Annotated in this window: 52 protein-coding genes and 1 tRNA gene (1 of these 53 running past the window's edge); 30 read left to right on the forward strand and 23 right to left on the reverse strand. The window is 53.0% G+C overall.

The genetic code is table 11. The features are described 5' to 3' along the window. The 6 genes from O0S10_RS04545 to cfbA all read right to left on the reverse strand — a co-directional run. A partial coding sequence (locus O0S10_RS04545) for a Coenzyme F420 hydrogenase/dehydrogenase, beta subunit C-terminal domain (protein WP_268924716.1) occupies nt 1–1,210 on the reverse strand: 1,210 nt, incomplete at its 3' end. Nucleotides 1,211–1,212: 2 nt separating this feature from the next. After that, on the reverse strand, nt 1,213–3,282 hold the full coding sequence (fdhF, locus tag O0S10_RS04550) for a formate dehydrogenase subunit alpha (protein ID WP_268924717.1): 2,070 nt from the start codon (nt 3,280–3,282) through the stop codon (nt 1,213–1,215). A 452-nt stretch (nt 3,283–3,734) separates the two neighbouring features. Then, on the reverse strand, nt 3,735–5,093 hold the full coding sequence (gene cfbB / locus O0S10_RS04555; RefSeq protein WP_268924718.1) for a Ni-sirohydrochlorin a,c-diamide synthase: 1,359 nt from the start codon (nt 5,091–5,093) through the stop codon (nt 3,735–3,737). Further along, nucleotides 5,090–6,154: a Ni-sirohydrochlorin a,c-diamide reductive cyclase catalytic subunit gene (gene cfbD, locus O0S10_RS04560; protein ID WP_268924787.1), complete on the reverse strand. Its 1,065-nt coding sequence runs from the start codon at nt 6,152–6,154 to the stop codon at nt 5,090–5,092. The genes cfbB and cfbD overlap by 4 nt, the downstream gene beginning before the upstream one ends. Before the next feature lie 7 nt (nt 6,155–6,161). Beyond that, entirely contained in the window at nt 6,162–7,343 is a 1,182-nt protein-coding gene (gene cfbE, locus O0S10_RS04565; protein ID WP_268924719.1) for a coenzyme F430 synthase, read from the reverse strand. 8 nt (nt 7,344–7,351) lie between these two features. After that, complete coding sequence (gene cfbA, locus O0S10_RS04570; protein ID WP_268924721.1) at nt 7,352–7,759, reverse strand: sirohydrochlorin nickelochelatase; 408 nt, start codon at nt 7,757–7,759, stop codon at nt 7,352–7,354. A 132-nt stretch (nt 7,760–7,891) separates the two neighbouring features. Between cfbA and hisI the strand changes: the two genes are divergently transcribed. Genes hisI through leuS form a run of 3 tightly spaced genes read left to right on the forward strand, consistent with a single transcriptional unit; the run spans nt 7,892 to nt 13,167 of the window. Further along, nucleotides 7,892–8,269, forward strand: a complete 378-nt coding sequence (gene hisI, locus O0S10_RS04575) for a phosphoribosyl-AMP cyclohydrolase (protein ID WP_268924722.1) — start codon at nt 7,892–7,894, stop codon at nt 8,267–8,269. Nucleotides 8,270–8,313: 44 nt separating this feature from the next. Continuing rightward, a complete protein-coding gene (locus O0S10_RS04580; protein ID WP_268924723.1) occupies nt 8,314–10,341 on the forward strand; it encodes a PINc/VapC family ATPase in 2,028 nt (675 codons plus the stop codon). A 45-nt stretch (nt 10,342–10,386) separates the two neighbouring features. Then, a complete protein-coding gene (gene leuS, locus O0S10_RS04585) occupies nt 10,387–13,167 on the forward strand; it encodes a leucine--tRNA ligase (protein WP_268924788.1) in 2,781 nt (926 codons plus the stop codon). Nucleotides 13,168–13,293: 126 nt separating this feature from the next. On the opposite strand, the gene O0S10_RS04590 is transcribed toward leuS, so the two are convergent. The 4 genes from O0S10_RS04590 to O0S10_RS04605 form a co-directional block, all read right to left on the reverse strand. Next, the gene (locus O0S10_RS04590) at nt 13,294–13,962 is read right to left on the reverse strand and encodes an FkbM family methyltransferase (protein WP_268924724.1); all 669 of its coding nucleotides are present in this window, start codon (nt 13,960–13,962) and stop codon (nt 13,294–13,296) included. A 164-nt stretch (nt 13,963–14,126) separates the two neighbouring features. After that, nucleotides 14,127–15,176 carry a lysylphosphatidylglycerol synthase transmembrane domain-containing protein gene (locus O0S10_RS04595; protein ID WP_268924725.1) on the reverse strand — a complete coding sequence of 350 codons (1,050 nt, stop codon included), beginning with the start codon at nt 15,174–15,176 and terminating at the stop codon, nt 14,127–14,129. Between the two features lie 62 nt (nt 15,177–15,238). Beyond that, nucleotides 15,239–16,279 (reverse strand): lysylphosphatidylglycerol synthase transmembrane domain-containing protein, encoded by a 1,041-nt coding sequence (locus tag O0S10_RS04600; RefSeq protein WP_268924726.1) that lies wholly within the window; start codon nt 16,277–16,279, stop codon nt 15,239–15,241. Nucleotides 16,280–16,389: 110 nt separating this feature from the next. After that, nucleotides 16,390–16,782 carry a UPF0146 family protein gene (locus tag O0S10_RS04605; protein WP_268924727.1) on the reverse strand — a complete coding sequence of 131 codons (393 nt, stop codon included), beginning with the start codon at nt 16,780–16,782 and terminating at the stop codon, nt 16,390–16,392. Nucleotides 16,783–16,848: 66 nt separating this feature from the next. On the opposite strand from O0S10_RS04605, the gene O0S10_RS04610 reads away from it, so the two are divergent. The 9 genes from O0S10_RS04610 to O0S10_RS04650 all read left to right on the forward strand — a co-directional run bounded on the left by O0S10_RS04610 (nt 16,849) and on the right by O0S10_RS04650 (nt 26,900). Further along, nucleotides 16,849–17,454 carry an archaemetzincin family Zn-dependent metalloprotease gene (locus O0S10_RS04610; RefSeq protein ID WP_268924729.1) on the forward strand — a complete coding sequence of 202 codons (606 nt, stop codon included), beginning with the start codon at nt 16,849–16,851 and terminating at the stop codon, nt 17,452–17,454. Then, nucleotides 17,451–18,386, forward strand: a complete 936-nt coding sequence (gene cas1 / locus O0S10_RS04615) for a CRISPR-associated endonuclease Cas1 (RefSeq protein WP_268924731.1) — start codon at nt 17,451–17,453, stop codon at nt 18,384–18,386. The genes O0S10_RS04610 and cas1 overlap by 4 nt, the downstream gene beginning before the upstream one ends. Nucleotides 18,387–18,587: 201 nt before the next feature. Then, nucleotides 18,588–19,760 (forward strand): redox-regulated ATPase YchF, encoded by a 1,173-nt coding sequence (locus tag O0S10_RS04620; RefSeq protein ID WP_268924732.1) that lies wholly within the window; start codon nt 18,588–18,590, stop codon nt 19,758–19,760. A gap of 42 nt (nt 19,761–19,802) precedes the next feature. Next, complete coding sequence (locus tag O0S10_RS04625; RefSeq protein ID WP_268924733.1) at nt 19,803–20,120, forward strand: hypothetical protein; 318 nt, start codon at nt 19,803–19,805, stop codon at nt 20,118–20,120. A gap of 90 nt (nt 20,121–20,210) precedes the next feature. Next, nucleotides 20,211–21,680 (forward strand): alanine/glycine:cation symporter family protein, encoded by a 1,470-nt coding sequence (locus O0S10_RS04630; protein ID WP_268924734.1) that lies wholly within the window; start codon nt 20,211–20,213, stop codon nt 21,678–21,680. A gap of 83 nt (nt 21,681–21,763) precedes the next feature. Next, entirely contained in the window at nt 21,764–22,606 is an 843-nt protein-coding gene (locus tag O0S10_RS04635) for an MBL fold metallo-hydrolase (RefSeq protein ID WP_268924735.1), read from the forward strand. An 8-nt stretch (nt 22,607–22,614) separates the two neighbouring features. Further along, nucleotides 22,615–24,258: an ATP-dependent DNA ligase gene (locus tag O0S10_RS04640; protein ID WP_268924736.1), complete on the forward strand. Its 1,644-nt coding sequence runs from the start codon at nt 22,615–22,617 to the stop codon at nt 24,256–24,258. After that, nucleotides 24,258–26,654, forward strand: a complete 2,397-nt coding sequence (locus O0S10_RS04645) for an efflux RND transporter permease subunit (protein WP_268924737.1) — start codon at nt 24,258–24,260, stop codon at nt 26,652–26,654. Before O0S10_RS04640 ends, O0S10_RS04645 begins: the two co-directional genes overlap by 1 nt. A gap of 18 nt (nt 26,655–26,672) precedes the next feature. Continuing rightward, nucleotides 26,673–26,900 (forward strand): hypothetical protein, encoded by a 228-nt coding sequence (locus O0S10_RS04650; RefSeq protein WP_268924738.1) that lies wholly within the window; start codon nt 26,673–26,675, stop codon nt 26,898–26,900. 824 nt (nt 26,901–27,724) lie between these two features. Here O0S10_RS04650 and O0S10_RS04655 read toward each other — a convergent pair. Together O0S10_RS04655 and O0S10_RS04660 are read right to left on the reverse strand one after the other, a co-directional pair. After that, a tRNA-Thr gene (locus O0S10_RS04655) sits at nt 27,725–27,796 on the reverse strand. Between the two features lie 86 nt (nt 27,797–27,882). Beyond that, a complete protein-coding gene (locus O0S10_RS04660; protein ID WP_268924739.1) occupies nt 27,883–28,179 on the reverse strand; it encodes a DUF3467 domain-containing protein in 297 nt (98 codons plus the stop codon). Nucleotides 28,180–28,217: 38 nt separating this feature from the next. On the opposite strand from O0S10_RS04660, the gene O0S10_RS04665 reads away from it, so the two are divergent. The 13 genes from O0S10_RS04665 to O0S10_RS04725 all read left to right on the forward strand — a co-directional run bounded on the left by O0S10_RS04665 (nt 28,218) and on the right by O0S10_RS04725 (nt 39,185). After that, a complete protein-coding gene (locus tag O0S10_RS04665) occupies nt 28,218–28,910 on the forward strand; it encodes a CRISPR-associated protein Cas4 (protein WP_268924740.1) in 693 nt (230 codons plus the stop codon). Between the two features lie 56 nt (nt 28,911–28,966). Further along, nucleotides 28,967–29,617, forward strand: a complete 651-nt coding sequence (locus O0S10_RS04670; protein ID WP_268924741.1) for a metal-dependent transcriptional regulator — start codon at nt 28,967–28,969, stop codon at nt 29,615–29,617. Continuing rightward, nucleotides 29,614–31,482 carry a ferrous iron transport protein B gene (feoB, locus tag O0S10_RS04675; RefSeq protein ID WP_268924742.1) on the forward strand — a complete coding sequence of 623 codons (1,869 nt, stop codon included), beginning with the start codon at nt 29,614–29,616 and terminating at the stop codon, nt 31,480–31,482. The genes O0S10_RS04670 and feoB overlap by 4 nt, the downstream gene beginning before the upstream one ends. A gap of 43 nt (nt 31,483–31,525) precedes the next feature. Next, nucleotides 31,526–32,284, forward strand: a complete 759-nt coding sequence (gene dph5, locus O0S10_RS04680; RefSeq protein WP_268924743.1) for a diphthine synthase — start codon at nt 31,526–31,528, stop codon at nt 32,282–32,284. Beyond that, entirely contained in the window at nt 32,278–32,847 is a 570-nt protein-coding gene (locus O0S10_RS04685; protein WP_268924744.1) for a DUF357 domain-containing protein, read from the forward strand. The genes dph5 and O0S10_RS04685 overlap by 7 nt, the downstream gene beginning before the upstream one ends. A 125-nt stretch (nt 32,848–32,972) precedes the next feature. Continuing rightward, nucleotides 32,973–34,472, forward strand: coding sequence for a DUF2193 domain-containing protein (locus O0S10_RS04690; RefSeq protein ID WP_268924745.1), 1,500 nt, complete (start codon nt 32,973–32,975; stop codon nt 34,470–34,472). 1 nt (nt 34,473) lies between these two features. Then, a complete protein-coding gene (locus O0S10_RS04695) occupies nt 34,474–34,680 on the forward strand; it encodes a DUF2180 family protein (RefSeq protein ID WP_268924746.1) in 207 nt (68 codons plus the stop codon). A gap of 6 nt (nt 34,681–34,686) precedes the next feature. After that, entirely contained in the window at nt 34,687–35,436 is a 750-nt protein-coding gene (locus O0S10_RS04700) for an MIP/aquaporin family protein (RefSeq protein WP_268924747.1), read from the forward strand. 85 nt (nt 35,437–35,521) lie between these two features. Further along, nucleotides 35,522–36,283, forward strand: a complete 762-nt coding sequence (locus O0S10_RS04705) for an ABC transporter permease (protein ID WP_268924748.1) — start codon at nt 35,522–35,524, stop codon at nt 36,281–36,283. Further along, on the forward strand, nt 36,280–37,062 hold the full coding sequence (locus O0S10_RS04710; protein WP_268924749.1) for an ABC transporter ATP-binding protein: 783 nt from the start codon (nt 36,280–36,282) through the stop codon (nt 37,060–37,062). Before O0S10_RS04705 ends, O0S10_RS04710 begins: the two co-directional genes overlap by 4 nt. Before the next feature lie 54 nt (nt 37,063–37,116). Next, entirely contained in the window at nt 37,117–37,617 is a 501-nt protein-coding gene (locus tag O0S10_RS04715) for a 50S ribosomal protein L16 (protein WP_268924750.1), read from the forward strand. 201 nt (nt 37,618–37,818) lie between these two features. Next, nucleotides 37,819–38,643 carry a fumarate hydratase gene (locus tag O0S10_RS04720; protein ID WP_268924751.1) on the forward strand — a complete coding sequence of 275 codons (825 nt, stop codon included), beginning with the start codon at nt 37,819–37,821 and terminating at the stop codon, nt 38,641–38,643. Further along, nucleotides 38,640–39,185 carry a FumA C-terminus/TtdB family hydratase beta subunit gene (locus O0S10_RS04725; RefSeq protein WP_268924752.1) on the forward strand — a complete coding sequence of 182 codons (546 nt, stop codon included), beginning with the start codon at nt 38,640–38,642 and terminating at the stop codon, nt 39,183–39,185. The genes O0S10_RS04720 and O0S10_RS04725 overlap by 4 nt, the downstream gene beginning before the upstream one ends. A gap of 145 nt (nt 39,186–39,330) precedes the next feature. Here the strand turns inward: O0S10_RS04725 and O0S10_RS04730 are convergent, their stop codons facing one another. The 4 genes from O0S10_RS04730 to O0S10_RS04745 form a co-directional block, all read right to left on the reverse strand. Beyond that, nucleotides 39,331–40,158 (reverse strand): metal ABC transporter permease, encoded by an 828-nt coding sequence (locus O0S10_RS04730; protein WP_268924753.1) that lies wholly within the window; start codon nt 40,156–40,158, stop codon nt 39,331–39,333. Then, complete coding sequence (locus O0S10_RS04735; protein ID WP_268924754.1) at nt 40,155–40,934, reverse strand: metal ABC transporter ATP-binding protein; 780 nt, start codon at nt 40,932–40,934, stop codon at nt 40,155–40,157. The genes O0S10_RS04730 and O0S10_RS04735 overlap by 4 nt, the downstream gene beginning before the upstream one ends. Then, a complete protein-coding gene (locus tag O0S10_RS04740) occupies nt 40,927–41,799 on the reverse strand; it encodes a metal ABC transporter solute-binding protein, Zn/Mn family (protein WP_268924755.1) in 873 nt (290 codons plus the stop codon). Before O0S10_RS04740 ends, O0S10_RS04735 begins: the two co-directional genes overlap by 8 nt. A 263-nt stretch (nt 41,800–42,062) precedes the next feature. Next, nucleotides 42,063–43,517, reverse strand: coding sequence for a DHA2 family efflux MFS transporter permease subunit (locus O0S10_RS04745; RefSeq protein ID WP_268924756.1), 1,455 nt, complete (start codon nt 43,515–43,517; stop codon nt 42,063–42,065). A gap of 99 nt (nt 43,518–43,616) precedes the next feature. Here O0S10_RS04745 and rpiA point away from each other — a divergent pair, with 99 nt between their 5' ends. Then, nucleotides 43,617–44,288, forward strand: a complete 672-nt coding sequence (rpiA, locus tag O0S10_RS04750) for a ribose-5-phosphate isomerase RpiA (protein WP_268924789.1) — start codon at nt 43,617–43,619, stop codon at nt 44,286–44,288. Nucleotides 44,289–44,298: 10 nt separating this feature from the next. Here the strand turns inward: rpiA and O0S10_RS04755 are convergent, their stop codons facing one another. After that, the gene (locus tag O0S10_RS04755; protein ID WP_268924757.1) at nt 44,299–45,090 is read right to left on the reverse strand and encodes a hypothetical protein; all 792 of its coding nucleotides are present in this window, start codon (nt 45,088–45,090) and stop codon (nt 44,299–44,301) included. A gap of 97 nt (nt 45,091–45,187) precedes the next feature. On the opposite strand from O0S10_RS04755, the gene metG reads away from it, so the two are divergent. Continuing rightward, nucleotides 45,188–47,215 (forward strand): methionine--tRNA ligase, encoded by a 2,028-nt coding sequence (gene metG, locus O0S10_RS04760; RefSeq protein ID WP_268924758.1) that lies wholly within the window; start codon nt 45,188–45,190, stop codon nt 47,213–47,215. 104 nt (nt 47,216–47,319) lie between these two features. Here metG and pheT read toward each other — a convergent pair whose 3' ends face one another. From pheT to endA, 4 genes are read right to left on the reverse strand one after another with little or no spacing between them, the layout of a single operon-like run. Further along, entirely contained in the window at nt 47,320–48,933 is a 1,614-nt protein-coding gene (gene pheT, locus O0S10_RS04765) for a phenylalanine--tRNA ligase subunit beta (RefSeq protein WP_268924759.1), read from the reverse strand. 2 nt (nt 48,934–48,935) lie between these two features. Further along, nucleotides 48,936–50,360 carry a phenylalanine--tRNA ligase subunit alpha gene (pheS, locus tag O0S10_RS04770; protein ID WP_268924760.1) on the reverse strand — a complete coding sequence of 475 codons (1,425 nt, stop codon included), beginning with the start codon at nt 50,358–50,360 and terminating at the stop codon, nt 48,936–48,938. A gap of 3 nt (nt 50,361–50,363) precedes the next feature. After that, the gene (locus O0S10_RS04775) at nt 50,364–51,620 is read right to left on the reverse strand and encodes a tryptophan--tRNA ligase (protein ID WP_268924761.1); all 1,257 of its coding nucleotides are present in this window, start codon (nt 51,618–51,620) and stop codon (nt 50,364–50,366) included. 21 nt (nt 51,621–51,641) lie between these two features. Next, nucleotides 51,642–52,667, reverse strand: coding sequence for a tRNA-intron lyase (gene endA, locus O0S10_RS04780; protein ID WP_268924762.1), 1,026 nt, complete (start codon nt 52,665–52,667; stop codon nt 51,642–51,644). Nucleotides 52,668–52,765: 98 nt separating this feature from the next. Between endA and O0S10_RS04785 the strand changes: the two genes are divergently transcribed. Next, a complete protein-coding gene (locus tag O0S10_RS04785; protein ID WP_268924763.1) occupies nt 52,766–54,094 on the forward strand; it encodes a hypothetical protein in 1,329 nt (442 codons plus the stop codon). Nucleotides 54,095–54,114: 20 nt separating this feature from the next. On the opposite strand, the gene msvR is transcribed toward O0S10_RS04785, so the two are convergent. Together msvR and fae are read right to left on the reverse strand one after the other, a co-directional pair. After that, nucleotides 54,115–54,924, reverse strand: a complete 810-nt coding sequence (msvR, locus tag O0S10_RS04790; protein ID WP_268924764.1) for a transcriptional factor MsvR — start codon at nt 54,922–54,924, stop codon at nt 54,115–54,117. A gap of 123 nt (nt 54,925–55,047) precedes the next feature. Continuing rightward, on the reverse strand, nt 55,048–55,593 hold the full coding sequence (gene fae, locus O0S10_RS04795) for a formaldehyde-activating enzyme (protein ID WP_277612741.1): 546 nt from the start codon (nt 55,591–55,593) through the stop codon (nt 55,048–55,050). A gap of 325 nt (nt 55,594–55,918) precedes the next feature. Between fae and O0S10_RS04800 the strand changes: the two genes are divergently transcribed. Next, nucleotides 55,919–57,142, forward strand: a complete 1,224-nt coding sequence (locus O0S10_RS04800) for an FprA family A-type flavoprotein (protein WP_268924765.1) — start codon at nt 55,919–55,921, stop codon at nt 57,140–57,142. 353 nt (nt 57,143–57,495) lie between these two features. Further along, nucleotides 57,496–57,671, forward strand: the start of a protein-coding gene (locus tag O0S10_RS04805) for a PD-(D/E)XK nuclease family protein (protein WP_268924766.1). The gene runs 2,827 nt beyond the window's last position; 176 of the gene's 3,003 nt are visible here — the first part of the coding sequence; the start codon lies at nt 57,496–57,498; its stop codon lies beyond the right edge, outside the window.

Below are 57,671 nucleotides of genomic sequence, written 5' to 3' on the forward strand. Positions count from 1 at the left end.
TATCCGAACCGGTTGCATTCAGACGTGCACGCTCATCCATCTCCTCAGCATAGGAGAGGACCGGCATCGTCATATCGTAACCCGGTTTGTGGCCGAACATCTTCTCCAGCTCAACCTGCTGGGCGTGCATATAGAGTGAGTTCGGAATATCCATCGGACAAAGCTCACTGCACTGACCGCAGTTGATACAGGAATCCGCAATATGGGCAAACCGAATCATCTGGAACATAAAGTCCGGCGGGATGATTCCGGGGCGCACCAGATGCGGCTTCTTCGTCGAACACTCCACACAGTAGCAGATCGGACAGTTCTCAATACAGCCGTAGCACTTGATACACTTGGAAGACTGCTGCATGATCTTGTTGAGTCTCTCGGTACCGGTTCCGAGTTCAGCGAACTGCTTCTCCTGAGCCTTCTTACCCATCTTGATCATGACGTTCTCGATCTTTCCGCGGATCTCAAGGCCTTTTGCCTCGGGTGCGCAGGAGTCGATTGCGCCTGCCTTCTGTGCTGCATCAAACAGCATTGCACCCTTCTCGGAACAGATCTCAACGAACGTTGCCTTACCTGCCTTGTCACCAATGACACCCCAGTTACCGCATGCAAGATCGCACTGACGCGGAACCTTGGTCTCACAGCGCTGACAGTTCTTGCGGCGGCCGTAGCCCTCCTCTTCGAGTTCATCGATGGCGATACCCTTGTGTTCGCCGTCCTTGGTCATAATGATGAACTTACCCTTATCGATCTCTTCCTTCACGACATCGTCCGGGTTGACACCATACTTCTCTGCGATCATCTTGCGGGCCGGCATCGGAGAGACAGATCCACCACAGTTCAGACCAATGGAGATAACATTGTCCAGATTGATCTGCTGGCGCTTGCCCAGTTCCAGGAGTGCCTTTGCATCACAGCCCTTGCAGGTGACAGCGACTTTGATATCTTTTGCACCATTGAGGTACTTCTTGATGAGCTTGGGCAGAAGCAGTGTTCCACAGTGCAGAGAACCTGCACAGGCATCAAGGTCTGCGGGATTGGTAATGAAGACCGGCTGCGGATCATAGACATCGACACCCTTCTTCACAGTCAGAACAACATCCACAATCTTGTTCTCAAGCGCATATTTCAGAAGGGAAATGACTGCTCCTCCGCACTCGCCCTTGATATCGCAGGAATTGGTCCATGCGTAGTACATATCGCCTTTTGCTGACATTTTTAGGCCTCCATCTTCTTCACGTTCACAGCACAAACCTTGAACTCCGGAGTCCGGGAAACAGGATCGTATGCCGTGTTGGTAACGAGATTTGCACGTGCCTCCGTGAAATGGAACGGCATGAAGAATACACCCTCTTTGATAAGTGGCGTGACCCGTGTATTGACAGCAACCTCACCGCGGCGGCTGTAGAGGATAACCTTCTCACCGTCTGCAATATTGTATTTTGCGGCGTCTGCCGGATTCATCTCAAGCCATGCAGTTGGTGCATCGCGGTCGAGCTGTTCGCATCTGCGGGTCATCGAACCGCTTGGCCAGTGCCAGATGGTGGCGCCGGTGGTCAGCCAGATCGGATAATCGTTGTCGATAACTTCGGCAGGTGCACGGTGCTCAATTGCCTCGAGTTTTGCTTTACCGTCCGGCATACCTGCAAACTTATCGATGTGGAGAATCGGAGTTCCCGGGTGGTCTTCCGTCGGGCAGGGCCACTGGATTCCGTCACCCTCGAGTTTTGCGTAGGTAATACCTGCATACTGCGGGGTGATTCCGCGCATCTCGTTGAAGACATCTTCGGTGGTCTCCCACGGGAAGTACTGGCCGTAGCCCATCTTCTCTGCGATCATCTTCATGATCTCCCAGTCAAGTTTGGACTCGCCGGGTGCATCTGCTGCCTTTCTGAATCTCTGGACACGGCGCTCTGCGTTGGTCTGGGTTCCGTCTTCCTCTGCGTAGCAGGAACCGGGAAGAACAACATCCGCATACTTCGTGGTTTCGGTCTCAAAGATATCCTGTACAACGAGGAACTCACAGTTCTCCATTGCCTTCTCCACTCCCTTGGAGTTCGGGTCGGACATGACCGGGTTTTCACCCATGAGGTAGAGACACTTCAGTTTGTCGGGGTGCTCCTCAAAGGTTTCCAGCATCTCGGGGATGTGTAAACCGAGTTTTCCGTTCGGAACCTCGTCAACGCCCCAGTATGCGGCAACCTTCTTGGCTGCCTCGGGATCGGTAACCTTGAGATACCCTGCATACACGTTCGGGAGTGCTCCCATATCACAGGAACCCTGCACATTGTTCTGACCGCGGAGTGCGTTGACACCACATCCGGGTTTGCCGATGTTGCCGAGAAGCGTCTGGACAAATGCAATGGAACGCACGTTGTCAACACCAACCGTGTGCTGGGTGATTCCCAGACAGTGGACGAATGCGGTCTTGTGCTGGCATTCATGGAGCCACTCAAGGGCCTGCTCGATCTTCTCTGCCGGTACACCACATACGGCAGAGGTGTTTTCGATACTGTATTTGTCCTGTGTGACACAGGCTTTGAGTTCTTCATAGCCGTTGGTCCGGTTCTTGACGAACTCCTCATCAACCCATCCGCGCTCGATAATCTGCTTCATCAGGCAGTTGAGGAGCTGGATATCGGTTCCCGGGAAGTGCTGGATGTGCAGGTGGGCCTGCTTGGCGGTCGGCGTTACACGCGGGTCGCAGACGATGATGTGTGCACCCTTTTCCTTGGCCTGCATGATTCTGCGGCCTGCAAGCGGGTGGGCCTCGAAGTTGTTGGAGCCGATAATGAAAACACAGTCGGCGATTGCGAGATCATTAAAAGAGTTGGTCGAGGCACCGGAGCCGAAGACCATGTTCAGACCGGCGACGGTCGGTGCGTGGCACAGACGGGCACAGTGGTCAACATTCGGGGTCTTTAACACAACACGGGCGAACTTCTGCATTGCATAGTTGTCTTCATTACAGCAGCGTGCGGATGTGATGACTGCAATCTCTTCCGGGCTGTATTTTTTGAAGTTTTCTGCAATGACTGCAAGAGCCTCGTCCCAGGTTGCGGGCTTGAACTCGCCGGTTGCTTTGTCTTTGATCAGCGGTGTCTTGAGACGGTCTTCGGAGACGATGAACTCCCAGCCGAAGATTCCCTTCGGGCAGAGTTTGCCTTCGTTGACCGGGCCGCGCTGGCACGGCTGGACACCAGAGATCTTGCCGTCCTTTACCACCAGGTTAAAGGTACAGCCTGCTCCACAGTAGGGGCAGGTCGTGGTTACATACTTGATTTCCATGGATAAACCTCGGATACTATAACCTCTGTAAAGGCGGCATAAATACCTATCCAGATTTTTGTGATTTTTGTATATTATCAGTGGGTTTCGGGTTTTTGCTCAGGTTCCCGAATTTAATTTGTTCTATTGATATAATTTACAGGTTAAACATATTTGCAGAGTGGGCGCGCATTTCACGGGATCTTAGCGCAGATTTACGGATTGTATGATCGAGTAAATTAATCCTGATTTATTTTTCAGAAATAATGAATTGATGTTTTTTCCATATATATAGGAATCTATAACGGAGGTGCTGCCCGTACATTCGTGCAACACGATTCAGGACAGCGTGAAAAATTCCATCAGGATATTTCCGGAAAAAAGGACGCGGGTTCGTTTTTCGTGTGGTTATCCATGTGCTCTGCACGTGGACGACAGCACCCGCAGGGTCCAGCCATACCCTGGTCCCCCACTCACAGCCCGAAGAAACTCTTCAGCATCGTCCGTGACGACACCGGCATCAGATGCGTATACGCTCCCAGCGTCCGGTGGGTCAGTGCCCCGTCCAGACCGCCGGCAATACCGGTACCGCGGGAAAGCCGGTATGCATACCGCACTCCCGCATCCATCGAAATACCACTGTAATGGAACTCATGCCCGCGGAATCCGAACTCACCATCCGGAAGGGACGCAGTACCAACCACATACCCGAGTGCTTTGCGGACCGGCATCCGCGTATCCCCCGCAAACACCCCGCACATCTCGCAGGAAAGCCGTTCATCGCGTCCCTGCCATCCCTTCTCCAGGGTAAGCGACCGCGTCAGATACATCAGACCCCCGCACTCCGCATAGATCGGTATCTCATTCTCCGCCGTCTCCCGTACCGCCTCCCGCATCGCATCATTTCGTTCCAGTTCCTCCAGAAACAGCTCGGGATACCCGCCGCCGAAAACATACCCGTCCGCCTCCGGCAGCCGGTCATGTACCGGACTGAAATGCACAACCTCCGCCCCAAGGCTGCGCAAAACCGCGTTCAGTTCCCCGTAATAGAAATTAAACGCCTCATCATACGCAACCGCAATCCGCATGGATGCCTCGGGACAGGCATCCAGCATTCCGCACACCGCATTCGGGCACGGCGTCCGGTCCTGTGCGGTATCCCGGATCCGGTCAATATCCACATACTCCCCGATCACACTCGTAATAAAAGAAATCCGATCATGGAACTCCGCAGTATCCGAACCCTCCCGGTAAGGAACAAGACCCAGATGCCGCATCGCAAGCTCCATCTCCGGCCTTCGCGGAACCGCCCCCAGTACCGGAATCCCGCAGTAATGTTCAACCGCCTTCGTTGCTTTCCCGATGTGGCGTTCCCCCATAACATTATTCAGAATCACTCCTTCGATCCGGATGTCCGGATCAAACGCCGCGAACCCTTTCACCAGCGCAGCAGCGCTCCGCGTAATACTCCGGGCATTGATCACCAGAATCACCGGCAGATCAAACATTTTTGCAACCGACGCCGTACTCCCGACATCGGTCAGTGCATCCACCCCCTCATACAGACCCCGGACCCCCTCCACAATTCCGTACTCGGCCCCCTCCGACCCGTAGCAGAACAGCCCCGCCGTCTCCTCAGGCGTCTGCACAAACGTATCCAGATTATACGACGGCCTGCCGGTCACTCCGGCAAGATACGACGTATCAATATAATCCATCGCGACCTTGTAGGTCTGCACCGCAGACTCCTGCGCAAGCAGACCCGCAATTGCAAGCGTCACGCTCGTCTTTCCCGCACCCGACCGGTCGCCTGAGATCAAAAGCGATCTCATGCAACGCTCCGGAGCACCGCCCCGAACTCACTCTCCACAATCTCATGGACGCCCAGCGTCTTTGGATGCAGATCTATCTCGACCATCACATGAGCGTGTCCCTGCTCTTTCAGGGGAGCCACCTGCCGCGGTCCGTTGGTGACGGAGAACACGGTAATACCAGCGAGTGCTTCGGGGGGGACCGCATGCGGAACACCGACCAGCAAAATAAAATCGGGACGTGCTTCAGCAATCTTTGCCGCAATCGCCGCGCCGTTCTCCCCGTACTCATCCAGCGCTCCGCAGAGAACCGGATTCACCCCGCGTTCCCGCATCTGTGCAAGAATCGCCGCCGCATCGCCCCGGACCTTCGGAAGACCGCGCTCCTCAAGATTTGCCAGATACAGGGTATTTGCCTCCGGAACCGCATCATGCAGCGCGAGAAGCTCATCCGCAAACATGTATGCGGTCTCTTTCTTTGCATTCATGATCGCAAGACCCCGCTTCCCCGACCGGGCAAGCGCAATCAGTTCCGCTGCCGCAACATGCTTCAGATCGCCGCGGGACGGCGCAATATAGGTCTTGCAGGCAGCTCCGCGTGCACGTTCCGTCGCATTCGCCGCCGCAAGCACGCGCCGCTGCCGCTCCAGCTCCTCCGGGCTGATCCAGCCTGCCGCAGCAGCAGGTTCAAGGGCGGCAATCACCCCGTCGATGTTCTCGCGGAATCCTGCATGAATATTCACCGCAATCGCCGGTGTGGAAATACCGGACGCTTCAATTGCCGCCTCCATATCCTCACCGATGATCATCGAAACACAGGTACCCACGACCGCGATCTTCTTTGGCGCAAACTCCTCCTCAGCGTACCGGAGCACATCCTCAAGCAGCCGTTGACCGCCGAAGATGAACTCCTCGTCGCCGAGCGACGTAGTCAGAACACGGATGCCGTCCTCCTCCAGAAGTCTGGCATGCTTAAACGAACACCCTGACGGGCCGTGCAGAATTGCAAGATCCACATCCAGATCCCGCAGCGTGTACAACGCTGCAACAATCGAACTCGGACGTGGCTGAACATATCTCATCGTCATATTATCTCCATGTTTTTGCCGCGAGGAGGACAGAACCTCCGGTTTTTTTGGCAAGATCAACCGCCGCATCAGTCGCTGCCGGAAAGGTTGTACAGACGGTGTCTGCATCCGGGAACTCTCCGGCACAGTCATCTGCCCCCGCAATAATCACCAGATGTGCGGGACGGACCGCAGAAACCGCCCGGCGTACTTCACCGGCCGGAAATCCTTCACATACCGCGTGATGCTCCATTCCGACCGCCAGAACAACCGGCCTCCCGGGGCACATTCTGCGCAGATAGGCTGCGGCCTCAATCGTATTGTCGGCGTTTGTTCCACTGTTTGCATTGTCGAGAACCGGCACACCGCGTTCCGCAGAAAGATGCATTCTTCCTTTAAGTGCGGAAAAACTGCCGAGCTGCGCAACCGGCAGCCCGAGCAGCAGAGCAGCGGCGGCAGCAGCAGAGAGAGCTGCCCGGTATCCGGCAAGGGTCAGGAGAGGATTGGTAACTTCACCGCCGTCAAAGGAGAGCACATCGCCGGTAACACTCACCAGATCCTCGATAACCTGCCAGCCGTCGTGTACCGGCACACCGCGCGGCACCAGCACGGTTCTGCATGCCGCAAGGCTTCTGCACTTCTCCAGAAGTGCGCTTTTTGTGCCGCCCGCAATGGAATAATCATCTGCGGATGTCAGGATACCAAGCGTCCCGAATCCGGCAACCCCGACGGACTCCTCTGCAATCAGCCACGCGGCATTGCAGTTCTGCGCGGCGGTGCAGGCTGCAAGCACGGAGGCAGGTGTAATACTCTTCCGCCAGAGCAGTTCAGTCCCCGGCATCCGAAACGTTCCGCTGCTCGTGTGCAGAATGCCGCGACCGGTCCCGGTCATCAGATGGGCCAGCGCAAACGCCGTTGTCGTCTTGCCGCGTGCACCGGTGATCTCAACGGAAATGCGGGGAGGGACGACCAGTTCCCGCACCATTTCGTGGTGCGTTTTCACCGGCGCTTTTCTCAGCAGCGGATACGACGGGGTCAGATGTACCGGGGCGGTTACCAGATCATAGCTGCGGGACGCAGCAGTCTGTTCCGGAACCCCGGAACCCCGGTACACATCCACGGCGTCAACCGTATCGCCGCGCATCTGCAACGCATCTGCAATGTCTGCACCGCCGTGAATTGTATCGAGAACCAGTACCCGCATAGAATACTTCAGAGATGGGTAGCTACTGCTTTCTCTGCGTTTTTGAGCATCAGCTCTGCAAGCAGCGGGTCAATGCCGATAGGTTCGGCATACACAACCGGAATTTCCCTGCCGTCCGCAAGCGTGAACACGCCGCGGTTGGATCCGCTCTCCAGACCCAGAAGTCCCGGAATATCGCGGAGCACGTGAATTCCTTTTGCAAGGAACAAGGGTACAACGACCAAAAGGTCCAGATCCTCTTCGCGCATTGCATCAAGACCCTCAGGAACGGTCGGGACACTGTTCTCCATGAAACAGGATTTGATCAGGTACTCATCGGTTTTTTCAGCCATCATCTGTGCGGTGGTGGTAATCAGTTCCTTATTGTACTGCAGTCTGCTTCCGTGTCCGACCAGCAGGAGACCTTTCTTGCTCATAGTATTGTATTAGTGGCGGGAGGTTAAAAAAAGTGTGAATATTCTGGGGAAATCGTAACACCGGTTCCGGTTGGAAAAACCAAAAGCATCCCAACCCCTTAATTTTTCTCCCCGCCTATGTACATAGCAGAAATGGCCGACTTACTCGACTCCCTCACCTATGATGACGGTCTCATCCCCGTAATCGTTCAGGACGCCGCAACCGGAACCGTCCTCATGTTCGCCTACGCAAACCCGCAGGCCGTTGCACTCACCAGAGAGACCGGCTTTGCCCACTACTACAGCCGCTCACGGCAGAAACTCTGGAAAAAAGGAGAAGAATCCGGTCATCTGCAAAAGGTCTGCGAGATCCGTGTCGACTGTGACGGCGACTGTCTCCTCTACCTTGTGGAACAAACCGGCTGTGCATGCCACGAAGGATACCTCAGCTGCTTCTTCCGTACCCTTGACGGCAGGACCATCCTCCCCTTACTCAAAGATCCGCAGGAAATCTACCACAAAATACAGTAGGCCTAATAAGATATTGGCAACCCATACATAATGGTAGATTTTTTATGATACTCGTACCGGATACAAGCGTTGTCATCGACGGACGCGTCACCGCCCTCATAGAACAGGGTGAATATCGTGGCGCAACGATAATTATACCCGAAGCCGTCTTCGCCGAACTCGAAGCCCAAGCCAATCAGGGAAGAGAAATAGGATTCTCCGGCCTTGCAGAACTACAGAAACTCTGCAGAATGAAGGACGAAGGACTCATCAATCTTGAATATGTAGGCGTTCGCCCCAAACTTGAACAGGTCAAACTCGCCGGTGGGGGAGAGATTGACAGCATGATCCGGGAAGTTGCCATCGCCCACAATGCAACGTTCCTGACCAGCGACTACGTCCAGGCCGAGGTTGCGCGTGCAAAAGGAATCAACGTCGTCTTCCTCAGACCCGAAGTCACCGACAACTTTGCTCCGCTGTTAATCGATGCATTCTTCGATGAAAACACCTTCGCCGTATATCTTAAGGAGCGTGTCGCACCCTACGCCCGCAAAGGAACAATCCGTGAATCAAAACTTGTCACGATCCGCGATGCACCCGCAACCGAATACGAACTGCGGGCAATTGCACAGGAATGTCTCGAACGTGCCAAACGCCACCCCGACGGATTTGTCGAGGTTGAAATGCCGGGTGTGACCGTATCACAGATAGGATCGATGCGTATCACCACAACCCGCCCGCCGTTCTCGGACGGCATCGAAATAACCATCGTCCGACCGACCCGGGAGGTTTCCTTTGACTCCTACAACTATGCAGCCGCACTCAAAGAACGGCTGAACATCGGAAACGGCGGCATGCTCATCGTAGGAACCCCGGGTTCCGGCAAATCAACCCTTGAGCAGAATATAGCAACCTACCTCTCCGCAGAAAACTACATCGTCAAAACCATTGAGTCGCCACGCGATCTCATGGTGCCGGACAAGATCACCCAGTACACCGCCCTTGACGGCAGCATCGCCGCAACCGGCGAGGTGCTTACCCTGCTTCGACCCGACTACGTAGTCTTTGATGAGATGCGCAGATCCGAGGAGCTGGCGGTTTTTGCCGATCTCCGTCTCTCCGGCATCCGCGTCATTGGTGGCCTGCACGCGCGTTCTGCGCCGGATGCCCTTATCCGCCTTGCAAGCCTCGTTGACCTCAATCTCATCCCGCAGATCGTCGCAACGGTGGTCTTTGTCAAGGACGGCGACATCACCGATCTGTACAGTGTCAGCACCGTCTTTGGAGTCCCTGCAGCACTTGAGAGAATCGGCGATCCCCAGGTCAGACCGATTGTCCGGTTCACGAACATTATTACGGGGGTTGTTGCCGCAGAGGCATTCCGCTACGAAGGAGAAGTTACCGTCACCTCCGGCGGAGGTATCCACCCGGCAGAACAGCCGCAGACACCTGCTGCAACCGTACAGGTAATCAATGCAGCTCCTACAGAGGTCGCCGAGACAACCGCAACCTCCGTGATGGAATCCGCAGCCGACGAAGATGACGACGACGCATCCCACATCCCGCCGCCGATTCACACCATGCCGACCTACGAGGTCACCGAGGATAACCCTGCATGGCTTGTCCTCGAAAAAGAGATCCAGAAGGAAATTTGCCGTTTCACCGAAGGTGAGATCATCGTCAGAATGATCAACGACACCAAAGCTGCAGTCTACATTGAAGACACCGACGTTCCCGCAGCTATCGGCAAAGCCGGAAAGAACATCGCCGCCGTTGTCAGTAAAGTAGGAGTCGGTATCGATGTCCGCCCGCTAAGCGACCTGCCGGGACGGGAGGTCTCTACTCCGGCAGTACCGGCCGGCACCGCCGCAGCCGGTGCATTCAAGATCAGAAGTGAGAAAAAGCAGCTTGCCCTCATCTGCCCGGAGTACAGCAACAAGATCGTTGACCTCTTCTCGGGCAAAGAGTACCTGTTTACCGCAACGGTTGATGCACGGGGTGAAATTCACCTTGCCCGAAACAGCAGCATCGCAATGGAGATGATCCGCCGCTACGGTGCAGGCGAGGAGCTGAAGATTCGTCCGGTGGACTAACAATACAATATTCATCAGGTGGTTAATTTGGCAAAAGAGTTCGTAATGAGTGAGATTGAGCAGGAAATTCGTAAGACATGGATTCCCGCCTTCGAGTCGAATCCCGCAGAAGACAAGGAAAAATTCTATATCAACGTTGCATTCCCCTATCCGAGCGGTGCAATGCATGTCGGCCACGGCAGAACCTATATCGTGCCGGATGTAGTTGCACGGTTCTGGAGGATGCAGGGGAAGCAGGTGCTGTTCCCGATGGCATTCCATGTTACCGGTGCGCCGGTGCTCGGTATTGCAAAACGGATTGCGAAGAAAGATGAGAAGACGCTGAAACTCTACGGCGGTCTTTATCGTGTGCCGCAGGAGACGCTTAACTCCTTTACGGATCCGATTGTGATCGTGAACTACTTCGCCGACGAGTACGAGCGCGTGATGAAACAGCTCGGTCTGTCCATTGACTGGCGCCGCCGGTTTACGACGATCATTCCGCAGTACAGCAAATTTATTGAGTGGCAGTACTCCCACATCTATGGCCAGGGCAAGGTTGTCAAAGGTGAGTACCCGGTACGGTACTGCCCGAACTGTGACCAGCCGGTGGGCGATCATGATCTGTTGGAGGGTGATTCTGCGGAGATTATGCACTTCGTGTTCGTGAAGTATCCGTTCGGTGAGTTCGTTATCCCGACAGCAACACTCCGGCCCGAGACGATCTTCGGCGTGACGAATCTGTGGGCAAACCCGGAGGTCACATACCTGAAGGCGGAAGTTGACGGCGAAAAGTGGATTATCAGCCGGGAAGCTGCGGAAAAACTCCGTATGCAGAAACACACAGTGACGGAGATCGGTATGATCTCCGGTGCAGACCTCGTGGACAAGGCGGCGACGCACCCGGTTTCGGGCGCTGCGGTGCCGATCCTTCCGGCATCGTTTGTTGATCCAGACATGGGTTCCGGCCTTGTGATGAGCGTTCCTGCGCATGCACCGTTTGATTACATTGCACTCCGCGATCTCCAGCAGCAGGGCAAATATACGGATATTGTTCCCATCCCGCTGGTGACGGTTCCGAACTTCGGTACGATTCCGGCACAGGAGATTGTGGAGAAAAATAAAATTCCGCATCAGGATGACCCCCGGATGGACGAGCTGACGCAGGAACTGTACACGGCAGAGTTCTCAAAGGGAAAACTGAATGAGAACTGTGGTGCGCATGCTGGCAAATCCGTCCGCCAGGCACGCGAAGACGTGACCCGCGAGTTTGTGGACACCCGCGGAAGTATTATCTTCCATGATATGAGCGAAAAGCGCGTGATCTGCCGCTGCGGCAACCGCGTGTATGTGAAGATTCTGGATGATCAGTGGTTCTTAAACTATGCAGACCCTGCCTGGAAGGAGCAGATTCATGCCCAGCTGCCAAAGGTGGCACTGGTGCCGCCGGAGGTCAGGGCAGAGTTTGAGCGTACCGTTGACTGGCTGAAAGAATGGCCGTGTACCCGCCGTGTGGGTCTGGGTACGCATGTACCATGGGATCCGAAGTGGCTGTTTGAGCCGCTGTCAGACTCCACCATCTACATGTCGTATTACACGATCGCCCACAAGATTACGAAGATCGATGCAGAGAAGCTGACACCCGCGGTGTTTGATTATATCTTCCTTGGAATCGGCGATGTGAATGCGCTGCCGGTGGATGCCGCAACGCTGAAGGAACTCCGGTCTGAATTCCTGTACTGGTACCCGTATGATTACCGGTTCAGTGCAAAGGATCTGATCTCAAATCACCTGACGTTCCAGCTGTTCCACCACCGGGCCATCTTCCCGGACGAGCTTCAGCCAAAAGGTATGGTTGTGTTCGGTATGGGTCTTCTGAACGGCATGAAGATGTCGTCGTCGAAGGGCAACGTATTCCTGCTGGAGGATGCGGCAAACGAGTTCGGTGCGGATACGGTTCGTATGTTCCTGGTGGGCAGTGCGGAACCGTGGCAGGACTTTGACTGGAGAAATGAGCTGGTGTTGTCGGTGAAGAAGCAGATCGAGCGGATGTGGCAGATTGTGCTGGACGCTTCTTCGGTAAGCGGGTCAGCACCGATTGATGCATGGCTCATCTCCCGTCTGCAGCACCGAATTGATGCGGCTACGAAGGCACTGTCTGCGTTCCAGACCCGTCAGGCTTTGCAGGAGGCATACAACGGCATTGTTTCGGATCTTGCCTGGTACCGCCGCCGGCTGCCGGAAGGATCAAACGGTACAGATGCACTCCATGAGGTGACATCTGTCTGGATTCGTCTGATGGCTCCGGTTATTCCGTATACCGCAGAGAAACTGTGGTCGGAGACGGGCCATGCGGGTCTTGTCTCGTTTGCTCCATGGCCGGTTGCGGATCCGACGAAGGTGAATGAAGTCGTTGAGGTTTCAGAGGAACTGCTGCAGCGTACGGTCGAGGATATTCAGTCGATTCTGAAGCTGGTGCAGATTGAGGCAAAGAAGGTGACGCTGTTTGTGGCGCCTGCATGGAAGCATCAGGTGTTTGGTATTGTTGCCGCCGCCGAAGATAAGCGCAATGTGGTAAAGACGGTGATGGCCGATGCGGACCTGCGTGCAAAGGGCAAGGATGCTACGGATGCTGCGGTGCAGACGGTGAAGCTGATTCACAGTCTGCCGCCGGAGCTTGTGACTTCTATTGCGGCAGGCGTGGATGAATTTGCAATTTTCTCTGCGGCGAAGGCGTTCCTGGAAAAGGAGTCGGGCCTTGCAGTTGAGGTTGTTGCGGCCGAGTCAAGTGCGCATCCGAAGGGACGTATGGCACTGCCGTTTAAGCCTGCGATTGTGGTTGAATAATTTTCTTTTTTTGCTCTCCGGGTGGATATGCAGCAGGCGTGCCGGAAAATTCCGAACAACCTGGTTTGACTCCGGCCAAACGTCATGAACAAATAGAGACTTGTGGAGCAAAGCCCGTCCTATCTTTCAGAGGACCACGTATCCGTAGATCTTTTTCCATCGTTCTGTCAGCACATACCGAGGATTTGCTTTTCGCAGCAGTCCGGCAAGAACCACAGGATCGTCTGCAAGATGATACGTACAGACAGCGACCTTCGGCGTATATCGCTGCAATGTATCCGCTGCCCCGGCAAGCATCTGACGTTCCGCACCTTCAATGTCAGCCTTCACAAAGTTTACCGCATCCAGTCCTTCCGCCTCAAGAAACGCGTCCACCGTTGTCACCGGTACGCGTACCTTCCTGCCGGTCTGCGGCAGCACCATTGATGACCCGATCAGTGTATCCGCAAGAACCGTGAACTCGGCCGTTCCCTCTTCAGCTCCCAGTGCATACGGCACTACGTGTACCCTCTCCTGTAACGCAGGGTTCAGTGCCAGCGTTTGTCCGAGAATGGCCCGGGCCTCCGGAATCGGCTCAAACGCAAACACCTCTGCCCCCCGGTATGCCGCAAGAAGAGAAAAGACACCCAGATTTGCACCACAGTCAAACACCACGTCGCCGGGTGCAACCCGCACCGCCCCCCACTCATACGGCCCTTCGTCCACATACCCGTACCTCCCGAACAGCGCAGGGAACAGAATATCCCCGATCTCCATCGCATAGTAGGCCTCCTCCCGCGTCGGGTGTTCGGACATTGACAGTCTCGGCAGGCGGAGCGGCCCAAACCGCAGGCATCCCTCCCCGGGAGAGTAAAACCGTGAAAACAGCCGCTCATACTGATAGCGGTAAAAGTCCTCGGTCCGGTCGTTTTTCGTCAGAAAATACCGAATCCGATCCCGCAGAGGAACATAATCCCGGATCAGACTGTTTCCTCCTCAAGTTCCACCAACTGATTTGCCGCCTCACGTTTCACAATCCGGAAACTTGCAATAAACCCGATAAGAAGATTCGAATAATACAGAATCAGCCGCAGCAGCACCACAAACACCCCCACAACCGCTGACGGAAGAATCAGCGAATAAAATGCCGCATAGCTGATCTCCGCAACACCTGCCCCGCCCGGCGTTGACGGTACCATCAGAATCACCGCAATAATTAACTGGAACACAATCGACAGCAGCAAACTCGGCGGGTACCCGAGCCCAATCATAATTACCGATGCAATCGCATACTCGCATGCCCAGAACAAAATCGTCAGCAGAAATCCAAACGCAAGACCCACTTTCGCCCGGCCTGCAAACATCTCAAACGTCAGATACAGCCGGTCAATCGCCTCATCAATCTGTGCGGTAAGCTTCGCAATCCTCTCGCTGTCCCACTTCTTCGTAAAAAATCCCGCAATCTTAAACACAATTTTCCGGATAAGCTGGGGTCGGGAAAGCAGTACTGCAAGAATTACCAGCAGCACAACAAAAAATCCTGTACCAATCCATGCCGCTGCAATCACCATCTCCGGGACCTCACCGTTGCTGTACGCAATTGAGAACAGACCCATGCCAACGATAACACCAAGTACCAGCAGCACTGCTTCCATCAGCCGTTCTACCAGAACAACCGCCGTTGCATCCGCAATCGGCATCTTGGCCTTGTAGAGTTCATGGATGCGGACCGGCTCGCCCCCTACCTGCGATGGCGTAATCGATGCGATCAGCTGTCCCGCACAGACCATATTCAGGCAATGCCGCAGCGGTACCTGATACCCGAGCGACTTGCACATTACCCGGATACGCAGCGCCCATACGCACATTGCAGCCATGTGCAGGCAGAATGCAAGAAGAAGGAACCAGGGATTCAGATTTTTCAATGACTCAATGGTGTTCTCATTAAACGTCAGAACCATTACCGCAAGGAGAATCACCATTGAAAGCCCGATAGAGAGCCATAACCACTTCTTCTGCTTTGTGTCCATGAGGATACCAAAAACTCTTTTTTTTACTTACTGAATTGTCCGCAGGCAATTTAAATATAGAGTTACTCCTGTGTTTTTCTCAGGGAATCTCTGGCCTCACGCCGCACAATTCCCAGGCTTGCAACAAGTCCTACGACCACATTAAAGTAATACAGAATCAGCCGCCACAGCAACACGAATACCCCGACCAGCGGCAGCGGAATAATAATCGAGTAGAATGCGGCAATACTCACCTCGGCAACGCCCACACCGCCCGGTGTTAAGGGAATCATCATAATCATTGCGATCAGCAGCTGGAAAATGAAGGAGATCAGAAACATCGGTTCAAGACCAAGACCCACCATCAGGACCGATGCAATTGCGAACTCGGAGACCCAGAACGCAACGGTCATCAGCAGTCCAAGTGCCATGCCGATCTTCGAACGTCCGCCGAAGTGTCCGATGGTTACATAGAACCGGTCGATGTTCTCATCAAGCATGCCAAGCATCCGCTCGATTCTCTGTGAATCCCAGCGGCGGGTAAAAAGCCCCGATATCTTTGCGACGAGGATCTTTGTCCACTGTGGCCGCTTCACAAGAACGGCAAACAGCAGGAGTGCGCCGATGAAGAAAAACGTCGCAAGATAGGCAACGCCCATATACATCGGAGGGAAGTTCAGATGACTGAACATTTTGCCGAGTAGATACACGCCGATGACCGTGCCAATTCCGAGTACAATACCGTCAAAGACCCGTTCCATGAGAACCACCGCAGTTGCGTCGGCGGTTGGCACATCGGATTTGTACAGCTCATACACCCGCACCGCCTCGCCGCCAACCTGCGACGGCGTGACGGCGGCGACCAGCATGTTTGCACAGATCAGGTTTACCGAATGGAAAAACGGCACGCGGTATCCGAGAGACCAGCACATCAGTTTGATGCGCAGTGCCCAGAACACTATCGACAAAATGTGCAAAAGAAAACCGAGAAGAATATACCAGGGGTTGCATTTTTCCAACGCGACAAGTGTATCGGCGTCAAACGTCAAAAGAAGCATCACAACGAGTGCAACCACACTGATGCCGACTGAAATAAACAGCCATTTCTTTTGCGCCTTATTCATGGAAAAACCCGGAAATCATATAGTCTTGGACATGCGAAAATAAATAGTTTTTAGACCGTTTGCCAAATGATACCCGGCAGAAGATATGGCAAGATCCCTGCCCGCTCCGATTACTTCACATACCGGTGCAGCAGAATACTCCCAATATCAATGGTCTCCCCACCGTTTTCATACAGTTCAAACCCAAGATGATACACGATCAGCTCTGTTCCTACCCGTTCTGCCAGTTCCATCATCGGCGGGACCATCTCGCATCCCGGCCGGATCGCATACAACACGTCCGCTCCCTGATAGTAGGACAGGGTCGGAGAAAAGATGTCATCCACGACTGCAGGTGCTGCGGTCGTTTGATAAGAATGGATGTCCGTACACAGAATGGGAATGCCTGCCTCCTGAATGATCTCTGCCGCGATTGTTTTTCCGCCGAATCCTATTTCAACCGCCGAGCAGTAATGATCGCGGATATATTCCCCTACGCTTTTTTCAATCTGATATACTGACACGCGTCCCCGTCCTTTGATAAGTGTTCAATATGTTTATGTCCCGTCACATTGAAATTATCTACCAACATGGGAGTACACGTTTTCTGGGACAGCAGGGTTCCCATTGGTCTGAGCAGACCCGTCACTGAGGAGCTCTCGGGCGTACTGGAGATGCCCGTATCCCGCATCGACAACGGTACTTTTCCGCTTGAAGGTTTTGATCCTCTCCGTCAGCAGTGTGACGCCGTAAAAATTCTCACGAAACTCGACATTTTTCGTCGCCGGTATCCCCAGCTTTTCAAGCCGGAGGACGTTGATATTGAGTTTTACAATAAGTTCAACCACCTCCACGAGAAAGTCCTGCTCATAACGCCGGTCGATCTGTTTGAGCCGCTTGCGGATTTCGTGTTTGGACTTGCATATCCTGCTCTCGGTGTTGCGGTGGTATCTCCCGCACGACTGACGAATGAATATTATGGCCGCCATCCGGACGATGATGCGCTCATTGACCGTATCGTCAAGGAGGGAGCGCATGAGATTGCCCATTTGTTCGGTCTGGAACACTGTGACAATCCCGGCTGCATTATGTACTGCCCGCGCAATCTTGATGATCTGGACCGCAAACGGAAATACTTCTGCGGCAAATGCAGAATCCGGCTGAATGGTCAGAATGAGGGAGATCTGTTCCGATGAAGAACGAAGTTCCCTGGGTCACTGTCTGGGGCTACGGTGCGGATATTCGTGCAACCCGCGGGACGCTCACCATTCGCGAAGGAACGTCACGACGCTCGTATCCGCTGTCTTCCATCCGCCATCTTCTCATTGCAGGCGGCCATACCCTTGAGACCGCAGCGATTGCACATCTGCTGGCAAACAGCATCTCCGTCTCTTTCTTTGATGTCCACGGGGAACCGGTCGGGGCGATCCGACCGCCCGGATACAGTGCATGTCCCCTCAGAACCGCGCAGAAAAACGTCCCGGTTCACCGGTTTGCAATGTCGGGTATCGTCTCTTCGTTGAAATCCCGTATGCGGTATCTCAATGAACTTGGTTCCGGTCGTGCGGACGGTCTGTACTACAAGGGGGAACTTGAGATACTTGCCGACGCATCCCGCGAGCTTGAGTTTCTGATTACTCTTCCTGAACTCGCCCGGGTGTTTTCGCTTACCCGCAACATGTATTACGAGATTCTTTCCCGTGTTGCCGCGCCGGAGCTTGGTTACCGGCGGAGAGAGAAGCCGCCGTATCCGGACCCGGTAAACGCAATGTTTTCTCACGGATATGCTGTTCTTTACGCAAGTACCGCAGTATCTGTTGCCGGAGCCGGACTTGATCCGGAGATAGGCTCTCTGTACGGGAATGTCATTCCCCCGGGGAAAAACCGCAGCGCGTGTGTTATGGATATTATGGAACCGTTGATGACACCTATGGTTGACCGTGTTGTGATGGATATGGCACAGGAAGGTCTCATCACAAAACAGTATGAGATAAGTTCCCGCTGCATTCTCTCGGAAAAACTGATGACAGAATTCAACCGCCGCCTTACCAACTCGGTTGACTCGGATACTATCGACCGGGCGGTTGCGGACTATGCGGATGCGGTCAGGTCCGGCGGCAGTGCATAGATTTTTTGTGTTCTGCAGCCGCGTGTAGTTGTGTCTCGCAGAAATTTCTGATTTTCTCAGACTGCCAGCCCATGGAGGGCGTTCAGAGGAAATCAGAATTCCGAAGGATACATCTGTCTGCATAACCTAATCATACCTCAAAGATATGTCCGGCAGGAAAAATAGTGTGTTCCGCCGGAGGAAATTCAGGAGATTCTACTCATGCTGCTTCTTGCCCTTGCGGGAAAACCAAACTGCGGAAAATCGACTTTTTTTAAGTCGCTTACCCTTGCAAATGTTGAGATTGCCAACTACCCCTTTACTACCATCGATGCAAATAAAGGCGTCGCCTATGTGCGGTCTCCCTGCCCCTGCAAGGAACTCGGTCTGGAGAACTGCACTTCGTGTGTGGACGGTGTCCGGTTCATTCCGATCGAGCTTCTGGATGTTGCAGGACTTGTCCCCGATGCACACCTCGGCAGAGGACTCGGCAACCAGTTCCTCGACAACCTCCGGGAAGCCGACGGCATTATTCAGGTCGTTGACGCGTCGGGAAGTACCGATGCAGAAGGCAATCCCGTTGACATCGGTACCCGCGATCCCCGTGAAGATGTCGAGTTCCTCAGATACGAATTTGCCATGTGGATGGCCGGTATCGTAGATAAGCATCTTGCAAAACTCGTTCGTCAGGCGCAGGGCAAAGAAGCAGTGTTAATCGACCTCCTTGCCGGTGCACTTGCCGGTCTCCGGATCAACGCAATTCAGATCCGCGAAGCTGTTGAAGAAACCGGCATTAATCTTGCAAAAGCAACTCAGGAGGATATTGAGCGGATGTGTGAAGTTCTTCTCCGCGTCTCAAAACCTATGATTATCGCTGCGAACAAAGCAGATCAGGCATCTGACGTTAATCTTACCTCACTTCAGGAACTCGGCGCCGTTCCCACCATCGCCGCAGGAGAACTCGCTCTCAAATCCGCGGCACAGGCAAAAATTCTCCGTTACCTCCCCGGTGACGGCACGTTTGCCCCGGTCGAAGGTGCGAAACTCTCCGCCCCGCAGCTTAAAGCGCTTACCATGATCGCCGAGAACATGAAAAAGTTCGGCGGAACCGGCGTGCAGGAAGTTCTCAACAACCTCGTCTTCGAGGAGATCGGCATGATTGTTGTGTATCCGGTCGAAGACGACAGCAAATGCTGCAACGCAAAAGGCGTTGTATTGCCTGACGCCTTCCTCATGCCGAAGGGATCCACCCCAAAAGACCTCGCCTACCGTGTCCACACCGATATCGGCAACGGTTTTCTGTATGCTGTTGACGCCCGTACCAAGATGCGGATCAAAGACAGTACTGAACTCAAGTCAGGCGATGTCATCCGGATCGTCAGTACTGCAAAATAACGGTAACCTATATTACCTTGCAGATGCAAAGGTAGAGTAACTATGGGAAGCGAGGTGTATCAGGCACAGGTTCTCCGGGCGTTCTTCGATACCATTACGGGTACCGATAGAAATCTCACCCGCATTTATATGTGCGTCATCTCCCTTGCCAAACTCCGGGGTGAAGACCCGGAAAAACTCAGATTCCTCATGGAACAAATGCGTGCAAGTAAGGAAAAACGCGAACTCTCCATCGATATCCTCGACTACATGACCGGGGTTGCCAACTCTCTGGAGTCCTGGGCGGGCCAGTCCGCATTCGGCATCACCACTCCGGTGAACTCCGAAGATTTCGGCGGAATATCCATGGATTCTTTCTAAACTTTTTTTGACTGATTTTCTTCCAACCGGTTGTTTCTCTCCCAATCAATACAACACGTTAATATGTCACAATGAGAAAATATTTTAACTATGAGTGTGTTTGAGACTGTCAACGCAGTACTCTCCTCAGCAGTATCCATCGTGAACGAGTACATTTGGTATCTCGCTTTCATCATGCTGGGCTGCATGGGAGTGTACTTCACTTTGAAAACAAAGGGCGTGCAGCTTGGTATGCTCAAGGAGTCCTGTCGTCTTTCCTTTACCGGAATGACGAAGTCTGATATCCTTGGGGGTAAGAATGCTGTATCGTCGTTCCAGGCGTTCTGTGTCAGTATGGGCGCCCGCGTCGGTGTGGGGAACATTTCAGGTGTGGGAATGGCCCTCATCATGGGAGGTCCGGGAGCGATCTTCTGGATGTGGCTCTTTGCCCTTATTGGTGCGGCAACGAGCTTTGTTGAATGTACAATCGGTCAGATCTACAAAGAGAGGGGCAATGATGGTCTCTTCCACGGCGGACCTGCCTACTACATCAAAAACGCTCTTGGCAAAGGAAAGTTTGCCATCTTCGTTGCAATTTTGATCATCATTACCTACCCGATCTGTTTTACGCAGGTGCAGGCGAACACCATTACCGATGCATTTGTTACCGCATTCACGGTTGATCCGTGGATTATGGCAATCATCGTGACGGTGATCTCCGCAATCGTTATCTTCGGCGGTATCACCCGTGTGGCCCGTGTGTCCTCCTGGGTTGTCCCGATTATGGCACTTATCTACATGATTATTGCAATCGTTATCATTGCAATGAACTTCACCAGAATCCCGGAGATGTTCTCCCTTATCTTCAGCTGTGCATTCGGTCTCCAGCAGTTCGGTGGTGCAGCCCTTGGTACGGCTATCATCTGGGGTGTCAAGCGTGGAGCATTCTCCAATGAAGCCGGTATCGGTTCTGTCCCGAACGTAGTTTCTGCAGCAAAGGTCAAGCACCCGGCAAGACAGGGTCTCATGCAGTCCCTGGGTGTTCTTATCGACACGCTTGTCGTCTGTTCCGCAACTGCATTCATGGTTCTCCTTGTGGGTGACTACACCAAGTACGTCGCAGCAGCAGGCGGACCTGACATGATCAGCGGCGTGACCCTTGTGCAGAACATGCTCACGCAGGATTCCATCCTCGGCGCCGCAGCACCGTACATCATTGCATTGTTCATTCTGGTCTTTGCATTCAGCAGTATGATCAGCTACTACTCAATGGGTGAGGCAAACGCCAAGTTCATCACCAAGAGTAAAAAGGCGGTGTGGGCTTTCCGGTTCATCGTTATTATCATGATCTTCCTTGCCTGTATCGCCAAGTTCGATCTTGTCTGGGCAATGGCAGATATTTTCATGGCCATCATGTGTCTGGTGAACCTCGGTGTTCTTATCTTCATCGGCAAACATGCCTTTGAAGCACTGGTTGATTACAAGAAGCAGCGGGCATCCGGTGTGAAAGAGCCGGTGTTCGATCCGTCCGTTTTGTCCTCCCAGAAAGGTATTACCTGCTGGCCGGACAAAGACGAGTAATCTTCCCCTGGGGAACACTCTTTTTTTTCACCGGCTGCCAAGTCGGGTGGGTATATCTTCCAGCACTCCCAAATGAATACTTAATGGAGTGCGTGCTGCTCGCAAGCGGAAGCAAAGGAAACAGCATCTATATCGGAAACGATACGGATGCGGTGGTAATTGATGCCGGAATCGGTTACCTGAAACGTACACTGGAGGATCTTTCTCTTGACACTTCCCGCATTCGTGCGCTCTGCGTGACACACGAGCATTCTGATCACGTCCGCTCCGCAAAAGCGTTTGTAAAAGCGATGAAGATTCCGGTGTACGGGACCGGCGGCACACTGGACGCATCGGTTCACGGGGGATTTCTGCCGCAGACGGCAAAACTGGTTGTCTGCCGGGATCGTATTCGGACAAATGCCGGGGGTCTTTCAGTTACTGCGTTCCGCACGTGGCACGACGCGGCAGAGCCGTCAGGTTTCGTTATCGATGATGGCGAAGCACGCATTGGCGTCTGTCTCGATACACACGAGGTAACTCCCGCTATGCTGGAAATTCTTCGCGGGTGCGATGCGGTGGTGCTCGAAAGTAACTACTGTTCTTCTGCGATGCAGAATGATACATTTCCCGACTGTGCCGCATGCCGCAGTTGCGGTGCCCGCTGCTGCGGCAACCGCCGGGTTCTCCGGATGTATCCGCGGTATCTGAAAGACCGTATCCGTGAGGATGGACATCTTTCCAATGAAAACTCTGCTGCTGCACAGCGGCTGCTTGCCGGGGACGTAGGTATCATTGCCCTTGCGCATCTGTCGGAGAACTACAACCGCCCGAATCTTGCCCGTGAATCTGCGGAGGAGGCAGCAGGAGAGTCGGGAACGAAGATCTATGTCAGCGACCAGCTTCCCGAGTACCGGGAGCGTCGGCTCGTCCGTTTTATGGTGTAGGTGTTGCAATGCTGTTTCGTGAATTTGCAGAACTGTGTGACCGGCTTGAAACCATTTCTTCCCGGCTTGCGATGACCGATGTCCTTGCGGAAGTTTTCCCGGCGCTTTCCATTGAGGAACTGCCGGTGTTTGTCCGGTTCATGCGCGGAAAAATCTTCCCCGACTGGTCGTCCGAGAAGCTCGGGTTCGGGCCGGGTCTGTTGTATGAGGCGCTCGCCTATGTGATCGGGAAGAAACGGCAGGTGGTTATCTCGGCAATCAATAGTTCCGGTGATACCGGCCGTGTTGTTGAGGAGCTGCTTGAGAAACGGGAACAGACGATGTTCTTCTCAGAAGATCTTGAGCTGCTTGAGGTGCATGCACGGTTTTTACAGATGGCAAAGACCTCCGGGCGCAAGTCCCAGCAGGAACGCATGCGGTCTGCACAGTATCTTCTCTCAAACGCATCGCCGCTGGAAGGGCGGTACCTGTCGCGGCTGATGCTTGAGGAGATGCGTATCGGCGTCGGTGAGGGTGTTGTACGCGAGGCGGTTTCCAAAGGGTTTGCCGTCCCGGTGGAGATCGTTGAGCACGCTCATCAGGCCCTCAATGATCTCGGCGAGGTTGCGCTTCTGGCAAAGACTGATCCCGCCGCCCTTGCAACGGTACACGTCACTCCTTTCCGGCCGGTAAAGATGATGCTTGCACAGGCCGGATCGATTGCCGGCATGGTAGAGGCGCACGGATTCCTTGCAGCCGAGAACAAGTACGACGGCAGCAGGTTCCAGTTCCACAAGGCGGGCGGCAGGACTGCTATCTATTCCCGTCGTCTTGAGGAGATGACTGCATCGCTCCCTGATGTTGTAGCCATGCTTTCCGCTGCAACCGATCATGATGTTATTATTGATGGTGAGGTTATTGCGATGCAGGACGGAAAACCTATGCCGTTTCAGACGGTTCTTCGGAGAATCCGCAGAAAGCACGGAGTCAGTGATGCGGCTGACGCCATTCATATGCAGCCGCGTGTCTTTGATATTCTTGTCTGCGACGGAGAGACTCTGATAGACCGTCCGTTTTCCGAGCGCAGGAAAATTCTGGAAAGTGTCATGAAGGATTTTGTTGCGCCTCAGATAGTAAGCGACTCGCCTGAGGAGATTGAGACCTACTACCATGCAGCGCTTGACAACGGCAACGAAGGTATCATGCTCAAGGTTCTGGATTCTCCCTATCTTCCCGGCAACCGCGGTAAGCTCTGGATTAAGATCAAGCCCGAGGTTGATACGATTGATCTTGTTGTCACCGGTGCTGAGTGGGGCGAGGGAAAGCGTGCGAAGATGTTCGGTTCGTTTCTGCTTGCCTGTCAGGATGAAAACGGTGAGCTGCTGGAACTGAGCCGTGTGGCGACCGGTATTGACGATGCTATGCTTGCCGAGCTGTATGAGCTGTTTAAGGATAAGATCATCGCTGAACACGGCAAAACTGTGGTGTTTGAACCTGATGTCGTTTTTGAGGTGGGGTACGCCGAGCTGCAGAAAAGTACCACCTATGCTGCCGGCTATGCTCTGCGGTTTCCTCGTTTCGTCCGCCTGCGTGACGATAAAGATCCAAGCGAGATAGAGACGATCGATTCTCTTTTCCGCAGGTATGGTATGCAGAATAAAGCAGGCCAGTAATGGTCTGTTTTCGCTTGTTTTATCCGAAAATTCCCCTTCAATACCCTTTTGTTAGAAGGCAAGTTTATGTAGACTCAAAGAAGAAATATTACCAGCATTTTGGCGAGGCACTTCCTGTGATATCACCACTTGAAAAGATTAGCGAATTCATTGTACAGCGACCGTTTTTGACCGGTTGTTTCCTGATAGCTCTTATTATGCTCTCATTTGTTGGAGCAAGTACTCTGTCCATGAGTACCGAGACACAGGATGCGGACAAAAACGCTCACGGCGCGTACATTCTGGATAGTTATACGAATAACTTCCAGTCGGACTCCATCATGCTGATGGTGCAGGCCGACTCGGTAATGGACGTAACGGTTGTGGACCGTGTCTATACACTGCAGCAGCAGATGGCGACAACACAGGGAGTTTCGTCGGTACAAAGTGTGTATGATGTTTTGGCCGCCTACAACGGCGGTTCTATTCCGCAGAATCAGGCAATCATCGATAATGTTGTTGCAATGATTCCGGAGGGTATTACTGCATCTATTATGCCGAACGGGCAGCTTGCGATTATTTTGATCAAGCTGGACACTGGGACGTCCTCAACGACGCAGCAGAGTATTCTCAATAACCTGAGAAGTATGACGGCTGCATCCGATATTCCTCCGGGAGTGACGCTGACTTTTACCGGCAATGCAGCAATGCAGCAGGATATGGGCGGCGACCTTGGTTCGAACATGATCATTCTGCTGGTCGCGGCAATTGTTCTGATGATGCTTGCCTGTAAGTTTCTGTTCAACCATGTGCGGTTCCCGCTTCTGTCGATTGTGAGCGTGTTTACCGGTCTGATTCTGACGTTTGGTATGATGGGAATTTTTGGACTGCCGTTCTCAATGACGACGATTGGTGCAATGCCGATTCTCTTAGGTATCGGTGTGGATTATGCAATTCAGTTCCATTCGCGTCTTGATGATGAGATGCGGAACAAGCGTTCTCTTCCCGAGGCAATCAAACTCGCTGTGTCCAAGACAGGTGCTGCGGTGTTTTATGCAATGATTGCCAGTGCGCTGGGATTCATGGCAATGATGGTTTCCACTCTGCCGGATATCCGCCAGTTTGGTATCACGGCAATTCTTGGTATTGCCTGTTGTTATGTTGCTGCACTGATTATTATTCCGCTGGCAGCTGTTCTTACCAATTATCAGCCAAAACCGCACAAGCTTTTGGCAAACGGCGAGGAAAAGAAGCCGTTTTCGGAGACGTACAATGAGCTTCTGAGAAAACTTGCGGTGAAGGTGACGAAGTTTGCCGTTCCTATTATGCTCGTTCTCTGTATTATCGGATTTACCGGTGTGTATCTGGACGAGGAGGTTCCGGTCAGTACTGATATGAAGTCCTATGTGCCGGTGGATATGCCTGCTATTGTGAATATTAATACGGTAACCCGGGCGATGGGTGATACCGGAGGTTTCCAGGTATATGTGCAGGGAGGGGAACTGACCAGTCCGGATGCGATAGAATGGATGTATAAGTGGGGAGCGCATGAGCTGGCGTTGTACAATACGCGGTTTACGAGTGTTTCCAGTATTGCAACCGTGATTGTGGAGAAGAACGGCGGTGTTATCCCGACAACGCAGGTGGAGATTGATACTATTTTGAACTCCATGAGCGAGGCGGATAAGTCGTCCTATATTAAGGATGGAACCCAGGCGGTTATCAGTTTCGGCATGAAGTCGTTGTCGGAGGCGCAGCAGCGGTCGCTCGTCTCGGAGGTTAGTGCGGATGTGCAGTTCTTTGCACCACCCCCGGGTATTGAGGCGGTTGTGACGGGCAGTGCGTACTCATTCGTGGAGATGATGAAGGATATCCGCGAAGGAAAGACGAAGATGACGCTGCTCGCATTTGTGATCATCTTTGCATTCCTGGCAGTCCTCTATCGGAGTGCGGGTATGGCTATCTGTCCGCTGGTGCCGATCGTGCTGATTATCGGATGGAACGGGGCGGCGATGTACTTCTTCGGTATCGATTATACGATCCTGACGGCAACGATGGGGGCGATGACGATAGGTGTCGCTGCGGAGTACTGTATCATGATGGTGGAGCGTATCTATGAGGAGATGGAGCATCATGATACGATAACGGCGGTGCAGAACGGTACCGGCAAGATCGGAACGGCAATTACGGTGTCCGGTTGTGCAACGATGTGTGGTTTCTCGGCACTGATGTTCTCGAACTTCCCGATCATCAGCGGGTTTGGTATGGTGACGGTGCTTGCAATGGGCTTTACGCTGTTTGGTGCAGTGGTTGCAGTTCCGGCAACGGTTGCAATTGTTCTGAAGAACCGCAAGAAGGGTAATCTTGAGGGCGACGGGGAGTACACGCACAACTCGATGAACTGCCCGGCATTATAATCTCTTTTTTTCCGGAGGATGCAGCCGGGTCAATTATCAGATTTCCGCAAAGGCAAAGATTTTTTTTATTCAGATCTCTTTGATCATGCAATCTGGGATACTTCAGATGGTTGGAGCAATGCCGTATTCTGTGTTTTCTGCGAAATTCAGGATTTTATGGGCAATACCACTGTTGAAGGGATGTTAAAAAAACTGCCGGGGATAAAATGCTCTTCAGACTTGAATCGTAATAAAAAGCCATTGTAGGGGCAAATCAGGTGCCCCTATACGTATATATAACCAGCATTGTGTTTATGTAATTAGTCCTGTGATATATTGTGTCAAATAAAAAATATGTTCAAGAATAATTTATTCTCACCAGACCAAACAACAGCTTAAATGTACCCTAAAAAATATGTTGAAATCTGTGCTATCCAGGTCAAGGCGGATTTTCAGGATATCTGGGAATACGTACCTTTAACAAGGTCCCCAAATCATTTTTTTATTCGAGGTCAATTCTGGTAAATTATAGTATCACAATCTAAATGAAATATTATCTTTTGCATTGTATTGGCTAGGAAAATGACCCCACCTACACATGTCGTACTGTGCAATGTGATGGATGTTTGAAGCAAATAGTATAAACGCATGAAGTATGTTAATTATGAGCAGAAAAATAAGAAAACTTGCACTGATTATAATGATGATCTTGGAAATTACATCTTTGAGTCTCATCTGCTATCTCATCGTGTCAAACGCGGGGGTAATTTAGTTATGAACTGGGAATGGAAAAAAATTCCCGAATTAGGCACAGTTGGATCGTATCTATATTATGGGCTATTGTATGCCAATATGATGGCTTCTATAATTCTTGTCGGGATATTGGTGTCGAAAATAATCTCACCATAAATAAACAATTAAAAAATTATCAATTTTTTATATTTTGGAGTTATATTTTTCTGGATTGTATATTTCATGATGGTACCTTTGTCATGCTATAGCAAATTCGCGTCTTTCCTCAATTAGATGTATTGGTCAACAGAGAATTTTTCCGTGAAAAGAGCGTGAGAGGACTTGAAATCAAGTTAAAGAGCCGTTGGAGGGACTTGAACCCTCGGCCTGCTGATTACGAATCAGCCGCTATACCGCTAAGCCACAACGGCACAAAAAATGTGCTTTATCAAATTGCACGTAACACAATAAATAAGTTATCTGCGCCTCATCCCGGAGACGCAGTTCGGCATGCCGGTTACGAGTATCCGCGCAGAGTGAACCCGTCCGATCCCCCTTCGGGCTGTGCCGCGGGCGTGATGGACCCAAACTTCTCCTCATAGTCGTTTACGCTTTTCTGGAGTGCCGCCAGCAGCTTTTTTGCGTGGGACGGGCTGATGGAAACAATGGCTTTTGCTTTTGCCTGATTCACCGCCGGAAGCTGGTGCAGAAACATCATTGTGAACTCATCGTCCTTGAAGGCTATCTGAATCATATTGCTGTACACCGGGTCAAGATTCTGGGGAATCTGGACATTGATTTCGTTCCCTGCCATAAGTATAATACTATTGGCGCGGATGTTATCTTATAGAATTGGTTCTGATGCCCAACGCAATTCCGGTACGCGATCTTGTCCGATGCAGTGTCTGTCCCCTGCAGGTGTATCTGTCCCGTTCCACTCCCGGGGAGTTTGCAGAGCCTGCGGGCTACAGTATTGCAAAGCAGATTGCCGCACATCTCGGTGATGAACTGGATTTCAGAGAGATCTGGGAGGAGATTGAAACTGTGCTGCCGGATGCAGGGGCTGAGGAGTATGCGCAGGCTTCGGCAATGATTGAGGCGTGCAGAAAAACGGTCTGGCGGTCTCCGGTAAACACGGATGTGTTTGTATCCTCAGAGAAGTACGGGATCGTAGGGAAGGTTGACCGGCTGTTTGAGGATGGATTTTCGATCGTTCGCAGTACTGCAGCGCCTTCAACCGGTATCTATGCAACTGACCGGCTTCGCCTGACCGCATACTGGTTCTGCCTTTTTGAGGAGTACAAAAGACCCTTTGCCGGGTCTGTGGAGTATCTGGGTTCCGGAACCGTGCGGCATCTTGCATCACCTGCCCCCGCGGACCGCCGTGCATTTCTTGCCGCGCTCCGCAGCGCGGAATCTGTATTCCGGGGAGAGATTCCCCGGCCCCTCCGCGGGCGTCACTGCCTCTCCTGTACGTTTCATGAACGATGCGACAATGTTTTGCGCCCGAAATCCCTGTTTGAACGATTACATCCGGCGAGATGACGATACCTACATATCCGTTCACAACAGACAAGATACCTGCATTTGCGGGATTATGCATGACCTCGGTACTCTCTGAAGACATTCTGGAAGAAATACTTAATACCGGCACTGATGAGGTTTTGCTTCATGTGCTCAAACTCCCCCACCATACCGAAGCAGAGATTGAAAAAGCCCTGAATATGCTTGTTGAGCACGGGTTTGTGCATCGCAGCAGTAAAACAGTCCGGCTCACCGAGAAAGGCGCGGAGAAGGCTGCACAGGTTGCACGCAAACACGCAGTCCTTGAAACATTTCTGACCGATGTTCTGGGAAAACAGCCGGAGGCTGCATCCAAAGAAGCCTGCATTCTGGAGCACAATATTTCGACCGAGACGATTGAGCGGCTCGATAATTTTCTGGATCAGCGAAAGCCGGAAACCATTCCTTCGGAGAAGACCGGATTCACCGATCATAATAACCTCACCCGCAAAAATCCAATAATTCCGCTTTCCGAGTGCCCGGAAGGGGCGCTTCTGCATGTTTCCATGATCCGGTGTTTTGCCAAGCACAGCAGGCTGATCGATCTGGGGGTAATTCCCGGAGAGCTGATCACTTTGCGGCGCAAACTCGTCAACAATGCTGTGGTCATCACCGTGAAAGGCTGCGATATTGCATTAAGTCCGGAGGTATCCGCCAATATTATGGTTGAACGGTGCGAGACGCCATGATGCCGCGGGCAGCACTTATCGGAAACCCGAGTGTGGGTAAGTCGCTCATCTTCAATCACCTGACCGGTCTCGGTGTTGAGGTGAGCAACTATCCGGGAACAACCGTCGGAGTAATGCATGGTGTTGTGCGGTACGGCGATGCGGAGTTTTCGCTTGCCGATCTTCCCGGTATCTATTCGTTGTCCGGCGACTCGGTTGAGGAGGAGATGGTCCGCGAGTATCTGCTTGGAGAGGATCTGGATCTTCTGATTGCGGTGCTTGATGCAAAACATCTTGAACGAAATCTCTATCTTCTTTTGCAGGTGGCCGAGATCAGGAAGCCGCTGCTGGTTATTCTCAATATGATGGACGAGGCGGAGGCGGCGGGAAAGATCATTGATTCTGCTTCCCTTGCCAAACAGCTCGGTGTTCCGGTCATTCCTTCGGTTGCAACGAGCGGAAAAAATTTGGATGAGATTGCCCGCGCGGTTCTTGACGGGAATGTGCCGGTTCCGGGCCTTTCAATTCCGTATGATCATCATATTGAGGCGGCGGTTCACAGTCTGCAAAAATATTTCGGGCTGAGCCAGCCGGAGGCGCTGTGGGCGCTGGCAAGTATTCCGGTCAGTACGATTACACCGGAGATTCATGAGAATTCTCTGGTGATTGCAGAGGAGATTGAGCGCCGGCACATGATGTCGCCGGAGCAGATTATTGCTGCGAACCGGCACAATCTCGCAAAACAACTGGCATCATCCGTTACCCGTACTGCTCCGCCGCGCCGCAGACGCGATTTTGATGCGCTTCTTACGCGCGGGTTTCCGGGACTGCCGATTCTTGCGATTATTATGGTCTCGATCCTTTTGATCGTGTTTACCCTCGGTGGCGTTCTGGAGGAGACGATTGTCTCCCTGATGACAACCTACATCGCTGATCCGTTCCATGCGCTGGGTCTGGATCCGTTTGCCGATACGCTCGGCGGTGCAATTATTCTGGCCCTGATGTCGGGTCTGGGAATTGCGTTTCCGTATGTGTTTCTTTTCTATCTGTTCATCTCGGTGCTGGAGGATACGGGGTATTTAACACGGGCTGCGTTTCTGGCAGACCGGGGTATGCACAGACTCGGTCTCCACGGTCAGGGTCTGATTCCGATGGTGTTGTCGTTTGGGTGCAGTGTGCCGGCTATCATGAGTACGCGGCTGCTTCCGACACGGCGCGAGCGCGTGATCGCATCGGTGCTGGTGACGATGCTGCCGTGTTCGGCGCGGACGGTTGTTATTTCAGGAATTGTCGCATCTTTTATCGGGTTCGGGGCGGCGTTTTCGATTTATGCAATTGTGTTTGTCCTTGTGTTTATTGTGGGCTGTATTCTTTCCCGCATCACACCGGGCGAGCAGTACGGGATGATCCTCGAGATGGCTGAGCTGCGCCGGCCCATCGCATCCCATGTTGTCCGTAAGGCATGGATGCGGGTGCGTGAGTTCATTTATATTGCAATGCCGCTGCTTCTGGTGAGCAGTATCTTCCTCGGGCTGTTTGAGTACTACGGCCTTGTTGCGATGTTTGAGGAGTTCATTGATCCGCTTTCAACGGCGGTTCTGGGCCTTCCGGGATTTGCGTTTACTGCACTGATGTTCGGTATTCTCCGTAAGGAGATGGCGTTTGAGACGCTGGCGGTGATGGCGGGAACGACGGATCTTGCGGCGGTTCTTTCAAGCGGACAACTCTATATCTTCGCGCTGGTGTGTGCGTTGTTTATTCCCTGCATTTCAACCATTGCGGTTCTCATGCGGGAGACAGGTGTCCGGTATGCGGCGATGATTACGGTTTTTACGCTCTGTCTGGGCATTGGTCTGGGGGCACTGGCGCATCTGATTCTGCTGTGATGAGCAAGGACTCATTACGTGCCAAATCCTACAAAGTACATACATGCTGACATTCATCGGACTTGGACTCTGCGACGAATACGATGTTTCCGTACGGGGACTGGAAGCAATCCGGAAGGCTGATGCGGTATTCCTTGAGGTGTACACTTCTGTTCTGACCGGGACCACGATTCCGCGACTTGAAGAGTATTACGGGAAAAAGATCACGCCGCTCTACCGCGAGGATGTGGAGCTGCATCCCGAGCCGGTTCTTGATGCGGCGGCGGCAGGGGATGCGGTGTTTTTAACTGCGGGGGATTCGATGGTTGCGACAACCCATGCTGATATCCGTATTCGTGCGGCGGAACGCGGCATTCCCACCCGCATCATTCATGGTGCATCCATTACTACGGCGGTCTGCGGACTGTCCGGCCTGCAGAACTACCGGTTTGGCAAGTCGGTTTCTGTTCCGTTCCCTTATGGTAAATGGTTCCCGATGACGCCGATTGAGGTCATCGCCGCAAATCTTGCACAGAATCTGCATACGCTGGTGTTTCTTGATATTCAGAAGGACAAGGAGCGGTACATGACGATTGCAGAGGCGGTTGATCTCCTGGAGGAACAGGCGTTACGTGCGGGGACATCTATCCCGCTCTATATCGGCATTGCCCGCGCCGGGTCAGCTGATCCGGTGGTTCATGCAGGAAACGCAGAAGAGATGCGGAGGTTTGCGTTTGGTGAGCCGCTGCACATTATGATCGTCCCTGGTGAGCTGCATGATATTGAACGCGAGTATCTTGTGAGATTTGCCGGATTATGCTGATCGAGTCCTACGGTATGGAGTTCACCGCCGATGCCCGGGCTGCGGGATGTGCGGTTCCTGTATTCACGCCGCTCGGCGCAACAGCTGCGGAGATTCTGGAGATGGTTCGCTGCTATGCAGGCGACGGGATGGTGTTCTACAGTCAGGGGGATCTTGTTAATGCGGTTGCGTCCTTTGCCTACGGGTACGGGTGGCTGGATGCGGGAGTGTTTCTCGGATATCTTCTGGGGAGGTGTGGCGGAACGGGTCCGGAGATTGACGATTCTATTCCTGATGCTCTTTTGGATCATCTGACCGAGAAAACAAACCGGTATCAGCGGATGCTTTCCTCGGCTCTCGAAGGAGTTGTTGTTCTTCCCGATTCAGAGACGCGAATGTGTTCTGCCGCGCAACATATCAATACAATTGCAGTTTCTGCCTTTACGGAAGGAACGGGGCTTCTCAGCTCCGGAAATTTTGTTGCCGCCCTTGTATCTTTCTCCTATGGGTACGGATGGCTTGATTGCGGCGTTCGTGCCGGTCTTTTTGGAATTGTTGGCGACAGGGGTCTATTTACGATCTGAATTTTTAAAAAATAACATATCCATTTCTCTTTTTCTTATTTTTTCTGATTTTATTTTGAGCATCATAGATAAGTATTTATGCTGTCGACTTAATGGATCAATTGTATAACAGAGGTGAAATCAAAATGTCTGAAATATATGAAAAGATGGTTGATGAGGCATTGGCTGCCCAGTATGCAGATGTTAATGTCCTCAAGGCCAAACGCGGTACAAAGTTTACCCTTTCCGACGCAAAGCCGTATGTTGATGCAGTAGAGCAGATGACCATCGCCGATGGTCAGAGCGCTGCGGTTATCAATCTGCACAAAGCTTCAGTCAAGACACACTTTGAGGTGCTTTCGAGCCTCACCGGGTACGTCCGGCCTGAGGATGATCCGTTCGTGGAACACTACCAGACTCCTGCAATTCTTGAGATTCTCTGTGATGAGGACAAGAAGTTTGCAAAGAGTATGGAGACGTTCGCGGATTCGATTCAGAAAAACGAGAACATCGTCGGTCGTGAGGCAGCCCGCTGCTATGCAGGGTTCTATGGTCCGTCCTGTGTGGTGGACTTTGCTTTGATGCCGGGTTCTACCAGTAATGTGGTTAATCAGATTCTTCTGAAGACTGATATTCCGGTGGATCACAAGCAGGCAATTCTTGCCGCAAAGTCGTGGGGTATGAACACGTCCTACGGTATCGGCGATCTGTTTGCAAAACGGATTGAGGCGGGCGATACGCTGGCTGAGGCTTCCGATAAGGAGGTCAAGCAGTTGCAGGCACTGTACCGGCATCCGATCGATGCACAGGTTGAGCTGATGAACAACTCCGGTATGTCCTCGTTTGATCCGCGAAAGTACATGGACAACTACCAGAAGGGCATGGAGTCGTTCGTGAAGGCAGCAATCGATGATGGTGTCCATTACGGAAACATTGCAACGATTCCGGCTTACTGTGTGGGGGATGTTTCCCACCATATCTCCCAGTCCACCTACAACATGTGTAAGGATGATGTGGTTATGGCAACCATTGAGGCAGTTACCGGTGTTATTGCACGGACGCTGCATGCAGCAGTGCCGGAGGCAAAGAGCGGCTACCAGCTGCTGGATGTTGCTACCGGTGCGTCGGCTGCGGCCGCAGAGTATCTGCTTGAGCTGGACGGTTTTAATGCGCCGATGATTGTGGATCTTCTGACGAAGCGTTATCACAATCTGGTGATGATCCGTCCGACCCGCGGTGCGGCGGCAGAGCTGCACAACTGCGATTTCATGGATATGATCTATCGCGGCTGGAAGATTCTGGATAAGGCATCCCGTGCAAAGAACGGGTCGGGCAAACCGCTTACCCCGCGTTCCGGCGGTGTTTCGATTGATCTTTCTCCGATTCATGAGAATGAGGTCCTGATGAACCCGCAGCGGTATGCCTATCCGGCCTGTGCGATTACAGTCCGGGCATCTGCTCTGATGCGGATTGCGGATTATCCGTGTCTGCTGACGAGTGAGCCGATTACGGCGACGATGATGACGAACATTATTGCACTTGACAAGGAAACACCCGCAGCTCCGGCACGTGCCTGCAAGAGCTGTGCAACGGCGTGTCTGGTTGGTTCCCGCCATCAGTACTGCCAGTACCGCGAGGCTGTGTAAGATGAAGTGCTATGTGTGTGAACAGTTGGGTATTGACCGGGAGGCGACCGGTATCTGCATCGTGTGCGGGATGGGGCTTTGCACTGAGCACATGATTCGTGCCGATGTTTCTGTCTGGGAAGGGGGCTACCCCTTCCCGGCAAAGAAGCTGAAGAAGCCGGTTCCGCGGATTCTTTGTCCCGAATGCCATAATGCGCTGAACGGGTGATGCAGCATGGATCTGTTGAAGCGAAGCATTGCCGAGCTTGTCGGAACAATGCTTCTGGTCTTTATCGGCTGCGGGTCGGTCTGTGTTCTGCTGATGCTTGCAGCGGGAACGCCGGCCGGGTCGCCGTTTGATATTGGTATCGGGACACTTGGCGGTCTCGGTGACTGGCTTGCGGTAGGGGCAGCCTTTGGTCTCGCAGTAGCGATAGTTATCTATGCGCTCGGCGGGGTTTCCGGTGCCCATATTAATCCGGCGGTCAGTATTGCGCTGTGGTCGATTAAGAAGTTCCCGGCGAAGGATACGGTTGCGTATATTATCGCCCAGTGTATTGGTGCGGTTATTGGTTCTGCGCTGTTCCTGTTTGTTGCGGGACCGGATGCTCTTGCCGTCGGCGGACTTGGTGCGACTGCACCGTTCCCGGGAATTACCATCTGGCAGGCCCTGGTTGCAGAGATTATCGGTACGTTTGTGCTGATGCTTGCGATCATGGGTGTTGCGGTTGACCGGCATGCAACCCCGGGTTTTGCAGGGCTGGTGATCGGTATGGCAGTTACCGGTGTTATCATTGCTATCGGTAATATTTCCGGAGGTTCGATCAATCCGGCCCGGAGTTTCGGTCCGGATCTTGTTGCGGCGATCATGAACGGGTCGACTGCACTTGTCACGACGTATCCGATCTATATTGTGGGTCCGATCGTTGGTGCGGTTCTTGCGGCGTTCTTCTACAAGTACGTTACCGGACTTGATGACAACTAATTCCTTTTTTTTGTTGTTCCCGCAGTATTGATAACCGGTCAGGTTTCATAGTACTAGCAGAAACCCCGGTGGTGATATACGATCCATGAAATGGTACTTTAAGCTCATACTTCCTGCATTGTTCATTGTTGCCTGGGAGATTGCAGCCATTCTGATAAATAATTCTTATGTTCTTCCAAGGGTATGGGATACATTGGTTGTGTTCACGACGCCGTTTGCGGATCTGTTTGGCTGTGGCAGTCTGATAGATAACTCTCTCATCAGTATCTACCGGGTGTCTCTTGGATTCATTATTACCTGTATTATTGCGGTGCCGCTTGGTATTCTTCTTGGCAGGTATCAGGTTCTTGAGGATTTTTCGGATGGTTTAATTCAGATTCTCCGGCCAATTCCGCCCATGGCATGGGTGCCGCTGTCGCTTGCATGGTTCGGTATTGGTCTTGCTTCTATTGAGTTTATTATTGTTATTGGTTGTATTTTTCCGATTCTGGTGAATACGATTGATGGTGTGAAGCGGGTGAAGAAAAGCTGGATTGAGACGGCACGAATTTATCAGGCAAGAGAGTGGCAGGTTCTGAGTAAGGTTATTGTGCCTGCAGCTGCTCCTGCCATCTGGAGTGGGCTCCGGGTGGGTTTTGGTATTGCCTGGATGAGTGTGGTTGCGGCGGAGATGCTTCCCGGGACTACGCAGGGTCTTGGGTATTTGATCATGTACACTTACAACTGGGGACAGGTGCAGATGGTGATTGCCGGTATGATTGCGATTGGTATCATTGGTATTGTGATGGATCAGTTCTTCCAGTATGTGCAGAAGCGCAAGTTCGGATGGGAGGCACTTGACAAATGACGGATTACGATAAGATCTGGGTGCGGGTCAAGCATGTAACGAAGAAGTTTGCAACCCGCAAAGGAGAGGTTACTGCTCTGGAGGATGTAAATCTTGAGATCCATGACGGTCAGTTTGTGTGTCTTCTTGGTCCGTCCGGTTGTGGTAAGACGACACTGCTCCGGATGATCGGCGGTCTTGATGTGCCAACGTCGGGTACGATTACGATTGACGGGAAGGTGGTTGATGGTCCGTCACCGAAGATGACGATGGTGTTTCAGGAGTATTCGCTGTATCCGTGGCGGACGGTCGCGGAGAATGTGGGATTCGGTCTTGAGATGAATGGTGTTCCGTTTGAGGAACGGCGGGCTGAGGTGATGAAGGAGTTGAAACTTGTGGGTCTTGAGAATTTTGCGGACAGTTATCCGTATGAGTTGTCAGGCGGTATGCGGCAGCGGGCGGCTGTGGCGCGCGCTCTTGCAACGGACCCTGCGGTTATGCTGATGGATGAGCCGTTCGGCGCTCTTGATGCACAGACGCGGAATAAGATGCAGCGCGAGCTGTTAAACATCTGGCAGGAGACGAAGAAGACGATTCTGTTTGTGACGCACAGTGTTGATGAGGCGGTGTATCTTGCGGATAAAATCGTGGTTCTGACGCCCCGTCCGGGAACTGTTCACGAGATTGACGAGATTGATCTGCCCAGACCGCGGGATCGGACGAGTGTTGAGTTTGCGCAGATTCGGAAAAATATTCTGCATATTATCGAGGAGCTGGAAACCGGCAATCAGAACATTTAATATCGTTTCCACCAAACCTGATTAGCACATTTAGAGAGCGAGGAGTTATTCAAAATGGTCAGAAAACCAGCACGAATGTATCGCGATCTTGCTAAAAAGGCATACTGCCGCCGTGAATACATGGGTGGTGTGCCGGGCGTTAAGGTCGTACAGTTTGATATGGGTAATCTTTCAGCCGAATTCCCGGTTGCGATTCACCTTGAGGTTCTTGAAGCATGCCAGATCCGCCACACGGCAATGGAAGCGGCACGTATCAACATGAACCGCCGCCTGATGAAGGATGTCGGAAGAAACAATTTCCACCTGAAGATCCGGGCATATCCGCACCATGTTATCCGTGAGCACAAGCAGGCAACGGGTGCCGGTGCAGACCGTGTTTCGGAGGGTATGCGCCTTGCGTTTGGTAAGGCAGTGGGTACTGCTGCACGTGTTGCACCGAGACAGCGTCTTTTCACTGTCTGGACGTCCGAGCAGTATATTAATCAGGCAAAGGATGCTCTCCAGCACAGCGGATACAAGCTTCCTACGCCGACCCGTGTTGTTGTTGAGAACTAAGCCATTTCCGGCTCTCAACCAATACTATATTTTTCCTTTTGCTGTTTTGTCTGCGGTGTTGATAGTTTTTTGTGATGTATTGCAGGTTTTGTCCGGAGTAATCACAGGATATACAAAGTATCACGGTCCTGCTTTTTTCCGGAGTACAGATGTCTTGTCCAAGCGACAGTCTTAATCCGTTTCTCCTGCAATATTCTTTTTATGGATCCTCTGCTGTTTGAACGTCTGGCGCAGGCTGTGGAAGAGGCGGTGTGTGAGGCGGAGATTGTGCTTCCGCCTGATGTGGAGGCGGCCCTCCGGCTTGCTGCGGAGCGTGAGACGAATCCGGTTGCACGCGGGGAGTTTGCGAATATTCTGGATAATTTGTTGAAGGCGGGGGATTTGCGTGTTCCGATCTGTCAGGATACGGGTATTCCTGTGGTGTATCTGACGGTGCCGCCGGAGGTTCCGGTGACGGCTGGGCTGTATGAGGCGGTTGCTGCGGGTGTGCGGCGGGCGACGCGGTCGGTGCCGCTCCGGCCAAACGGGGTTGATCCGATTTCACGGGAGAATTCAGGAGATAATACGGGCGCGGGTCTTCCGCCGGTGCATGTTGTACCGGGGGATGTGCTCCGGGTGACGGTGCTGCCGAAGGGTGCGGGTTCGGAGAATATGTCACAGATCCGGATGATGCTGCCGTCTGAGGTGGCGGAGATTCCGCGGTTTGTGGTGGATGTGGTGATGGCGGCGGGTGCCCGGCCGTGTCCGCCGGTTGTGGTGGGTGTTGGTATCGGGGGGACGTTTGATGGTGCGGCGGCGCTGGCGAAGGAGGCGCTTCTGGAGCGGATTGATGTGATGGATGCGTATGAGCAGGGGATTTGTGATGCGATTAATGCGCTCGGGATAGGGCCGATGGGGCTTGGGGGGGATACGACGGCGCTTGCGGTGAAGGTGAAGCGCGGGTTCTGTCATACGGCGTCACTGCCGGTTGCGGTGAATGTTCAGTGCTGGTGCTGCCGCCGCGGTGTGCGGGAGGTGGTGCTGTGATCCGTTTGAGTACGCCGCTGGGTGCGGAGGTGCTGGGTCTGCGGGCCGGGGATCGCGTGCTTTTGTCGGGGACGCTGTATACGGCACGGGATGAGGCGCATTTGCGGATTCTGGAGGAGGGATTTCCGTTTGATCCGGTGGGTGCGGTGGTGTATCACTGCGGGCCGGTGGTGGATACGGAGCGGAATGTGATTGTTGCGGCAGGTCCTACAACGTCTGCGCGGATGAATGGTCTGACGGCGCCGATGATTGATGCGGGTGTGCGGGCGCTGATTGGGAAGGGGGGTATGTCTGCCGGGGTGCGGGAGGTTCTGACGGGCCGTGCGGTGTATTTTGCGTTTACCGGCGGGTGTGCGGCGCTTGCTGCTTCGTGTATGGAGCTTGCGGGTTGTTATTTTCCGGAGCTGGGGATGGCGGAGGCGGTGTGGGAGATTCGTGTGCGGGATCTGCCGCTGGTGGTTGGGATTGATGCGCACGGGGGGGATTTGTTTGCGGATGTGGCGCGGGGTGTGCGCGAGCGGTATGATCAGTTGTGTTTGTGAGTGGGCGGTGGTGTGTGTTTTTAGATAGGGGATGCGGGGGGTTAGAGCCCTATTCTTTTTCGCATTCCTCCCGCACAATCCCCATACGCATTACGTATGACATAAGGACAGACCATCTACCCCATCATGACCACTATCCAGCCGTCTACCCGGAAATACCTCTACGCCGTCCCTTCACGCACCGCTGCATCCCCAGCACAATCCCAAACACCACCGCAGCCACAAGCGTAATCGTCGCCCCGGACGGAATATTCCAGAAATACGACAGCAGAATCCCGCCAAACGACACAACCAGACAAACCACAACCGACCCTGCCATCATCACCCACAGCCGCGACGTCAGCATACGACAGCTTGCCGCAGGCAGCGTCAAAAGCGCAATCACCAGAATAATTCCCACCACCTGAATCAACATCACCACCGCAAGCGCAATCAAAATCAGCAGAATCAGATTCAGCATCTTCACCGGCAGATTCAGCACCCGCGCATACTCCTCATCAAACGTCACCGCAAGAAGCGGCTGATACAGCAGCACAACAACCATCGTAATCACCGCTGCAAGAACACCCGCAACAACAAGATCACCGCTCGTCACCAGCAGAATATTCCCGAACAGATACGACTCAATATCCGGCACATACCCGGGTGTCAGCGCAACAAACAACACACCAAGCGCCATCCCCACCGCCCACACAGCACCTATCAGCATATCCACCTTCTGATGCGCATATTCCTTCAAAACCCCCATCACCACCGCCGCACAAACTGCAAACCCCGCTGCCCCCGCAAGCGGCGAAAAACCCAGCAGATACCCAAGTCCCACACCCCCGAACGTCGCGTGCGAAATCCCTCCCGAAACCGCCGTCATCTGCCGGACAATAATATAACTCCCGATGATCCCGCACACCACACTCGCAAGCGCCGCCGCAAGGAACGCATGCTGCATAAACACATATGACAACAGATCCGTCATCGCTCCCCCCCCTCACTATCATCATGCCTCGCAAGAACACGGTGCGGCACCTGACCATGTGTAATCAGCTCCACCGGACACCCGTACGCCGCCGCAACCATATCCCCCGTAATCCGATCCGTATCATGCGTGAACAGCTTCCGGTTCAGACACGCAACCCGGTTCACATGCCCTGACATCGCACTAATATCATGGGTCACCATCAGCACCGTCATCCGCTCGCGCAAATCCTCCAAAAGCGTCATCAGCCGCTCCCCCGTCGGCCCGTCCACATACACCGTCGGCTCATCCAGAATCAGCAGCTCCGGACACCCGGCAAGTGCCCGGGAAATCACCGCCCGCTGCTGTTCCCCTCCGGACAGCTCCGCAATAGGGCGACTCTCATACCCCGTCATATCCATGGCCGCAAGAGCATTCGCCGCCGCCGCATAATCACTCTCGCGATACCGCTTCACCAGCCCCGGAACATGTCCGAGCCGCCCCGTCAGCACCATCTCCCGCACCGTCATCGGATACGAAAAATCAAACGTATGCACCTGCGGCACATACCCGACCCGTGACCGTGCCGCCGCAGGCTCCTCACCAAAGACTCGGATCGATCCCGACTTCGGCTGAAGCAGTCCGAGAATACTCATCAGAAATGACGTCTTCCCTCCCCCGTTCGGCCCGATAATCGCCGCAACATCACCCTTGTGCAGAACAAAACTCACATCATCCAGCACCACGTGCCCGGCCCGCTCCACCACCAGATGATCAATCTCCAAAATCTCACACATCCTTCAGCCCCTCCGCAAGAGAATTCAGCATATCCATATAATGCACCGACAACGGATTAATCCGCACCGGCACAATGCCCAGTCCCTCAGAAAGCACCATCGCCGTCCGCTCTCCGGACAATGGCTCGGTCACCATAATATGCACCCCTGCCGCCTTTGCCGAATCAACAATCTCCGCAAGCTCACGCGCCGCAGGCTCCTTTCCCTCACGGGCAATTACCAGTTGTGAGATATTATAATCCGCCGCAAGATAGCCAAACGACCCGTGCGTCGTCAGAAATGCTCTTGGCTCCATCGCATCCGCAGCAGCGGCCAGACGAGCATCCATAGCAGACAGCCCGGCACAAAACACATCCGCCCGCTCCGAAAACCGCTCCGTAAGCTCCGGATACCGTACTGCAAGCCCATCGCGCACTGCTTCCGTCATCAGAATCCCGTTTCGTGCCGAAATCCAGATATGCGGATCCGTCTCTCCCTCCTCACCGCCCGCCTCGGCAACCACCTGTACGCCCGTACCGGTCGCAACACGCGGCAGACCCGGCAATGCCTCTGCCACCTGATCCTCCAGCGGCAGAAATCCTTCCCCAAGCGTAAACCACATATCTGCCGCCGCAAACAAAGATACATCAGCAGGAGTCGGTTCATACGTATGCGGTGAAACTCCCTCCGGCACAACCGAAAGAACAGTAAATCCGTCTCCGGCAACTGCGGAGACAATCTCCACCATCGGCGGAACCGTCACGAGCAGCACCGGCCCGTCTCCCTCTGCCGCAGGAGTTGAGATACAGCCCGCCGAAACTGCGGCGAACACAAGAACAACACTCAGAACAAAATATATTTTGAAAACGGCAGAACACCCCCGCATGAATAATGAATATTCAGTGTTTGAGATGCTAAAGATTTCGCCGATCAAAACTTTGATCCAAAAGTCTAAACTTGCTCATAATACCTGATCGGATTTTGATTGGATTATTCGGAATACTTTCGCTTTGGCTACTCCGGGAAAAAAACCAAAGTCCACGTATTTTTTATTCAGATATTTTTGATCCTGCAATTCGAGAGTTTTCAGATTATGGGAACAAAGCCGCACTGATGAAAACTATCCCCTTGGGGAGGATGAAAGGAGATTTACTCCCGTGCTGCAGTTTCCTCCCGAATAAAGATGCACAGTATGAAAAGAACCACTGCAAGCACAACCGACACCATAAATGCCAGATCAAATCCATGACTGAGAATCACGGCAGCAATCTCTCCCGGCGGCTTTTCCGTGATACCTGAATTGCGGACCGCAGTCATAATTCCGTGCAGAAAAATGATATTGTACACCGCAACACCGATCGTCATCGGTGCAAACCTCTCAAGACCCGTAAGACTTGAAACCATTCCCTGTTTTGACGCAGGAGCCGCACCCATAATGAGTGTAGTAAGAGGCGTTGTCGTAAGACCGAGACCAAGACCAATAAGGGCGAGTGCCGAGACGATCACACCAAGACCCGTTACCGGAGTCAGGTGCGTCAGGAAGAAAAACCCGAGGGCAATCAGTGCAACGCCTGCCATTATAATGTACCGGATCTTTCCTTTCAGTTTTGCATAGATTAGTCCCGCAAGAATTCCGGTGATCATCATTCCAACCGACATGGCAGTGATGATGAGGCCGGAAAACGACACAGTATAGCCATGAACATGCTCCAGATAGAACGGCAAAAGATAATTTGCGCCGGCGAACGTAAAAAACAGCATCGCGAACACAACATTGAGCACAACAAAAGATCTGCTTTTGAAAAGACTCAGATCAAGAAGAGGATCTGCATAATGCAGCTCGCGCCAGAGGAATCCCCCAATCCCCAGAATCGCAAGAACAAGCGACACAAGAACAGGCCCGGAAGTCCAGCCAAGCGAGATGCCTTCGGAGAAAGTAAAGAGAAGTGCGGCAAGTCCTACGAAGACCAGAACAGCACCGGTACTGTCAAATCCTTTCAGGGATCTCTTGGCAGAGACCGAACTCGGAATAACCGCATATCCTAACATTACCGCAAAAATGCCGATGGGCACATTGATGAAAAAGATCCAGTGCCAGGACAGATACTCGGTCAGGTATCCGCCGAGTGTCGGACCAAGCGCCATACCAACTGCGGCAAACAGGACAACAAGCGACATCCCTTTTGCCCGCCGATCACCCGGCAGATAATACGAGAGCATGGCAGGCGCGATCACGGTCATCATTGCCCCGCCCACTGCCTGCAGCACGCGGGAGGCAAGAAGCGTAGAGAACTGTCCCGTAAAGTCCGGCAGAAATCCGCAGGTAAACGATCCAATCGTAAAGAGGAAGAACCCGAACAGAAATATTTTCTTGAATCCGACCACATCGGATACCTTCCCGATGATTAACAGACACCCGGCCATAACCAGCAGATAGATCGTCGAAACCCATGCAACGGAGGAAGAGGTGAGATTAAATGCCTCGGAAATGGTCGGCAGAGCAATGTTGACAATCGTCCCGTCAAGTGCCGACATAAAAGTTGCAAGCGATGCTGACAGGAGAATAAGTGTCAAGGTACGCCCGGAGGGAGTTTCACTCTGCATAATGTAGAGTGTTACGAGGGAGTCAGATAAAAAATGTTGGTATCAGCCCCCGCCCTCCTCACCAAGTGCTTATATGCGAAGGCCGCATACCGGTTTGGTATGAGTGATCCTGTTGTTGCAGCGAAGAAAGATGCCGGCATTCGTGCGGCGAATATGGTAAAAGACGGGATGATTGTCGGTCTTGGAACCGGTTCAACCGTGTTTTTTGCAATGGAGCGGCTTGGCGAGCGGATAAAAACAGAAGGTCTCCGGATTCGTGGTGTGCCTACCTCAAACCAGACTGCCATGCGTGCGGAGGAGTATGGTATTCCGCTCACGACGCTGACTCTGCATCCGGTACTTGATATTGCCATTGACGGTGCGGATCAGGTTGATCCCGGAAAACGGATGATCAAAGGCCGCGGTGCGGCACATCTGCGGGAAAAGGTTGTGGCGGATGCGGCAAAGCAGTTTGTTGTGGTGATCGATTCCGGTAAGGAAGTTGCGGGTCTTGATGCCGCCGTGCCCATTGAAGTTCTGCCGTTTGCCTGCGGCAGTGTGGCAGGCAAACTCCGGGAGCTTGGAGGTGATCCGGTTCTGCGCAACGGTGTGAAAAAGGACGGGCCGGTTATCTCCGATAACGGTAATTATGTGATGGACTGTGCGTTCGGTGCAATTGCCGACCCCGCAGCTCTTGAAGCAGCGATCAACAATATCCCGGGTGTTCTGGGCAATGGCATTTTTGCTGCGATGACCGGAAAAACAGTTGTGATTGTCGGCGGCAGACACTGACTTTCTTTTTTCAAATCTCCCGTATCCGTACCCGCAGTCCCGCGAGTTCCTTCCAGTATGTTTCCCGTTCCGTCTCCGGCGCAGTTCCCGCACAGAACACATCCTCAGGATCAAACAGCCGGCATACTCCGGCGAGTACTTCCGTGGTTGGATCCGTAACATACACCTGCCGGATGGTATAGCAGTCGGCAAGCTCTGCAAGGCGCGGCACAGCATCAGCGGAAAGAATCAGATCCCGCTGCACCTCTAAAACATCCTCAAGAAACGCATCCGGCACGTACCGGAGGAATCGTTTTCCGGAAAAATGTTCCAGATCAATTTCATCGGGGGCATCGTCATACAGAAGCACATGTCCGGCGGCGCCATTATCCCGCATAACCCGGCACACCCGTGTGACTGCATCCGCAACCGCCCCGGACGCCTCCTCCTCATCCTCAAAGTAACTGTCAGTAAGATGCAGGGCCTGCGGTGACGGAACCGCCCACCAGCACCCTTTCCGCATCTTTGCGACAATCCCGCAATCCGCAGCAATATCCGCAGACACTATATCGAACTCTCCTGAAATCAGCTGATCGGAAACATTCGGAAACGCTGCCAAAATCCGATCACAATACCACATCCCGCCTGCTGCCGGAAACCAGACCTCCGGCCCCTGAGACCTGAGCGTCTCCTCCACCCCCCATGTGATCAGGTCTGCGGCGGTTCCGGCATGATGCCGTATCCAGTCGCCGAGCTCCTCTGCCGCAGGTGCCAGAGGTTTCGCCGACCCGAGGCTTCTTATCCGAAACGACAGTTCACGCATCAATATTCACTATTGAGCAGATGTGTATTGAACCTATGGAATGTATGAACTCCCCTTACAAACCCTAATACCTCATCCATGCCAAATACTAACCACTATGACCAATAAGCCGACAGTCGTCACCTGTGGTCTTCCCTATACCAACGGTCTGTGCCACCTTGGCCACCTGAGAACCTACATTCCCGGCGACTTCTATGTCCGCTACCTGCGGCGGCTTGGCGATGACATCGTCTTTATCTGCGGCTCCGACAATCACGGAACCCCGATTGTCGTCACTGCAGAGGCCGAACATACCACCCCGCGTGCCGTCTCCGAATATTATCATGCGCACTTCGACGAAGTCTTTAACGAAATGGGAATCCATTTCGACCGGTTTGGCATGACCGATGATCCGACAAACCACCGCCGGACCACCTCCATCATCGAAACCCTGATCGAAAAAGGCTACGTCTACGAAAAAACCATCCAGCAGAGCTACTGCCCAAACTGCAAACGATTCCTTCCCGACCGGTATGTAGAAGGAACCTGTCCTTACTGCGGCAAACATGCCCGCGGCGACGAATGCGACCAGGGCTGCGGCAGACACCTGGAACCCGGAGAAATCCTTGACCCCGTCTGTGCCACCTGTGGAACAAAAGCCGAACTCCGCGAACAGAAACACTACTACTTCAAACTCAGCGGATTCCGCGACTACCTCCTGGAATATCTCCCGACACTCGGCGGAACCATTAATGCCCGCAACTATGCCATCGGCTGGGTCGAAAACGAACTGAAAGACTGGTGCATTACCAGAATGATGGACTGGGGCGTTGCCTTTCCGGGTAAAGACGCAGAGGGTCTTGTCACCTATGTGTGGGTTGATGCGCCGATCGGCTACATCGCTTTCACCGAAGAATGGGCCAGGGCCGCAGGCAGCAGCTGGCAGAAATACTGGTGCGACGGCGACCGCGTACACTTCATCGGGTCCGACATCATCTACCACCACTGTGTGTTTTGGCCCGCAATGCTGCACGGTGCAGGCTACCAGCCCCCGTCGGCGGTTGTCGCAAGCGGTATGGTTACGATTGACGGCCAGAAGTTCTCCAAATCCCGCGGAAATGTAGTCTGGACAAAGGAAGACTATCTGGATAAAGGACTCCCGGCGGATTATCTGCGGTACTATCTCCTTGCCTACACCAGCCATACCCGTGAGCTTGACTTCTCGTGGAAAGAGTTCCAGGCACGCATCAACAACGAACTCGTGAACACGTTCGGCAACTTCGCAAACCGCAGCATGACGCTGGTCTGGACAAAACTCGGCGGGGTACCGGAGGTCCCTGTCGGACAGGAGATCTTTGATGAAATTACAAAGACACTTTGCTCTGTCGAGGAGTCGGTACGCGCATTTGAGTTCAAGGCAGCAGTTGACGGCATCCTGCTCCTGGCAGGCTACGGCAACAGCTACATCTCCAACGCCGCTCCGTGGAAACTGATCAAAGAAAACCCCGCCGCCGCCGCACAGGTGTTGAAGAACTGCCTGCAGATCGTCAAAGCCTGTGCTCTTCTGATACAACCGGTAATGCCTGAATCAGCCCAGAAACTGTGGGAGATGCTCGGCTACACAGATAAGATTGAAGACCACCCGATCGCAGATGCACTTGTTCCGTTTGAGAACAGGACACTTGGCGAAGTAAAACCGCTGTTTGCAAGAATCGAGGATAAACAGCGCGAAGAGCTTGAGGCAACCCTTGCAAAGCGCGCTCTTGAAGCACAGAAAAAAGCTGCAGGAAAAAATACCATGGAAGCAGAAATTGATCCGTTCTTAGAGGATATTGTAACGATTGACGACGTGGCAAAACTGGACTTCCGTGTAGGTCTGGTGGTAAAGGCAGAAAAGGTCCCGAAGACCGAAAAACTTCTGCGGTTACAGGTGGATGTCGGAAAAGAGGTTCGTCAGATCATCTCCAGTATCGCGCTTGACTACACACCCGAAGAGATGGTCGGCAAGAAAATTGTCGTGATTGTGAATCTTAAACCCGCAAAATTCCGGGGCGAGGAAAGCAACGGTATGCTGTTTGCCGCAGGTGAACCTGCCTCGCTTCTGATCCCGCTGCGTGACGTTGCACCCGGGACGCGCGTGCACTAAAAAATCCATCTTTCTTTTTTGTGTGAATCTTTCCTGAAAATCCCGATCCATACGGGAAAAGCTGTATTGCCACGCTGAAAAACCCGTGAAAAAAAGGATATAATTTAGAGCAGAACGGACAGATCCAGCTCAAACGCCGCGACCGGATGCTCAAGACCGAACGCGACCAGCACATCGGGGCTGATCTCACCGAACACGCCGACCTTCTTTCCTGCAACATACACGTCGCCGCGTCTGCCGTCGAGGAACGCCGGGTCCTCTGACGCCCGGACCTCATACGGCAGTGCCGCCATACGGCAGAACGCATCCACCACCGCATAAATCTCGGAAAAGTCCGCCGCAGTGTGAATCGAAGCTGCCGCCATCTTCGGATACGTCACCAGATTCTCCACCACATCCCCGCAGGCAAAAATTTTCTGCGGCAACTCGCGGGAACGGTTCAGAGACAGAGAATCCATCAGCATCGGCAGAATATCCGTCCGGATAATAGTCTGATCCTCACTGATCGGATGCAGCACATGCAGAGCCGCAGAATTCTCCGGGCGGTTCATCAGCGCATACGACACCTTCTCACTCGTCAGGGTAAACGGTGTGTTCTCAATATAGGACATACCAACCATGATACTGCGCACAAGACTGTAAATCTCCTGCACCGGATGCGGTTTGCCTACCGTAAACGTCGGCGGCAGGCTTGCCGGAATCGTATCGTAGCCGTAGGCAATTGCAACATCCTCATAGATGTCATGATCATGCATGATGTCTGCACGGTAACAGGGAATCGTCACACGAACGTGATCCGCATCAACAACCTCTGCACCGAACCGCATCCGCTCAAGAAGACGCTTCATCTCCTCCGCAGTAATCGCAATACCCACCAGGGCATTGCATGCCGCAACCGAAACGGTCCGCTCTGTTGGTGCAAGCGTCGGCGTTGCGGTACCGTCCACATCCACTGACTCAACCGTAGCCCCCATCTCCACCATTGCCGTACAGATAATGTTGACCGCAACCATCACTGCACGCGGCTCAATACCGGTTACATCCAGCAGAATATTTCTCGTATTCTCCGTGACGCGGGTCAGCTCGCCGTTGATGATCGGCGGAAACGAACAGACCCTGCCCTTTGCATCATGGATCAGCGGGAACAGTGGGAAGTCTTCCACAATCTTCGCATAGGCCCTGCCTTTCGGATGCTCAGCAAGAATCTGATCCATCGTCATCGGCACATCATAATCCAGCGGCACAAACATCGTTGACCGCTCGGCTGCAATATAGGAGAACGGTCCCTCGATCGTATCGAGATCATGCACACCGATCGCAACCTTCTTGCGGCCGCGACCGACTGCCCAGTGCAGCGACTCCTGCAGTCCCATCAGCGACTCAATCATCGCATTGTCCATCCGCACATTACGGATCACCGCAGACCCGAGATAGGGACGGATACCGGCAAGTCTTGGATCGACGGTGAAAGAGATTCCGGACGGTTTCACCGCATAGGTCGGAAGACCCGTCTCAATGCCGAGGTATCCCCGCATCGCCCGCGCCGTACCTTCCGCACTGTAGAGATCGGGGCGGTTCGGGAAGAACTGTACATCCGTCTGATCCTCCTCCTCGCGTTCCACTTCAGACCCCATCATCGGCAGATTCTCGCGGATCGTCCTGATATCCGTCTTCGTCAGCTGTTCCAGATACGCATTATTGAGTTTTACCACCGGCATAATTACACCCTCCTGACCGGACTCGCCCGAATCCAGTCAATATCGCTCCGGTAGAGCTGACGGAGATCCTTCAGGCCCATCCGCAGCATTGAAACACGGGACACCCCGAGTCCCCAGGCAAGAACCGGACAATCAATACCCCACGGCTCGGTAACCTCCTTGCGGAACACACCCGCACCGCCCAGCTCCACCCAGCCGAGTCCGTCAACCCAGACCTCCGGTTCCACCGACGGTTCAGTATAAGGGAAGTAACCGGGCCGGAACCGCACCGACTCAAAGCCCATTCTTCCAAAGAACTCCTTGAAAAATCCGAGTAGATGACCGAATGTCAGATCTTTGTCCATCACAATTCCTTCCAGCTGCTCAAACTCCGGCAGATGGGTCGGATCAATCGTCTCCCGGCGATAGACACGGGAGATAGAGAACGCCTTCACCGGCGGGTTCGGATTCTTCGCCAGATGCTGAATGGAAAGCGACGTACTGTGCGTCCGCAGAACACATTTGCGGGCAATCTCCGGACTCCACTCACCGCCCCATCCGGTTGAACCGGTATCTCCGCCGGTCATATGGATGTCGCGGATCTTCTCCCAACCGTCCGGCAGATCGATCTCCTCTGCGAGATGAAACGTGTCCTGCATCTCACGGGCAGGATGATCCTGCGGCTGATACAGGGAATCAAAGTTCCAGAATGCATTCTGCACAATCGATCCGTGGAACTCCGTAAATCCCATCTCGAACAGCAGTGCACGAATTTCATCAAGGATCTGCTGGTTCGGGTGCACCCGTCCGCCGTAAATTCTCTTCGGCAGCTTGTCCACACTGTAACGGCGCAGCGGCAAACTCTTCCACTCGCCGGAAAGAATCTGTTCGCGGGAAAGCGTTCCGACCTCTTCACGAAGATCAAGACCCGCCGCAGCAACCTCCGCACCCGCAGGCGTGAGGGAGATGTTCCACGACACCGTCTCCGTGACCTCGGCAAGACCGCGTTTCACCAGCTCTTTGCATCCCGCCGTCCCGGCGATCGGATTTCTCAGCGCAGCTTCATCCTCGCCCTCCGGCACATTCTCATTCGCCGTGACGATACCTTTGTCGATGGTAATCCAGTTCTTTTTCCGCAGCCAGCCGATCGCAATCTTCGATAACGGATGCTTTGTCAGCTCCCCCATCGGGGTAGGGCCCTGCATACTCGCAAGAACCTGCCGCTCGGGAAGACCCTCGGCTGCATACTTTTTTCCTTCCTCGGTCAGAACCACTGTCTCTGCAACGTTCTTTTCAAGTGCTGCAAGACCGCGGTCGGCGCAGAGATGCGCCCACTGTACCACGGCATCCGTCGGCGCACTCAACTTTTCTGCAAGTGCTGCTGCGTCCGCGGACTTCATCTCCGCAAGACTTGCAAGCACGCGCTTTTCGTTTATTGTCAGATCCATCGTTTACCACTCCACCATATGCGCAACCTCATCGCGCTTCTCCCTGAACTCCCGTAAAAAGTTCCTGACCCGCTCAAGCGTCTCCTTCTTGCAGGTTCCGCACATCAGCTCTCCCGCTTTACAGGCGCGGCACATCCCGGCAAGCTCTTTGTCATCATCCTGCATGTGGAATCTGTTCAGCTGATAGATCGAACACTTCTCCGGTTCGCCGCCAAGCTTTTTCTGTTCCTCAAGCGTCTGTCGTCCGCCGGTAAGTGCTCCCATGATCTTCTTTTTGACATCCTTGTCGGGATCATCAAACCAGACCAGACTGTCCGGAACACTTGAAGACATCTTCCCTCCCTGCAATCCCTGGAGGAAGCTGTGGTAGGTTGCGGACGGCAACAGAAAACCAAAACCGCCGAACGCACGCTCAACCTCCCGGACAACTGCATCGACTTCATCCGCGGTATGTCCGGCGGGTAGATCGATATGTCCCTCATACTTTTTTGCACCGCAAAACCGCTTTGCCACCGCGTCGAGCGCCCCCTCCGGCGCATTCTTGACGCGGATACTGATGTGGGTCCCGCGATCCTCCACCAGAAACATCCGCAGCGCATTCGTAATGTCGCGGGTCAGCCGGATGTGCGGGTCCTGATCGATTCCTACCGGCACAACCGTCGGTGCAACTCCTGCGACCAGCTGCGGGTAGAGAATATCCGCGACCTGCATTGAAACCGACACTGCATGGGCAAGCTCGGTTTCCGGCCCGAATCCGTAGATTGCCGAAAGCTCTGAGAAGTTGACCTTTGTTGCCGCTTCGAATGCGAGATCCTTTAACGCATTATTGCGGCGCTGGGAGTATATCTCACCGGAAAATCCGAGTGCATACAGGCATTCCATATACTCGCGGGCGTACCGGTCGCACGCATCCCAGGACAGACCGCGGACTGCATGCGCCTCGCGGTCTGCCATGGAAATGAATCCTTTTCCTCCCTGCTGAATGTGCCAGACGACTTCCTTCATGACCATCAGGTGACCGAAATGGGGATGACCGCTCGGCATAAATCCTGTCAGCACATGGAACGGTTTCTTCTGTACAATCGCGTCCGCCACCGCATCATACCCGCGGTGACCTGCGACAATGTCACGGCGGATAAATACCGGCTGGTCAGCTATCTTTTCCTTGACCGGTGCAAACGGTTCGATGCCGAAATCGGCAATCAACCGGTTAATATCCATTTTGGGCGTACTGGACCAGGGGTTAATCTGTTCTGCCATAAATCTCACAATTTTGCTATGTTATAGTTTCATACGGGCGAATTCGATGAAGGTGACAGTCGCCTTTTCCATACAGGCAAAGAGCATCTTCTTTTTCACACTGTGGGCAAGCCGGACCGATCGGGAGATGACGCTCATCGGCATGGAGAGATCATTCGCGCAGGCGTGCACGAGCATCTCGGAGTGTTTCCCTTCTTCGGTGTACACCCGGAAATGATGACCATACTTGTAACCGGTACGGGGTGACCAGCCAATGCCGCGGAAGTACCGGTACACGATCATCTTGTCCGCAAACTCCGGATCATATGCTGCTGCAAGGTCCTCATACTCCTCTGCGGTCATCTCCGGCGTAAGCGAGAGTCTCCCTGACTCAAGCAGCCAGCATACCTCAACAGGTGCAAGAAACAGCCGGTTTGCATCCAGCATCGTGCCATACCAGCTGCTCTTGAGTGTTTCAGTAATACCGGTCCCGTCCTCCGCAACATAGGCGGGAGTTCCCGCTAAGATAGCCGGAATCTTCGGCAGACTCTCTGATGTGGGGAGAACAAAACCCTCTTTTGCGGCGGGATGAATAATCCGGATCTCATAGTAGGTCAGTTCATGTTCGTCGTCAACCACGGCAAGCAGGAACTGCTTGCGCATGTTTGCTGCGGTCTGTGCCTCACGAAGAATGACGGAGAGATCCACTATATCTCGTTCCGACAAGACACGCAGCAGATACCTTGACTGCCCGTGTCCGGGGCGCTGACCGCGGGGGAATATCCGGAAATCCTGCGGCCCAGTGGTGATAACAAAGCCGCGCTCGCGGATATCTCGATAGACAATGAACCTGCGGAGAAATCCGGGTGATGCAGCATTTTCGGCAAGAAGAGAATCAAAGGACCAGCCGTCGATCTGAATCTTTCCGCGCGCTATAAGGTAAAGGGCTTCAACGACAGCAAGCCGGAGATTTCCGGTTTTTTCCACGCGACCGTAACCGTTCTGCTCGTAGAAAACCTTTGCCTCCGGCGGTGCCAGAACTTGTGTGCCATCGAATTGTGCCTTCACGCGGGTATAAGTTTGTTTTATGGAATCATTAAAGAAGTGTCTTCTGCCCGAGCGGCATCCACAAACATACTAATACCCTAACGTAAAACATACTATACATGATCAAATACGCAAAAGCAGTTCTTATCCTTCTGCTGATGGCGGTCATCTGCTGCGGAGGCGCGTCCGCAGGCACTGTTGAGAATCTCAACGTGACCTATCAGCTTGGCGGAACCTATATCAACGCCGAAGCAGTTGCGTCTGCAAACGACGGAGGTTTCTTCCTCGGCATGGCCAACAGTTCCGGCGCAGTTCTCTTAAAAACAGATGCTGCGGGAAAAGAAATCTGGCGTACGGCTCTCCCCGGTGACGATGTCAGATCTCTTGCTACCCTTGATGACGGGGGTGCTGTCCTCACTACCGTCGTCCGAACGGTTGATGGTTCTGAAGAGACCGGTTATACCTTTGACGGAGACACAAATCTCGTCAGAGTCGACAAAAGCGGTAGCATCCTCTGGCAGGAACGTCTTCCCGGAATCGGTTCAGGCGACATTGCCGTCTCTGACAACGTAATCCACTTTGCCGGATGGTTCTGGGAAAGCAATACCGGATTTACCCAGAGTTATCTGCTCTCGACCGGCGCACCCGGCAACGACCAGATCCGTCTCGGCAATGAGACCGCGTCTATGATTCCGCTTGCGATGCTTCTTGAGGATGACGGCACACTCGTTCTTACCGGGGGAACCACCTCCTATCTTACCGAGGAAAGTGCCTATGCCTGGATTGCAAAAGTCAAGAACGGTGTTGTCCAGAGCCAGAGCATTATACGGACCGGCAGCACTGATCCGATGTATGGCGCAGGTGCATGCGGATATGCCATCGCACGTGCACATGATGGAGGTTACCTTGTGGTTGGTTCCAACCCGCCGTTTGGTGTGACATGGGCCGGCGGACTTGGCTGGGCAGCACATGTCAGGAGCGACCTTTCCAATTCCTGGGTCAATGAACTTCCCGGATGCTACGTTCCCTATGCAGTTGTCCAGTTTGGTGACGGGTACCTCATTGCCGGAATGGACGGTTATGATGATCCTGTCTGGCTGACGCTTTCGGTCGGCGGTGCAATCACCGACCGTGAAAAAATATCCCAGAGCGGCAAACGGTCAATGTATAATGACGTTGCATCCATCTCCGACGGTTCTGCCGCACTTGTCGGATGGGTCATGATGGACAGTTCTGCCGAGGGCATTCTTATCACCCTGTCCGCTACCGGGACCCCGACAGTAGCTCCCACCACTTCAACCGGTGCGGAGGGTGCAGGTCTGTGGATTGCCGGAGCTGCAGTGGTAATTCTCATTCTTGCCGGAGCTGTGTACTTCCTTGTGATCCGAAAACCCGAATCCGAACCCGCGAAAAAGAAATCCGCAAAAAAAGGCGGAAAGAAAAACTAAATTAAATCTTTTTTTAGTATTTAGTATGATGTCGGATGCGGTCGGATTTTTATCGGTTCCTGCTGATAGCCTTCCGGCACCTCAATATCAAAACAGCAGGCAGGATACCCTTGGGTCATGCATTCGATCTCCTCCACCCGCACCGGTTGCTTAAAGTATGCCGAAAAAATTGCCGTCAGAACTCCGCGTGAAATAACACAGCAGCCGTGCTCTGTCTTTGGCAACACCATGCACTCGTAGCATTTATAAATCTCCAGCCGCAGCGGCGAAGAGGAACGGATGCGCATATCTCCGAGCCCGTATCTCACCCAGAACTTGATCACATTCTCAATCGTCTTTTCCAGTGTCTCTGCAACCAAATACACCGAGACCGATTCACCCAGCATTTCACCTCCCCGCATCATGATCGGATCGATCCTGATCCCTGCCTCAAGCAGCGCCACCTGAATAATATGAGGGATAATCTGGCGGTAGTCGACATTGTCATACTTAATGTAGCACTGGCGGATCAGTTCACGGAATTCATTGTTTCCGGTCTGGCGACACGGCTGAATGTCAGCAAGATGCGACGAAGTCAGATAATACATCTTTTTGCGGGCATCCCCCGGGACTGGCCGGGATGCAATAAGTCCTGCATCAATCAGCGCGTTGACATGCACCGACACCGTTGATTTGGACAGACCCGTGTATTCCATAATCCGGGAAAAAGATACCTCTCCTTCATCACGGACAAGAAATAGAATACTGTTCCTGACCGGACTGCTTACTGCCGTAACAGTACCATCACTGGAGAACAATTTAAGATGCTGGGCATGATCTAGATCTGGCATGGTGTTTTCATGGCTTTTCGCGTCTATTTTCCGAAAAGCCTAATTTGAATATAATTTGCCGCGAACAGATAAGAATGTTCGTGATGGTGCAAAGAAAGTACTGGTGAACTACCTGAAAAAAGATTAGTTGAAGGGATGGACTGCTGAATTCTTCTTTGCCAGAATTTCATCCACCTTCGGTTCACCGGTAACGGCACGCTTGATTGCAAGTTTTGTTGCCTCATAGTTCCAGTCATGCACCTTCTTCTTGTCTGCCGCATCCCATTCGATGAAGACAGATGCAATGATCAACAGATCCTCGGCCTTCTCTTTGGGAATAACACCCTCCTCAACTGAATCCATAACTGCCATTGCAACAGCATGCTGGGCGGGACCGAACATCATTACCGCCTGACCAGCGTTTTTCATGGTAACTTTATTGACCATCAGTGTTGCCGGTTTTGGCGGCAGGTTCGGAGTGACAACCGCGAGAAGCGGTGTGTGTCCTTTCTGCGGAGAAGCAAGCGCACTCACGAAGGCCTGCTCAACGGAACTTCCTTTTGGTCCGATCACAAGATCGATGTGGGCAACTTCTGCACCCTCGCCGACCAGTGCTTCTCCAAACATTACGCGGGTAAACGGAGAAATTGCTCCCCCTACCGCATTGTCAACGCTTTGTAAAAATCCCATGTTAGTACCTCGCGGGCTAATTCCAGATCTTTTCAGATCTGCTGATCTGTTGGTATGGTGGTGAGTTGTTAAATATTTGCTCTTCGGGGATACAAAACAGCTTGACATCCTTGTTTTCATCTATCGTGTAATCTCTTTAGTTCACAATGTAAATTTAACATAAAAACAGTATTTACTCATAAAATATAGTCTCTCAATTGAACTGAAAGTGCCCATTACAAAAGTGCCGCTATCTAATATGTATTAAATATCAAGAACAAATATGTGATCAACCACTGGGCACTGTGGCTTTGTATCCTGCTGCAGTCCGGGATGGGAAATTACCATGTTAAAAGCAGTAAAAATTAAGAACGGCGTCTACTGGGTAGGAGCCATTGACTGGAACATTCGTGACTACCACGGCTACACACTTCCGGGAACCACCTACAACGCATATCTTGTCATCGGCGACAAGGTTGCACTGATTGACGGAACCTATCCCGGACACGAGTGGCAGCTGATTGAACGTATTGAATCGGTTCTTCCGCTGGAGAAGATCGACTACATCGTTGCAAACCACATTGAGATCGACCACTCCGGTTCCCTCCCGCTTCTTTCCAAGAAGCTCCCGAACGTCCCGATCTACATGACCGAGATTGCCAAGAAAGGATTTGCACGCCACTACGACACGAGTGCGTGGAACATTCACACCATCAAAAATCTCGAAAACCTGCCCCTTGGCGGCGGCAAGACCCTGACCTTCCTTGAGGCACCGTTCCTTCACTGGCCTGACTCCATGTTTACCTATCTCGGTGAAGACAAGATTCTCTTCCCGAACGATGCATTCGGCCAGCACGTCGCATCCAGCGAGCGTTTCGACGATGAGCTCGGTATTGATGTTGCCATGGAGCATGCAGCAAAGTTCGTAGCAAACCTGATCGTCCCGCTCTCTCCGAAAGTTCTCAAGAAACTCGGTGAAGTTACCGAACTTGGTGTGCCAATTGAGATGATTGCACCGTCGCACGGTATCATTTGGAGAAGCCACGCAGCAGACATCATCAACGCCTATGTCAATTGGGCAAACGGTGTTTCCAAGAACAAGATCACCATCGTCTATGACACGATGCATTACTCGACCGGCATCGCAGCTCAGTACATTGCCGAGGGAGCAATCTCTGAAGGCGTTGAAGTCAAGGTTGATCTCCTCAAAGACGGACGCTATGAAGGTGTCCACAGATCCGATGTCGTCCGCGACATTCTTGACTCAAAAGCGGTCATCGTCGGATCGCCTACTCTCGAAGACTATCCGCTGCCGACGGTTGCAGGATTCCTGTACTATCTGATGGGAATCAGACCGGGCAAACAGACCCAGAAGAAGATCGGATTTGCCTTCGGATCCAACGGCGGCAAAGGCGGAGCACCCAAAGTCATCACCGAACTTTTGGAAAAGGCAGGTATTCAGATCTGCCACGATCCGATCGAGTTCACCTACCGTCCGGATCAGGCGGACAAGGAAAAATTCTTTGCCCTTGGACAGGAAATCGCAAAAGAGATCAAAAAGATGCCGTAAATCAGGGATTCTATTCCCGCATCTTCTTTTTTTAGTATTTTAGTATATTAGAGTTAGAGCCGGATCAGTCGCCATAATCTGAAAAACTCTGCGACATCATCATCAAAAGAAAAGAATTTTTGTAGGCATGAGACAGAACTCCCCTCTTCCCCACAACTACAATAGTATTCTCTGCGTATTACCATATGAATCTTGCGGACGGCTGATACATTGGGAAAGGAGAATCATGTACAAAATGCCTCCATTATAATCAGAGTGGGGGATATTCTGCATGGAAGCGCCGAACCTCGACACTGTCCTTCACCCGGATTGGATCAGGTTTATTGCATTTTGCCGCACACGTAAACAACAGAATGGCTGCGACGATCCGTTACGGATTACCGGGAACCGCGCTTGATGCATATACTGCGGAGTATCTCTCGGAGTCTAAAGGTCGCCCTGCCGGTGTGTGGATGATTCTACCAGTAAACCGCCTGGCAGAAACACTGAAACAGGACATGGCTGCACAGAAAATTCCATTCATCCCCTC

Source organism: Methanocorpusculum petauri, assembly GCF_026891975.1.
GTDB classification, from domain to species: domain Archaea; phylum Halobacteriota; class Methanomicrobia; order Methanomicrobiales; family Methanocorpusculaceae; genus Methanocorpusculum; species Methanocorpusculum petauri.

What these genes read in the sequence shown, in the direction of transcription:
- O0S10_RS04690 (WP_268924745.1), top strand. Translation starts at nt 32,973, where the DNA reads ATGTCTGAAATATATGAAAAGATGGTTGATGAGGCATTGGCTGCCCAG.
- O0S10_RS04700 (WP_268924747.1), top strand. Translation starts at nt 34,687, where the DNA reads ATGGATCTGTTGAAGCGAAGCATTGCCGAGCTTGTCGGAACAATGCTT.
- O0S10_RS04660 (WP_268924739.1), bottom strand. Translation starts at nt 28,179, where the DNA reads ATGGCAGGGAACGAAATCAATGTCCAGATTCCCCAGAATCTTGACCCG.
- hisI (WP_268924722.1), top strand. Translation starts at nt 7,892, where the DNA reads ATGGCCGACTTACTCGACTCCCTCACCTATGATGACGGTCTCATCCCC.
- rpiA (WP_268924789.1), top strand. Translation starts at nt 43,617, where the DNA reads ATGAGTGATCCTGTTGTTGCAGCGAAGAAAGATGCCGGCATTCGTGCG.
- O0S10_RS04670 (WP_268924741.1), top strand. Translation starts at nt 28,967, where the DNA reads ATGACCTCGGTACTCTCTGAAGACATTCTGGAAGAAATACTTAATACC.
- O0S10_RS04595 (WP_268924725.1), bottom strand. Translation starts at nt 15,176, where the DNA reads ATGGACACAAAGCAGAAGAAGTGGTTATGGCTCTCTATCGGGCTTTCA.
- O0S10_RS04635 (WP_268924735.1), top strand. Translation starts at nt 21,764, where the DNA reads ATGGAGTGCGTGCTGCTCGCAAGCGGAAGCAAAGGAAACAGCATCTAT.
- fae (WP_277612741.1), bottom strand. Translation starts at nt 55,593, where the DNA reads ATGGGATTTTTACAAAGCGTTGACAATGCGGTAGGGGGAGCAATTTCT.
- O0S10_RS04580 (WP_268924723.1), top strand. Translation starts at nt 8,314, where the DNA reads ATGATACTCGTACCGGATACAAGCGTTGTCATCGACGGACGCGTCACC.
- O0S10_RS04755 (WP_268924757.1), bottom strand. Translation starts at nt 45,090, where the DNA reads ATGCGTGAACTGTCGTTTCGGATAAGAAGCCTCGGGTCGGCGAAACCT.
- O0S10_RS04730 (WP_268924753.1), bottom strand. Translation starts at nt 40,158, where the DNA reads ATGACGGATCTGTTGTCATATGTGTTTATGCAGCATGCGTTCCTTGCG.
- O0S10_RS04685 (WP_268924744.1), top strand. Translation starts at nt 32,278, where the DNA reads ATGCTGATCGAGTCCTACGGTATGGAGTTCACCGCCGATGCCCGGGCT.
- cfbA (WP_268924721.1), bottom strand. Translation starts at nt 7,759, where the DNA reads ATGAGCAAGAAAGGTCTCCTGCTGGTCGGACACGGAAGCAGACTGCAG.
- O0S10_RS04745 (WP_268924756.1), bottom strand. Translation starts at nt 43,517, where the DNA reads ATGCAGAGTGAAACTCCCTCCGGGCGTACCTTGACACTTATTCTCCTG.
- feoB (WP_268924742.1), top strand. Translation starts at nt 29,614, where the DNA reads ATGATGCCGCGGGCAGCACTTATCGGAAACCCGAGTGTGGGTAAGTCG.
- O0S10_RS04785 (WP_268924763.1), top strand. Translation starts at nt 52,766, where the DNA reads ATGATCAAATACGCAAAAGCAGTTCTTATCCTTCTGCTGATGGCGGTC.
- O0S10_RS04620 (WP_268924732.1), top strand. Translation starts at nt 18,588, where the DNA reads ATGCTGCTTCTTGCCCTTGCGGGAAAACCAAACTGCGGAAAATCGACT.
- O0S10_RS04695 (WP_268924746.1), top strand. Translation starts at nt 34,474, where the DNA reads ATGAAGTGCTATGTGTGTGAACAGTTGGGTATTGACCGGGAGGCGACC.
- O0S10_RS04775 (WP_268924761.1), bottom strand. Translation starts at nt 51,620, where the DNA reads ATGGCAGAACAGATTAACCCCTGGTCCAGTACGCCCAAAATGGATATT.
- O0S10_RS04610 (WP_268924729.1), top strand. Translation starts at nt 16,849, where the DNA reads ATGGGAGTACACGTTTTCTGGGACAGCAGGGTTCCCATTGGTCTGAGC.
- pheT (WP_268924759.1), bottom strand. Translation starts at nt 48,933, where the DNA reads ATGCCGGTGGTAAAACTCAATAATGCGTATCTGGAACAGCTGACGAAG.
- pheS (WP_268924760.1), bottom strand. Translation starts at nt 50,360, where the DNA reads ATGGATCTGACAATAAACGAAAAGCGCGTGCTTGCAAGTCTTGCGGAG.
- cfbB (WP_268924718.1), bottom strand. Translation starts at nt 5,093, where the DNA reads ATGAGATCGCTTTTGATCTCAGGCGACCGGTCGGGTGCGGGAAAGACG.
- O0S10_RS04600 (WP_268924726.1), bottom strand. Translation starts at nt 16,279, where the DNA reads ATGAATAAGGCGCAAAAGAAATGGCTGTTTATTTCAGTCGGCATCAGT.
- O0S10_RS04720 (WP_268924751.1), top strand. Translation starts at nt 37,819, where the DNA reads ATGGATCCTCTGCTGTTTGAACGTCTGGCGCAGGCTGTGGAAGAGGCG.
- O0S10_RS04630 (WP_268924734.1), top strand. Translation starts at nt 20,211, where the DNA reads ATGAGTGTGTTTGAGACTGTCAACGCAGTACTCTCCTCAGCAGTATCC.
- O0S10_RS04650 (WP_268924738.1), top strand. Translation starts at nt 26,673, where the DNA reads ATGCAGCCGGGTCAATTATCAGATTTCCGCAAAGGCAAAGATTTTTTT.
- leuS (WP_268924788.1), top strand. Translation starts at nt 10,387, where the DNA reads ATGAGTGAGATTGAGCAGGAAATTCGTAAGACATGGATTCCCGCCTTC.
- O0S10_RS04800 (WP_268924765.1), top strand. Translation starts at nt 55,919, where the DNA reads ATGTTAAAAGCAGTAAAAATTAAGAACGGCGTCTACTGGGTAGGAGCC.
- O0S10_RS04645 (WP_268924737.1), top strand. Translation starts at nt 24,258, where the DNA reads ATGGTCTGTTTTCGCTTGTTTTATCCGAAAATTCCCCTTCAATACCCT.
- cfbE (WP_268924719.1), bottom strand. Translation starts at nt 7,343, where the DNA reads ATGCGGGTACTGGTTCTCGATACAATTCACGGCGGTGCAGACATTGCA.
- metG (WP_268924758.1), top strand. Translation starts at nt 45,188, where the DNA reads ATGACCAATAAGCCGACAGTCGTCACCTGTGGTCTTCCCTATACCAAC.
- cas1 (WP_268924731.1), top strand. Translation starts at nt 17,451, where the DNA reads ATGAAGAACGAAGTTCCCTGGGTCACTGTCTGGGGCTACGGTGCGGAT.
- O0S10_RS04705 (WP_268924748.1), top strand. Translation starts at nt 35,522, where the DNA reads ATGAAATGGTACTTTAAGCTCATACTTCCTGCATTGTTCATTGTTGCC.
- O0S10_RS04740 (WP_268924755.1), bottom strand. Translation starts at nt 41,799, where the DNA reads ATGCGGGGGTGTTCTGCCGTTTTCAAAATATATTTTGTTCTGAGTGTT.
- O0S10_RS04710 (WP_268924749.1), top strand. Translation starts at nt 36,280, where the DNA reads ATGACGGATTACGATAAGATCTGGGTGCGGGTCAAGCATGTAACGAAG.
- fdhF (WP_268924717.1), bottom strand. Translation starts at nt 3,282, where the DNA reads ATGGAAATCAAGTATGTAACCACGACCTGCCCCTACTGTGGAGCAGGC.
- O0S10_RS04625 (WP_268924733.1), top strand. Translation starts at nt 19,803, where the DNA reads ATGGGAAGCGAGGTGTATCAGGCACAGGTTCTCCGGGCGTTCTTCGAT.
- msvR (WP_268924764.1), bottom strand. Translation starts at nt 54,924, where the DNA reads ATGCCAGATCTAGATCATGCCCAGCATCTTAAATTGTTCTCCAGTGAT.
- O0S10_RS04590 (WP_268924724.1), bottom strand. Translation starts at nt 13,962, where the DNA reads ATGTCCGAACACCCGACGCGGGAGGAGGCCTACTATGCGATGGAGATC.
- cfbD (WP_268924787.1), bottom strand. Translation starts at nt 6,154, where the DNA reads ATGAGATATGTTCAGCCACGTCCGAGTTCGATTGTTGCAGCGTTGTAC.
- O0S10_RS04735 (WP_268924754.1), bottom strand. Translation starts at nt 40,934, where the DNA reads ATGTGTGAGATTTTGGAGATTGATCATCTGGTGGTGGAGCGGGCCGGG.
- dph5 (WP_268924743.1), top strand. Translation starts at nt 31,526, where the DNA reads ATGCTGACATTCATCGGACTTGGACTCTGCGACGAATACGATGTTTCC.
- O0S10_RS04715 (WP_268924750.1), top strand. Translation starts at nt 37,117, where the DNA reads ATGGTCAGAAAACCAGCACGAATGTATCGCGATCTTGCTAAAAAGGCA.
- O0S10_RS04640 (WP_268924736.1), top strand. Translation starts at nt 22,615, where the DNA reads ATGCTGTTTCGTGAATTTGCAGAACTGTGTGACCGGCTTGAAACCATT.